Origin of the sequence: Klebsiella sp. HN106 (assembly GCF_051209435.1) — a bacterium.
GTDB classification, from domain to species: Bacteria; Pseudomonadota; Gammaproteobacteria; order Enterobacterales; family Enterobacteriaceae; genus Klebsiella; species Klebsiella oxytoca.
In genome coordinates this window covers 1-56,785 of record NZ_JBLURD010000017.1, presented here as the reverse complement: position 1 = coordinate 56,785, position 56,785 = coordinate 1, and the positions used below count along the sequence as shown (strand labels likewise).

52 protein-coding genes, 4 tRNA genes and 1 pseudogene (1 of these 57 cut by a window edge) are annotated in these 56,785 nt (G+C 56.2%); 42 read left to right on the top strand and 15 right to left on the bottom strand.

The window, feature by feature from the left end:
* The 6 genes from wecG to ACSIPU_RS26155 all read left to right on the top strand — a co-directional run.
* Window positions 1-568 carry the 3' portion of a lipopolysaccharide N-acetylmannosaminouronosyltransferase gene (gene wecG / locus ACSIPU_RS26180; protein ID WP_004107669.1) on the top strand. The gene continues 173 nt to the left of window position 1, outside the view, so 568 of the gene's 741 nt are visible here — the last part of the coding sequence; its start codon lies off the left edge, out of view; it ends in the stop codon at window positions 566-568.
* 231 nt (window positions 569-799) lie between these two features.
* A complete protein-coding gene (gene thrP / locus ACSIPU_RS26175; RefSeq protein WP_004107670.1) occupies window positions 800-2,182 on the top strand; it encodes a bifunctional threonine/serine APC transporter ThrP in 1,383 nt (460 codons plus the stop codon).
* Window positions 2,183-2,287: 105 nt separating this feature from the next.
* Window positions 2,288-2,364 (top strand) — tRNA-Arg (locus ACSIPU_RS26170).
* 55 nt (window positions 2,365-2,419) lie between these two features.
* A tRNA-His gene (locus ACSIPU_RS26165) sits at window positions 2,420-2,495 on the top strand.
* A 22-nt stretch (window positions 2,496-2,517) separates the two neighbouring features.
* Window positions 2,518-2,604 (top strand) — tRNA-Leu (locus tag ACSIPU_RS26160).
* A 45-nt stretch (window positions 2,605-2,649) separates the two neighbouring features.
* Window positions 2,650-2,726: transfer RNA gene (locus ACSIPU_RS26155), tRNA-Pro, on the top strand.
* A gap of 584 nt (window positions 2,727-3,310) precedes the next feature.
* Here ACSIPU_RS26155 and hemY read toward each other — a convergent pair.
* From hemY to hemC, 4 genes are read right to left on the bottom strand one after another with little or no spacing between them, the layout of a single operon-like run.
* Window positions 3,311-4,507: a protoheme IX biogenesis protein HemY gene (gene hemY / locus ACSIPU_RS26150; RefSeq protein ID WP_004107671.1), complete on the bottom strand. Its 1,197-nt coding sequence runs from the start codon at window positions 4,505-4,507 to the stop codon at window positions 3,311-3,313.
* A 3-nt stretch (window positions 4,508-4,510) separates the two neighbouring features.
* Entirely contained in the window at window positions 4,511-5,695 is a 1,185-nt protein-coding gene (hemX, locus tag ACSIPU_RS26145) for a uroporphyrinogen-III C-methyltransferase (RefSeq protein ID WP_024274882.1), read from the bottom strand.
* A 21-nt stretch (window positions 5,696-5,716) separates the two neighbouring features.
* Window positions 5,717-6,457, bottom strand: coding sequence for a uroporphyrinogen-III synthase (gene hemD / locus ACSIPU_RS26140; protein WP_004107673.1), 741 nt, complete (start codon window positions 6,455-6,457; stop codon window positions 5,717-5,719).
* The gene (gene hemC / locus ACSIPU_RS26135) at window positions 6,454-7,395 is read right to left on the bottom strand and encodes a hydroxymethylbilane synthase (RefSeq protein ID WP_016808212.1); all 942 of its coding nucleotides are present in this window, start codon (window positions 7,393-7,395) and stop codon (window positions 6,454-6,456) included. Before hemC ends, hemD begins: the two co-directional genes overlap by 4 nt.
* Before the next feature lie 346 nt (window positions 7,396-7,741).
* Between hemC and cyaA the strand changes: the two genes are divergently transcribed.
* On the top strand, window positions 7,742-10,291 hold the full coding sequence (cyaA, locus tag ACSIPU_RS26130) for a class I adenylate cyclase (RefSeq protein WP_016808213.1): 2,550 nt from the start codon (window positions 7,742-7,744) through the stop codon (window positions 10,289-10,291).
* A 156-nt stretch (window positions 10,292-10,447) separates the two neighbouring features.
* Here cyaA and cyaY read toward each other — a convergent pair whose 3' ends face one another.
* Window positions 10,448-10,768, bottom strand: coding sequence for an iron donor protein CyaY (gene cyaY, locus ACSIPU_RS26125; protein WP_004107678.1), 321 nt, complete (start codon window positions 10,766-10,768; stop codon window positions 10,448-10,450).
* A 138-nt stretch (window positions 10,769-10,906) separates the two neighbouring features.
* On the opposite strand from cyaY, the gene lptM reads away from it, so the two are divergent.
* The 8 genes from lptM to corA all read left to right on the top strand — a co-directional run bounded on the left by lptM (window position 10,907) and on the right by corA (window position 17,824).
* Window positions 10,907-11,110 carry an LPS translocon maturation chaperone LptM gene (gene lptM / locus ACSIPU_RS26120; protein WP_016808214.1) on the top strand — a complete coding sequence of 68 codons (204 nt, stop codon included), beginning with the start codon at window positions 10,907-10,909 and terminating at the stop codon, window positions 11,108-11,110.
* A 25-nt stretch (window positions 11,111-11,135) separates the two neighbouring features.
* On the top strand, window positions 11,136-11,960 hold the full coding sequence (dapF, locus tag ACSIPU_RS26115; RefSeq protein WP_004107680.1) for a diaminopimelate epimerase: 825 nt from the start codon (window positions 11,136-11,138) through the stop codon (window positions 11,958-11,960).
* On the top strand, window positions 11,957-12,664 hold the full coding sequence (locus ACSIPU_RS26110; protein WP_004107681.1) for a DUF484 domain-containing protein: 708 nt from the start codon (window positions 11,957-11,959) through the stop codon (window positions 12,662-12,664). The genes dapF and ACSIPU_RS26110 overlap by 4 nt, the downstream gene beginning before the upstream one ends.
* Window positions 12,661-13,563 carry a tyrosine recombinase XerC gene (gene xerC / locus ACSIPU_RS26105; protein ID WP_004107682.1) on the top strand — a complete coding sequence of 301 codons (903 nt, stop codon included), beginning with the start codon at window positions 12,661-12,663 and terminating at the stop codon, window positions 13,561-13,563. The genes ACSIPU_RS26110 and xerC overlap by 4 nt, the downstream gene beginning before the upstream one ends.
* The gene (gene yigB, locus ACSIPU_RS26100) at window positions 13,563-14,279 is read left to right on the top strand and encodes a 5-amino-6-(5-phospho-D-ribitylamino)uracil phosphatase YigB (protein WP_016808215.1); all 717 of its coding nucleotides are present in this window, start codon (window positions 13,563-13,565) and stop codon (window positions 14,277-14,279) included. Before xerC ends, yigB begins: the two co-directional genes overlap by 1 nt.
* 77 nt (window positions 14,280-14,356) lie before the next feature.
* Entirely contained in the window at window positions 14,357-16,519 is a 2,163-nt protein-coding gene (gene uvrD, locus ACSIPU_RS26095) for a DNA helicase II (protein WP_142472532.1), read from the top strand.
* A gap of 148 nt (window positions 16,520-16,667) precedes the next feature.
* Entirely contained in the window at window positions 16,668-16,724 is a 57-nt protein-coding gene (ysgD, locus tag ACSIPU_RS26090) for a YsgD/CorL family protein (protein WP_349817343.1), read from the top strand.
* Between the two features lie 149 nt (window positions 16,725-16,873).
* Window positions 16,874-17,824: a magnesium/cobalt transporter CorA gene (corA, locus tag ACSIPU_RS26085; RefSeq protein WP_004107687.1), complete on the top strand. Its 951-nt coding sequence runs from the start codon at window positions 16,874-16,876 to the stop codon at window positions 17,822-17,824.
* Window positions 17,825-17,865: 41 nt separating this feature from the next.
* Here corA and rarD read toward each other — a convergent pair whose 3' ends face one another.
* Window positions 17,866-18,759: an EamA family transporter RarD gene (gene rarD / locus ACSIPU_RS26080; RefSeq protein WP_004107689.1), complete on the bottom strand. Its 894-nt coding sequence runs from the start codon at window positions 18,757-18,759 to the stop codon at window positions 17,866-17,868.
* A 49-nt stretch (window positions 18,760-18,808) separates the two neighbouring features.
* On the bottom strand, window positions 18,809-19,273 hold the full coding sequence (yigI, locus tag ACSIPU_RS26075) for an acyl-CoA thioesterase YigI (protein ID WP_004097567.1): 465 nt from the start codon (window positions 19,271-19,273) through the stop codon (window positions 18,809-18,811).
* 155 nt (window positions 19,274-19,428) lie between these two features.
* Between yigI and pldA the strand changes: the two genes are divergently transcribed.
* The 3 genes from pldA (at window position 19,429) to rhtC (ending at window position 22,880) form a co-directional block, all read left to right on the top strand.
* Window positions 19,429-20,301, top strand: a complete 873-nt coding sequence (pldA, locus tag ACSIPU_RS26070; protein WP_023321873.1) for a phospholipase A — start codon at window positions 19,429-19,431, stop codon at window positions 20,299-20,301.
* Window positions 20,302-20,368: 67 nt separating this feature from the next.
* Window positions 20,369-22,195, top strand: a complete 1,827-nt coding sequence (gene recQ / locus ACSIPU_RS26065) for an ATP-dependent DNA helicase RecQ (protein WP_016808220.1) — start codon at window positions 20,369-20,371, stop codon at window positions 22,193-22,195.
* 61 nt (window positions 22,196-22,256) lie between these two features.
* Window positions 22,257-22,880 carry a threonine export protein RhtC gene (gene rhtC, locus ACSIPU_RS26060; protein ID WP_004107695.1) on the top strand — a complete coding sequence of 208 codons (624 nt, stop codon included), beginning with the start codon at window positions 22,257-22,259 and terminating at the stop codon, window positions 22,878-22,880.
* Between the two features lie 42 nt (window positions 22,881-22,922).
* Here the strand turns inward: rhtC and ACSIPU_RS26055 are convergent.
* Together ACSIPU_RS26055 and rhtB are read right to left on the bottom strand one after the other, a co-directional pair.
* A pseudogene (locus tag ACSIPU_RS26055) lies at window positions 22,923-23,219 on the bottom strand (ISNCY family transposase); the annotation flags it as partial.
* 12 nt (window positions 23,220-23,231) lie between these two features.
* Window positions 23,232-23,852, bottom strand: coding sequence for a homoserine/homoserine lactone efflux protein (rhtB, locus tag ACSIPU_RS26050; protein ID WP_004107699.1), 621 nt, complete (start codon window positions 23,850-23,852; stop codon window positions 23,232-23,234).
* A 109-nt stretch (window positions 23,853-23,961) separates the two neighbouring features.
* Here rhtB and pldB point away from each other — a divergent pair, with 109 nt between their 5' ends.
* The 3 genes from pldB (at window position 23,962) to ACSIPU_RS26035 (ending at window position 26,786) form a co-directional block, all read left to right on the top strand.
* Window positions 23,962-24,954: a lysophospholipase L2 gene (gene pldB / locus ACSIPU_RS26045; RefSeq protein WP_004107700.1), complete on the top strand. Its 993-nt coding sequence runs from the start codon at window positions 23,962-23,964 to the stop codon at window positions 24,952-24,954.
* A 43-nt stretch (window positions 24,955-24,997) separates the two neighbouring features.
* On the top strand, window positions 24,998-25,819 hold the full coding sequence (gene yigL, locus ACSIPU_RS26040) for a sugar/pyridoxal phosphate phosphatase YigL (RefSeq protein ID WP_004107701.1): 822 nt from the start codon (window positions 24,998-25,000) through the stop codon (window positions 25,817-25,819).
* 67 nt (window positions 25,820-25,886) lie between these two features.
* Complete coding sequence (locus ACSIPU_RS26035; RefSeq protein ID WP_004107702.1) at window positions 25,887-26,786, top strand: carboxylate/amino acid/amine transporter; 900 nt, start codon at window positions 25,887-25,889, stop codon at window positions 26,784-26,786.
* On the opposite strand, the gene metR is transcribed toward ACSIPU_RS26035, so the two are convergent.
* Window positions 26,674-27,627: an HTH-type transcriptional regulator MetR gene (gene metR, locus ACSIPU_RS26030; RefSeq protein WP_004107703.1), complete on the bottom strand. Its 954-nt coding sequence runs from the start codon at window positions 27,625-27,627 to the stop codon at window positions 26,674-26,676. The genes ACSIPU_RS26035 and metR overlap by 113 nt on opposite strands.
* Before the next feature lie 231 nt (window positions 27,628-27,858).
* Between metR and metE the strand changes: the two genes are divergently transcribed.
* From metE to ACSIPU_RS26000, 6 genes are all read left to right on the top strand, one after another.
* Window positions 27,859-30,120 (top strand): 5-methyltetrahydropteroyltriglutamate--homocysteine S-methyltransferase, encoded by a 2,262-nt coding sequence (gene metE, locus ACSIPU_RS26025; protein ID WP_023321877.1) that lies wholly within the window; start codon window positions 27,859-27,861, stop codon window positions 30,118-30,120.
* A gap of 300 nt (window positions 30,121-30,420) precedes the next feature.
* Window positions 30,421-31,836 carry a PTS transporter subunit EIIC gene (locus ACSIPU_RS26020; protein ID WP_032729265.1) on the top strand — a complete coding sequence of 472 codons (1,416 nt, stop codon included), beginning with the start codon at window positions 30,421-30,423 and terminating at the stop codon, window positions 31,834-31,836.
* 22 nt (window positions 31,837-31,858) lie between these two features.
* Window positions 31,859-33,604: a sulfatase gene (locus ACSIPU_RS26015; RefSeq protein ID WP_004107708.1), complete on the top strand. Its 1,746-nt coding sequence runs from the start codon at window positions 31,859-31,861 to the stop codon at window positions 33,602-33,604.
* Between the two features lie 43 nt (window positions 33,605-33,647).
* Window positions 33,648-34,370 carry a GntR family transcriptional regulator gene (locus ACSIPU_RS26010; RefSeq protein WP_004107711.1) on the top strand — a complete coding sequence of 241 codons (723 nt, stop codon included), beginning with the start codon at window positions 33,648-33,650 and terminating at the stop codon, window positions 34,368-34,370.
* A 40-nt stretch (window positions 34,371-34,410) separates the two neighbouring features.
* Window positions 34,411-35,703, top strand: a complete 1,293-nt coding sequence (locus ACSIPU_RS26005; protein WP_004107713.1) for an anaerobic sulfatase maturase — start codon at window positions 34,411-34,413, stop codon at window positions 35,701-35,703.
* 95 nt (window positions 35,704-35,798) lie between these two features.
* Window positions 35,799-36,488, top strand: coding sequence for a transporter substrate-binding domain-containing protein (locus tag ACSIPU_RS26000; protein ID WP_023321881.1), 690 nt, complete (start codon window positions 35,799-35,801; stop codon window positions 36,486-36,488).
* 3 nt (window positions 36,489-36,491) lie between these two features.
* Here ACSIPU_RS26000 and ACSIPU_RS25995 read toward each other — a convergent pair whose 3' ends face one another.
* Window positions 36,492-37,304, bottom strand: coding sequence for a dienelactone hydrolase family protein (locus ACSIPU_RS25995; protein WP_049593749.1), 813 nt, complete (start codon window positions 37,302-37,304; stop codon window positions 36,492-36,494).
* A gap of 267 nt (window positions 37,305-37,571) precedes the next feature.
* Here ACSIPU_RS25995 and udp point away from each other — a divergent pair, with 267 nt between their 5' ends.
* The 9 genes from udp (at window position 37,572) to tatD (ending at window position 45,475) form a co-directional block, all read left to right on the top strand.
* Window positions 37,572-38,333, top strand: coding sequence for a uridine phosphorylase (gene udp / locus ACSIPU_RS25990; protein WP_004097583.1), 762 nt, complete (start codon window positions 37,572-37,574; stop codon window positions 38,331-38,333).
* A 138-nt stretch (window positions 38,334-38,471) separates the two neighbouring features.
* The gene (gene rmuC, locus ACSIPU_RS25985; protein WP_004107774.1) at window positions 38,472-39,920 is read left to right on the top strand and encodes a DNA recombination protein RmuC; all 1,449 of its coding nucleotides are present in this window, start codon (window positions 38,472-38,474) and stop codon (window positions 39,918-39,920) included.
* A 70-nt stretch (window positions 39,921-39,990) separates the two neighbouring features.
* On the top strand, window positions 39,991-40,746 hold the full coding sequence (ubiE, locus tag ACSIPU_RS25980; RefSeq protein WP_004107776.1) for a bifunctional demethylmenaquinone methyltransferase/2-methoxy-6-polyprenyl-1,4-benzoquinol methylase UbiE: 756 nt from the start codon (window positions 39,991-39,993) through the stop codon (window positions 40,744-40,746).
* 13 nt (window positions 40,747-40,759) lie between these two features.
* A complete protein-coding gene (ubiJ, locus tag ACSIPU_RS25975; RefSeq protein WP_004107778.1) occupies window positions 40,760-41,365 on the top strand; it encodes a ubiquinone biosynthesis protein UbiJ in 606 nt (201 codons plus the stop codon).
* The gene (gene ubiB / locus ACSIPU_RS25970) at window positions 41,362-43,002 is read left to right on the top strand and encodes a ubiquinone biosynthesis regulatory protein kinase UbiB (protein ID WP_004107780.1); all 1,641 of its coding nucleotides are present in this window, start codon (window positions 41,362-41,364) and stop codon (window positions 43,000-43,002) included. Before ubiJ ends, ubiB begins: the two co-directional genes overlap by 4 nt.
* Before the next feature lie 77 nt (window positions 43,003-43,079).
* Entirely contained in the window at window positions 43,080-43,331 is a 252-nt protein-coding gene (gene tatA, locus ACSIPU_RS25965; RefSeq protein WP_004107782.1) for a Sec-independent protein translocase subunit TatA, read from the top strand.
* 3 nt (window positions 43,332-43,334) lie between these two features.
* Window positions 43,335-43,874: a Sec-independent protein translocase protein TatB gene (tatB, locus tag ACSIPU_RS25960; RefSeq protein ID WP_004107785.1), complete on the top strand. Its 540-nt coding sequence runs from the start codon at window positions 43,335-43,337 to the stop codon at window positions 43,872-43,874.
* 2 nt (window positions 43,875-43,876) lie between these two features.
* Entirely contained in the window at window positions 43,877-44,650 is a 774-nt protein-coding gene (gene tatC / locus ACSIPU_RS25955) for a Sec-independent protein translocase subunit TatC (RefSeq protein ID WP_004107787.1), read from the top strand.
* A gap of 30 nt (window positions 44,651-44,680) precedes the next feature.
* Window positions 44,681-45,475, top strand: a complete 795-nt coding sequence (tatD, locus tag ACSIPU_RS25950) for a 3'-5' ssDNA/RNA exonuclease TatD (protein ID WP_160887395.1) — start codon at window positions 44,681-44,683, stop codon at window positions 45,473-45,475.
* A gap of 6 nt (window positions 45,476-45,481) precedes the next feature.
* Here tatD and rfaH read toward each other — a convergent pair whose 3' ends face one another.
* Window positions 45,482-45,970, bottom strand: a complete 489-nt coding sequence (gene rfaH, locus ACSIPU_RS25945) for a transcription/translation regulatory transformer protein RfaH (protein ID WP_004097595.1) — start codon at window positions 45,968-45,970, stop codon at window positions 45,482-45,484.
* Between the two features lie 176 nt (window positions 45,971-46,146).
* Here rfaH and ubiD point away from each other — a divergent pair, with 176 nt between their 5' ends.
* Window positions 46,147-47,616, top strand: a complete 1,470-nt coding sequence (gene ubiD / locus ACSIPU_RS25940; RefSeq protein WP_004107790.1) for a 4-hydroxy-3-polyprenylbenzoate decarboxylase — start codon at window positions 46,147-46,149, stop codon at window positions 47,614-47,616.
* Window positions 47,617-47,670: 54 nt separating this feature from the next.
* Window positions 47,671-48,372 (top strand): NAD(P)H-flavin reductase, encoded by a 702-nt coding sequence (gene fre, locus ACSIPU_RS25935; protein ID WP_004107791.1) that lies wholly within the window; start codon window positions 47,671-47,673, stop codon window positions 48,370-48,372.
* Window positions 48,373-48,414: 42 nt separating this feature from the next.
* Here the strand turns inward: fre and ACSIPU_RS25930 are convergent, their stop codons facing one another.
* From ACSIPU_RS25930 to fadB, 3 genes are all read right to left on the bottom strand, one after another.
* Window positions 48,415-48,726, bottom strand: a complete 312-nt coding sequence (locus tag ACSIPU_RS25930) for a hypothetical protein (RefSeq protein WP_004107793.1) — start codon at window positions 48,724-48,726, stop codon at window positions 48,415-48,417.
* A gap of 242 nt (window positions 48,727-48,968) precedes the next feature.
* Window positions 48,969-50,132, bottom strand: coding sequence for an acetyl-CoA C-acyltransferase FadA (gene fadA / locus ACSIPU_RS25925; RefSeq protein ID WP_017145173.1), 1,164 nt, complete (start codon window positions 50,130-50,132; stop codon window positions 48,969-48,971).
* Between the two features lie 9 nt (window positions 50,133-50,141).
* Complete coding sequence (fadB, locus tag ACSIPU_RS25920) at window positions 50,142-52,331, bottom strand: fatty acid oxidation complex subunit alpha FadB (RefSeq protein WP_196558221.1); 2,190 nt, start codon at window positions 52,329-52,331, stop codon at window positions 50,142-50,144.
* Between the two features lie 191 nt (window positions 52,332-52,522).
* On the opposite strand from fadB, the gene pepQ reads away from it, so the two are divergent.
* Genes pepQ through hemG form a run of 4 tightly spaced genes read left to right on the top strand, consistent with a single transcriptional unit; the run spans window position 52,523 to window position 56,506 of the window.
* On the top strand, window positions 52,523-53,854 hold the full coding sequence (pepQ, locus tag ACSIPU_RS25915) for a Xaa-Pro dipeptidase (protein ID WP_196558219.1): 1,332 nt from the start codon (window positions 52,523-52,525) through the stop codon (window positions 53,852-53,854).
* Entirely contained in the window at window positions 53,854-54,468 is a 615-nt protein-coding gene (locus ACSIPU_RS25910) for an IMPACT family protein (RefSeq protein ID WP_004107800.1), read from the top strand. Before pepQ ends, ACSIPU_RS25910 begins: the two co-directional genes overlap by 1 nt.
* Window positions 54,469-54,509: 41 nt before the next feature.
* On the top strand, window positions 54,510-55,961 hold the full coding sequence (gene trkH, locus ACSIPU_RS25905; protein ID WP_004107802.1) for a Trk system potassium transporter TrkH: 1,452 nt from the start codon (window positions 54,510-54,512) through the stop codon (window positions 55,959-55,961).
* An 11-nt stretch (window positions 55,962-55,972) separates the two neighbouring features.
* Window positions 55,973-56,506: a menaquinone-dependent protoporphyrinogen IX dehydrogenase gene (hemG, locus tag ACSIPU_RS25900; RefSeq protein WP_004107806.1), complete on the top strand. Its 534-nt coding sequence runs from the start codon at window positions 55,973-55,975 to the stop codon at window positions 56,504-56,506.
* The last annotated feature ends 279 nt before the right edge of the window (window positions 56,507-56,785 follow it).

The window sequence follows — 56,785 nt, the reverse complement described above, 5'->3', positions numbered from 1 at the left end:
TCGGGCGCTGATCGAAGCCGCAGAGTTTAAATATGCTGACGGCATCAGCGTGGTGCGCTCATTACGTAAAAAATACCCTCAGGCGCAGGTATCGCGCGTCGCCGGGGCTGATTTATGGGAAGCGCTGATGGCGCGCGCTGGCGCTCAGGGAACGCCGGTATTTCTGATCGGCGGTAAGCCCGAAGTGCTGGCGCAGACGGAACAGCAGCTTCGTCAGCGCTGGAACGTAAACATCGTCGGCAGCCAGGACGGCTATTTCGCTGCTGACCAGCGTCAGGCGCTGTTTGAACGTATTCGCGATAGCGGGGCGAAGATCGTCACCGTGGCGATGGGGTCGCCGCGTCAGGAGATCCTGATGCGCGATTGCCGGGAAGTTTATCCGCAGGCGCTTTATATGGGCGTAGGCGGAACCTACGATGTCTTTACCGGTCATGTTCAGCGAGCGCCGAAGTTCTGGCAGGACCTGGGGCTGGAGTGGTTTTATCGCCTGGTTTCGCAGCCGAGCCGAATAAAAAGGCAGGCGCGTCTGCTGCGCTATTTACGCTGGTATTATACCGATAAGCTTTGATATTCCACTGCGAGCGGGCGGGTTTACCTGGATATTCTGTGTAATGTCTTCACTCGCCTGATACTTTATTTGCCATTTCCCTCAAATTCATTAACCATTCGCATGCTTAAAACGCGACGGTCAGGTTTACCGTCGCGCAGGCAGGGCTATTCGTTCATAAAAATAACCGGCATAAGCCCATCTCGCCTGGGATGCGCTTAAATCCGGAGCAGGGCAAACACAAGAGGCTATATGACTGAGAAAAAAGCGGAACTTCAGCGGGGACTGGAGGCGCGGCACATTGAGCTAATCGCCCTTGGCGGCACGATTGGCGTGGGACTATTTATGGGGGCGGCAAGTACGCTGAAGTGGGCCGGACCTTCGGTTCTGCTGGCGTATATTATCGCGGGGCTCTTCGTCTTCTTTATTATGCGTTCGATGGGCGAAATGCTGTTCCTCGAACCGGTTACCGGCTCGTTCGCTGTTTATGCGCACCGCTATATGAGCCCGTTTTTTGGCTATCTGACCGCCTGGTCCTACTGGTTTATGTGGATGGCGGTCGGGATATCGGAGATTACGGCGATCGGGGTCTATGTCCAGTTCTGGTTCCCGGAGATGGCGCAGTGGATACCGGCGCTTATCGCGGTTGGGCTGGTCGCGCTGGCGAATCTGGCGGCGGTACGTCTGTACGGCGAAATTGAATTCTGGTTTGCCATGATTAAAGTGACCACCATTATTGTCATGATCGTGGTGGGGCTGGGCGTCATCTTCTTTGGCTTTGGCAACGGCGGACACTCCATTGGCTTTAGCAATCTGACCGAGCACGGCGGTTTCTTTGCCGGCGGCTGGAAGGGCTTTCTGACGGCGCTATGCATCGTGGTCGCCTCCTATCAGGGCGTCGAGCTTATCGGGATCACCGCCGGTGAAGCGAAAAATCCGCAGGTCACTCTGCGTAGCGCGGTCGGCAAAGTGCTGTGGCGAATCCTGATTTTCTATGTCGGGGCGATTTTTGTGATCGTCACTATTTTCCCGTGGGATCAGATAGGCTCCAACGGCAGTCCGTTCGTGCTGACCTTTGCCAAAATCGGTATCACCGCAGCGGCAGGGATTATCAACTTTGTGGTGCTGACGGCGGCGCTTTCCGGTTGTAACAGCGGAATGTATAGCTGTGGACGGATGCTCTACGCGCTGGCAAAGAATCGCCAGCTGCCTGCGGCCATCGCCAGAGTTTCGCGTAACGGCGTGCCGTCGGCGGGCGTGGCGCTGTCGATCCTGATTCTGCTGGTCGGTTCGTGCCTGAACTACATTATTCCTAATCCACAGCGGGTATTTGTTTACGTCTACAGCGCCAGCGTGCTGCCGGGAATGGTGCCATGGTTCGTAATTCTGATTAGCCAGCTACGTTTTCGTCTGGTACATAAAGAAGCGATGGCCAGCCATCCTTTCCGCTCGCTGCTATTCCCGTGGGCAAACTATTTAACCATGGCGTTCCTGGTTTGCGTGCTGATAGGGATGGGATTTAACGACGATACGCGTATGTCGCTCTTTGTCGGAATTATTTTCCTCGCCGCCGTGACGCTTATTTATAAGGTATTTGGCCTTGGTCGACGCGGAAATGTTGATAATGTGGCGTAATAAGCAACAAAACGCACAAAGCATGAGCAAACGATAATTTTCTTTTAAAAGGCACTAGACAGCGGGGTAGGAAGTCCGTATTATCCGACCCCGCAACGGCGCTAAGCGCCCGTAGCTCAGCTGGATAGAGCGCTGCCCTCCGGAGGCAGAGGTCTCAGGTTCGAATCCTGTCGGGCGCACCATTTACCCGGTGCTGGAGCTGCGGTGGTTTCAATACCGCGTAAAAGATTTGCAGTGGTGGCTATAGCTCAGTTGGTAGAGCCCTGGATTGTGATTCCAGTTGTCGTGGGTTCGAATCCCATTAGCCACCCCATTATTTAGAAAGTTGTGAAATTGCGAAGGTGGCGGAATTGGTAGACGCGCTAGCTTCAGGTGTTAGTGTTCTTACGGACGTGGGGGTTCAAGTCCCCCCCCTCGCACCACGACTTTATAAAGAATTGAACTAAAAATTCAAAAAAGCAGTACATCGGCGAGTAGCGCAGCTTGGTAGCGCAACTGGTTTGGGACCAGTGGGTCGGAGGTTCGAATCCTCTCTCGCCGACCAATTTTGAACCCCGCTTCGGCGGGGTTTTTTGTTTTCTGATTCTGCAAAAAAACGTTTATCTCCCTGATATCGCAAACAATACTTCGTTAACCCTGACGTCATTTATTGTCCAGAATAGTCCCAATTCTTTGTTCAGATAGATGCATCTTCTCCTGATCCTGTGCGATAATAATCGGGTAGATGCTCATTCCATCTCTTATGTTCGCCTTAGTGCCTCATAAACTCAGGAATGATGCAGAGCCGTTTTACGGTGCTTATCGTCCACTGACAGATGTCGCATTTTATATGCTAAATCATTCATGATGTGTCGAGACGGCCAGCACGGGAATCCCCAGGAGCTTACAAAGGTAAGTGACTGGAGTGAGCGTGTGCAGCTAACGAAGAGACAGCGTGAAGGATGAAGCATATAGCCTCATCAAACACCATGGACACTACGTTGAGTGAAGCACCCAATTTGTTGTCAAACAGACCTGTTTTAACGCCTGCCCTGGTTTCAGAGCAGGCGTTTTTTTCTTTTCAGGGAGCGGGAAACGTTCCGGCGGGAGAGGAAGTGATTCTCGCCCCCGGCGGAGGCGAGAGTGACATTACTGCTGCGGATTGTTTTGCAGGGTTAACAGCAGGCCGTCGCGACGCATCGTCGCCGCTTCTTCCGGCTGATGCAGGCGGTCAAGAGTATCCGCCAGCCATGCGTAGTCAAACGCATCCGGGCGCTGCTTGAGGGCTGCGCGGAACGCGATGCTGGCCTCCTGCCACTCACCGTGGCGCATCAGCGATTGCCCCAGCGTACTCCACAGCAGCGGACGATCGCCGACCGTTTTAAGCTGCTGACGCAGCACTTTTTCCAGCTGCTCAGGGTTATTGGTTTTCAGCCGCGGAATCGGCATAACCAGACGGTCGTCATAGTGCTTTTTCAGACCTTCGATAATAATCTGCTGCGCGGTATCATGATCGTCGCTTTCGATAAGACGATTCGCCATCGCCACCTGTAGCGCCACCTGGCTGCGGGTTTTACGGCTCTGGCTTTTCCACCAGTCGCGCAAACCTTCGCTGCCGCCGTCGGCCAGCGTTTTATCCATCAGACCAATCCACGCCAGCTGTTCCAGCTCAGCGCGATGCTCTTCATCGCTGACGTTGGCTTTCGCCATTGACGGAATGATATCCAGCAGCGAATTCCAGGCGCCGGTACGGATGTAGGCCTGCTCGGCAAGGCGCAGAACCTCCGGATGACGCGGCGTGATCTCCAACAGCCTATCGATACCGTGGCGGGCGGCGTGGTTTTCATTACGCGCCAACTGCAGACGTACGCGGGTTATTTCGACAGGGATCAGATCGTCACCGGCTAATTCAGCAGCGCGCTCCAGATGCTGGTTAGCGCGAGCTTCATCTCCACGCTGCTGGGCGGCTTCCGCTGCCAGCAGGTAGTTCACAACGGGCTGTTCAGCGTGATCGGCATTTTTCGCCATCAGCTTCTCAACCTGCTGGTAATCACCTTCCGCCAGCTTCAGCAGCGCCTGCTCTGTTTGCTTACGAGCGCGACGACGCTTACGGCCAACGAACCAGCCGCGGGTGTGCGCGCCGGTGCGGAAAATCCGCCGCAGTAGCCACTCAATGGCAAACAGTACCACCATGGTGAGGATCAGGATGATCGCAAGCCCGGTCACGCTGGTTTCAATATTGTAGTTATCGGTCTGGATTAGCACGTAGCCCTGATGACCCGCGATCATCGGCCCGACCACAATCCCGGCAAGCAGCAGCGCGAAGAGTAAGAGAATTTTCAACATGCGTTACTCTCCTTGTGGCGCAGGCGTTGGCGCGTGGGCTGCAGGGGCAGGGGCCGGCGCGCTGGTCTGGGGTTCAGCCGGCTGCGCCATCAGATTACGCACTCGCGTCTGCATTAGTTTCTCAAGCAGCGCCTGGCTTTGCAGGTTTTCCGGTACGTTCATGGTGATGCTTTGCTGGCTGAGCTTATCCACATCCTCAAGGAAGGCTTTGGTGGTGGCGTCTTCCGTGTCGTAGTAAGCGCGAACCCAGGTCGAGACGTTATCCAGAGCCTGTTTGTAGGTTTCTTCCTGATGGCGAGGGACAGCCTGCGCTGCGACCAGCAGACGGGAGCGAATATTTTCGCGCAGGTAGACGTCCTGGTTCGGCGCCAGCAGCGGCACGGCGGTTTCATCGCGGCGGCGAATGGTAATAAAGCTGTCCATAAAGTTCTGCCAGCTTTTTTGCAGGTTTACACGCCATTCGGTAATGGAGCTGGATAGCTCATCGCTATCGGAATCCATCGGCGTGTCGTCATCGTTGTTGTCCGCCAGACGGAGATTATCGATCTGGTTGGCGAGCTGGTTCACCTTCAGAATGATGCCGTCGTAGTCGACCTGACTCACGGCAGAAAGCGAGGCAATATCGTCGGTAATGGCGCGGCGCGCGGCGATCAGGCTCGGATCGTTCATATCGGCGAGGCTGGCGTCGGCGCTTTTCAGCAGCGCGGCAGCGGTCGTTACGTCCTGATCGCTCCACAGCTTACGTCCGGCCAGTTTCACGAGGAAATCCGCCTGCGCGAGCAGCCAGGTTTTTGCGTCGCTGCCGGAAATAACCGCAACCTTCTCCTGAACTTCTTCCAGCTTCTTCGCCAGAGCCTCCTGCTGACGCTGCGCTTCCGTCAACTGGTCGGCCTGCTGCTTAATAATGCCTTCGAGTTCGCTTTTTTGGCTTTCCTGGGCTTTTTGCAGCGCGGCGATCTGGCTGGATAGCCCGGCGCTGGCTTCGCTCTGGCGGGTTGCCTGGGTCTTCGTCAGGCCATAAAGACCTATGCCAGCGGCGAGGGCGATAGCAATAGCTATTGCGCTCAGCGCGAGGCTGGTTTTACTGCCGCCGTTTTTCTTTTCTACGTTATTTTCTGGCTGTGACGTCGTGTCCACGGCCTCCCTGGTCTCTTCAACCACGGCGGATTGATTCTGTTGTTCCGTCATTATGGCTTCCAATGTTGAGAGTTATTGTAATGCGCGTAGCAGCGCATCGTTGTCGGCGCTATCGGCAACCTGGATATCCTGCCAGCCCAATTCTCTGGCCTGCTCGGCCAGACGTTCACTGACAACTAAAATGCGACAGCTCAGGAGCCAACGTTCGCGATACCACTGTGGTATCAGCGTCCAGAGCTGCTGCAGCATCTCGCCGCTGGTAATGACCAGCGTTGAAATACCGCGAGACTGCCAGCGCATTGCTTCTTCTGCGCCATCATAGTGCCTTGCACTACGTTGATAACATTCACAAAAAGTGACATCAGCACCGCGTTCGCGAAGCGTATCACCGAGTAATTCCCGCCCGCCGTTACCGCGCAGGATGAGCGCTCTTTTCCCCGCAATGTTTTGTAATTCAGGTAATTGTAGCAAGACTTCGCTGATTTCCCGATCTAACGGATAGCGAACATGACGATTGCTGACTTTATGCAGGGCCAGCGCGGTGGTGCGGCCAATGGCAAAATAGTCAGGCGCCGAAGGCCAGCGCAGCCTTTGCTGCTGGAGGCGAGAGTGGGCAAACTCAACGGCGTGCTGGGACAGTGCGAAGAGCAAATCGCCAGCCGCGAGGTTTTCCAGCTGGCCGCCCAGCTCAGGAAGCTGACGTCCAGGGGTAAATTCAATGAGCGGAAAGCTCCAGGCCACGCGCCCCAGCGCGCGCAGGCGGCTGACTAACTCTTCGCCTTGCGGCAGCGGACGGGTGACCAGGATACTCATTGTGGACCTTCTCCTGCATAGACGACGGCAAGTATGTCGCGAGCGCCGTTATTCAGAAGCTCTTCGGCAAGAGAGACGCCGAGCGTTTCTGCCTCTTCCGCACGGCCGCGCCGCTCGCCGCGCACCATTTGTGAGCCATCCGGCGCGCCAACCAGCGCGCGCAGCCATAGCTCACCGTCGATCAGTTCGGCATAGCTGCCGATCGGCACCTGACAGCCGCCTTCCAGCCGGGTGTTCATCGCCCGTTCAGCGCGTACGCGTATGGCCGTTTCCGTATGATTCAACGGGGCCAGTAGCGCTTTGGTCCATTCGTCGTCAAGGCGACACTCGATGCCGACCGCGCCCTGGCCAACGGCGGGCAGCGATTGCTCCGGCGATAGCGGTTGACGAATACGCGCCTCCAGGTTCAGGCGTTTAAGCCCTGCGGCGGCAAGAATAATGGCGTCATACTCGCCGCTATCAAGCTTGCCCAGACGCGTGCCTACGTTGCCGCGCAGGGAGCGGATCGTGAGATCCGGCCGCGCTGCGGCCAGCTGACACTGACGGCGTAAACTTGACGTGCCAACGATGCTGCCGTGCGGCAGTTCATCAATGGAAGCGTAGTGGTTTGAGACAAACGCATCGCGCGGATCTTCACGCTCGCAGATGGTCACCAGCCCAAGCCCTGCGGGAAACTCCACCGGTACGTCTTTCATCGAATGGACGGCGATGTCGGCGCGGCCTTCCAGCATCGCCAGCTCTAACTCTTTCACAAACAGACCCTTACCGCCCACTTTTGCAAGGGGCGTATCAAGGATCACGTCGCCGCGGGTGACCATAGGCACCAGTTCAACGGAAAGCCCCGGGTGGCAGGACTCCAGACGCTCTTTCACATAATGTGCCTGCCATAGCGCAAGCGGGCTTTGCCGTGTGGCAATTCTCAAAACTTTGTCTAACATGCTTGTTACCGTCATTGTCGACCACTAACCATCCTAACATTGTTGTCTTAGGGATGTTAGTTTTGTGGGGTTAAGGGTCGCGGCCATCTTTTTAGCCTTTCATGCGTTTGCGAGTTGCCGCAAACGTAGTGAAGAATTTACACGTAGTAAAGGGTGCTACACTTGTATGTAGCGCATCTTTCTTTACGGTCAATCAGCAAGGTGTTAGATTGATCACGTTTTAAACCATTTGTCAGTCAGCAGTTCACCACAACCACACCGACGACGAATGGTGACGGTTTTTGTTGAAATACTGAAACTCTCCGTACTATTGTACGTCGGGTTTTTGAACATCAGGCGATATGTCTTGTACCTCTATATTGAGACACTGAAACAGAGACTGGATGCCATCAACCAATTGCGCGTGGATCGCGCCCTTGCTGCCATGGGACCCGCTTTCCAGCAGGTTTACAGTCTACTGCCGACATTACTACATTATCATCATCCGCTGATGCCGGGTTACCTTGACGGTAACGTTCCCCGTGGCATTTGCCTCTACACGCCTGATGAAACCCAACGTCACTATCTTGATGAGCTCGAGCTCAACCGTGGCATGCTGGCCAAGGAGCCGCCGAAAGGCGAGCTGCCGATCACCGGCCTTTACTCTATGGGCAGCACATCTTCCGTCGGCCAAAGCTGTTCGTCTGACCTGGATATCTGGGTTTGCCATCAGTCCTGGCTTGACACTGAAGAGCGTCAGCTGCTGCAGCGTAAATGTAGCCTGCTGGAGAGCTGGGCGGCATCGCTGGGCGTCGAGGTCAGCTTCTTCCTGATCGACGAAAACCGCTTCCGTCATAACGAAAGCGGCAGCCTGGGCGGCGAAGACTGCGGCTCCACCCAGCATATCCTGCTGCTGGATGAGTTTTACCGCACCGCGGTGCGCCTTGCCGGCAAACGTATTCTGTGGAATATGGTGCCGTGCGATGAAGAAGAGCATTACGACGATTACGTCATGAGCCTCTACGCGCAGGGCGTACTGACGCCGAATGAATGGCTGGATCTCGGCGGCCTGAGTTCTCTGTCGGCCGAAGAGTACTTCGGCGCCAGCCTCTGGCAGCTGTATAAAAGCATCGACTCGCCCTATAAGGCCGTGCTGAAAACGCTGCTGCTGGAAGCGTACTCCTGGGAGTACCCCAATAACCGCCTGCTGGCGAAAGATATCAAACAGCGCCTGCATGACGGTGAGATCGTTTCGTTTGGCCTCGATCCTTACTGCATGATGCTGGAGCGCGTGACGCTCTATCTGCAGGCCATCGAAGATGAAACGCGCCTCGATCTGGTGCGTCGATGTTTCTATTTAAAAGTCTGCGAGAAGCTGAGCCGCGAGCGCGCCTGCGTCGGCTGGCGTCGCGAAGTCGTCAGTCACCTGGTGAAAGAGTGGGGCTGGGATGAAAAGCGTCTGATGATGCTCGACAACCGGGCCAACTGGAAGATCGACGAAGTCCGTAAAGCGCACAACGAACTGCTTGATGCGATGATGCAGAGCTATCGCAACCTGATTCGTTTTGCGCGCCGCAATAACCTGAGCGTTTCCGCCAGCCCGCAGGATATTGGCGTGCTGACGCGTAAGCTGTACGCCGCCTTTGAAGCGCTGCCGGGGAAAGTCACCCTGGTAAACCCGCAAATTTCACCGGATCTGTCTGAGCCGAATCTGACCTTTATCCACGTGCCGCCGGGCCGCGCCAACCGCACCGGTTGGTATGTCTATAACCGGGCGCCGGACATGGAATCGATCATCAGCCATCAGCCGCTGGAATATAACCGTTATCTTAATAAGCTGGTGGCCTGGGCCTGGTTTAACGGCCTGTTGACGTCACGTACGCGCCTGTTTATTAAGGGCAACGGCATTGTCGATCTGGCGAAGCTGCAGGAGATGGTGGCCGATGTGGCGCATCACTTCCCGCTGCGCCTGCCTTCTCCGACGCCGAAAGCGCTGTACAGTCCGTGCGAAATCCGCCATCTGGCGATTATCGTCAACCTGGAATATGACCCGACGGCGGCCTTCCGCAATCAGGTGGTGCATTTTGACTTCCGCAAGCTGGATGTTTTCAGCTTCGGCGAAGAGCAAAAGTGCCTGATTGGCAGCATCGACCTGCTGTACCGCAACTCGTGGAACGAGGTGCGTACGCTGCACTTTAACGGCGAGCAGGCGATGATCGAAGCGCTGAAAACCATTCTTGGCAAGATGCACCAGGACGCCGCGCCGCCGGATAGCGTGGAGGTTTTCTGCTATAGCCAGCATCTGCGCGGTCTGATCCGCACTCGCGTACAGCAGCTGGTGTCTGAATGCGTTGAGCTGCGTCTTTCCAGCACCCGTCAGGATACCGGCCGCTTTAAAGCGCTACGCGTTTCCGGGCAGACCTGGGGGTTGTTCTTCGAGCGTCTTAACGTTTCGGTTCAGAAACTGGAAAACGCCATCGAATTCTATGGCGCGATTTCGCATAACAAATTGCACGGGCTGTCGGTGCAGGTGGAAACTAACCACGTCAGGCTGCCGCAGGTAGTGGACGGCTTTGCCAGCGAAGGGATTATTCAGTTCTTCTTCGAAGATGCGGATAACGATAACGGTTTTAACATCTATATCCTCGATGAGAGCAACCGCGCCGAGGTGTATCACCACTGCGAAGGTAGCAAAGAGGAGCTGGTGCGCGACGTCAGCCGCTTCTACTCTTCATCCCATGACCGTTTTACCTACGGTTCCAGCTTTATCAACTTTAACCTGCCGCAGTTTTATCAAATCGTCGACGTTGACGGTCGCGAGCAGGTGATTCCGTTCCGCAGCCAGGTGATTGCCGCTGCCACCGCTTCAGCCGGTCAGGATGCTGCCTCATCACCGATGCTACAGCACTACTCCTGAGCCTGAACTGCGGGCCTTGAGGGTGTAATAGGTTTGAAATCTTCTACGGGTGGACTTGCCGGGGGCGCTGCGCTTGCCCGGGCTACAGGGCGATAGGGATTGTTGTAGCCCGGATAAGGCGTTAGCCGCAATCCGGGGAATTCGTATCACGCTCTCTTAGCGAAAACTCACCGCTTCACCGGCCTGCATGGTCGCCGCCTGTTCCAGCAGATCCCAGAAGGTTTCGCCGCTGCGGTCGCATACCCACTCGTCGCCTTTTAAGTCGAAATGGTAGCCGCCTTGTTTCGTTGCCAGCCACACCTGGTGTAGCGGTTCCTGACGGTTGATAATAATCTTGCTGCCGTTTTCAAAACTGATAGTCAGTACGCCGCCGTTGATTTCACAGTCGATATCGCTGTCGCCGTCCCAGTCGTCAAGGCGTTCTTCGATGGTCATCCACAGGGTATCGGCCAGGCGATGGAATTCACTGTCGTTCATGGTTCTTTCCCGCTTTTTTGATAGTGGCGGCAGTATAGCGCGAAACAAAAGCGCGCGCAGTGGGATGCTAAACGCTTGCTTTTACGTCTTCTCCTGCGATGATAGAAAGCAGTAAGAATGAATCACGGGCAACTATCCATGAAAAACGTTTTCCCAGCGCTTGCCGTTTTATTAGCGGTTCTCAGCCTTAGCGGCTGTGGTCTGAAAGGGCCGCTTTACTTCCCGCCGGCGGATAAAACGGCGCCTCCGCCGACTAAGCCGGTTGATAGCGGTATCCAGAGCTCTACGCCGGATCGGAACGATCGCGGCGATAGCGGTGGCCCGACCCAGGTGAATTACTGACAGTTCCGCGCAGCTGGAGTAGAAAATGCAGTTCTCTAAAATGCATGGCCTGGGTAACGACTTTATGGTCGTTGACGCAGTAACGCAGAATGTTTTTTTCTCACCTGAACTGATCCGTCGTCTGGCGGATCGGCATCTTGGCGTGGGTTTCGATCAGCTGCTGGTGGTGGAGCCGCCTTACGATCCGGAGCTCGACTTCCACTATCGTATCTTCAATGCCGACGGTAGCGAAGTGGCGCAATGCGGCAACGGCGCGCGCTGTTTCGCCCGCTTTGTGCGTCTGAAAGGCCTGACCAATAAACGTGATATCCGCGTCAGTACCTCGAATGGCCGTATGGTATTAAGCGTCACGGAAGACGATCTGGTGCGCGTCAATATGGGTGAGCCAAACTTCGAACCGTCCCAGGTGCCGTTCCGCGCCAACAAAGCGGAAAAGACCTATATTATGCGCGCCGCTGAACAGACAGTATTGTGCGGCGTGGTGTCGATGGGTAACCCGCACTGCGTTATCCAGGTTGATGATGTGGAAACCGCGACGGTGGAAACGCTCGGCCCGGTGATGGAAAACCACGAGCGCTTCCCGGAGCGGGCGAACATCGGCTTTATGCAGGTGATCAGCCGCTCTCATATTCGCCTGCGCGTGTATGAACGCGGTGCGGGGGAAACTCAGGCCTGCGGCAGCGGCGCCTGTGCGGCGGCGGCAGTCGGTATCCAGCAGGGATTACTGGGCGAGGAGGTCCGCGTGGAATTACCCGGCGGGCGTCTGGATATCGCCTGGAAAGGTCCGGGCCAACCGTTGTATATGACTGGCCCGGCGGCACATGTCTATGACGGATTTATTCATTTATGAAACAAGTCGGGGAAGAACAACAGGAACTTGCCAGCGAGCTAAACGATCGCGCAGTGGTGGACTATCTGTTGCAACATCCTGAATTCTTTATTCGTAATGCGGCGCTGGTGGAACACATGTCAGTGCCGCATCCGGTGCGTGGTTCGGTCTCGCTGGTGGAGTGGCACATGGCGCGGGCGCGGAACCATATCAACGTGCTGGAAGAAAATATGACGCTGCTGATGGAGCAGGCGACGGCTAACGAAAGCCTGTTTCAGCGCCTGTTTCACCTGCAAACGCGGCTGGCGGCGGCCGATAGCCTTGACGAAATGCTGAACCGCTTTCATCGCTGGGCGCGCGAGCTGGGTCTGGCGGGCGCCACGGTGCGCCTGTTTCCCGACCGCTGGCGGCTCGGCGCGCCTTCCAAATTCACCCATCTGGCGATAAGCCGTCAGGCGTTTGAGCCTATTCGCATTCAGCGTCTTGGACAACAGCGCCATTATCTTGGCGCTTTAAACGGCCCCGAGCTGCTGGTCGTGCTGCCGGAAGCTAAAGCCATCGGATCGGTGGCGATGTCGCTGCTGGGGGGAGACGACGCTCCCGGTGTGATGATATTCAGCAGTCGCGACCCCCAGCACTATCAGCAAGGGCAGGGAACGCAGCTATTGCAGGAAATCGCGTCGATGCTCCCGGGATTGCTGGAGCGCTGGATTGAACGCGCATGACCGACTCGCCTCTGTTTGCTCCCGTAGAACGCTTCTTACGCTATCTCGGCGTCGAGCGTCAGCTGAGCCCGATAACGCTGCTGAACTATCGCCGCCAGCTGGAAACGCTTATCGCGCTGGCGGATAGCGCCGGGCTGAAAAGCTGGCAGCAGTGTGATGCCGCCCAGGTCCGTAGCCTGGCGGTGCGCAGCCGTCGTCAGGGGCTGGGGCCTGCCAGCCTGGCCTTACGTCTCTCCGCCTTACGCAGCTTCTTTGACTGGCTGGTGAGCCAGGGTGAACTGGCCGCGAATCCGGCGAAGGGGATTTCGGCGCCGAAAATACCCCGCCATCTACCGAAAAATATCGACGTCGACGACGTTAATCGGCTGCTGGATATCGATCTCAACGATCCGCTGGCGGTACGCGACAGAGCGATGCTGGAAGTGATGTACGGCGCCGGGTTACGTCTTTCGGAGCTGGTGAATCTCGATATTAAGCACCTCGATCTGGAATCCGGCGAGGTGTGGGTGATGGGCAAAGGCAGCAAAGAGCGCCGCCTGCCGATTGGCCGCAATGCGGTGGTGTGGATTGAGCACTGGCTCGATCTGCGCGGACTGTTCGGCGCCGATGAGGACGCCCTGTTCTTATCTAAACTGGGGAAGCGAATTTCCGCGCGTAACGTGCAAAAGCGCTTTGCCGAATGGGGCATAAAGCAGGGGCTCAACAGCCACGTGCATCCGCATAAGCTGCGCCACTCCTTCGCGACCCATATGCTGGAGTCGAGCGGCGATCTGCGCGGGGTGCAGGAGCTGCTGGGCCATGCTAACCTTTCCACCACTCAAATCTATACCCATCTCGATTTTCAACACCTTGCGTCGGTGTACGATGCGGCACATCCGCGCGCCAAACGGGGGAAATGATGCGTTTTTACCGACCTCTGGGCCAGATTTCAGCATTGACGTTTGACCTGGACGATACCCTTTATGACAACCGCCCGGTGATTGACCGGACGCTGCATGAGTCGCTGAGCTTTGTGCGCAGCTACCACCCTTCTCTGAGCCAATTTGACGCCAGCGAGCTTAACCGGCTGCGCCAGACGCTGCTGGCGTCAGAGCCGGAAATTTACCACGATGTGACCGAATGGCGCCGCCGCGCGCTGGAGCTGGGGATGATCAACGCCGGGCTTTCAGCGACGCTGGCGAAAACGGGGGCCGATGAAGCGATGGCGAATTTCGCTCACTGGCGCAGCCTGATTGACGTTCCGCAGGAGACGCACGATACGCTGGCGCAGCTGGCGGAAAAGTGGCCGCTGGTGGCCATTACCAACGGCAACGCCCAGCCGGAACTCTTTGGCCTGAGCGACTACTTCCGCTTCGTGCTGCGCGCGGGCCCTGACGGACGCTCTAAGCCCTTTGCCGATATGTATCATCTCGCAGCGGAGCGGCTGGAGCTTCCTCTGGGGCAGATTCTGCACGTCGGGGACGATCTGACGACCGATGTCGCAGGCGCTATTCGCTGCGGCATGCAGGCCTGTTGGATCAAACCGCAGGGCGCAGACCTGATGCGCGCCGCCGATGGCCGCCTGCTACCGCACATCGAAATTTCACGGTTGGCATCTCTGACCTCGCTGATATAATCGTCAGTAGTTCTGTATAAATTAACAGTAGCCCGGCGAGCCAAACGTTGCCGGGCGCCTCATTTCCGGCGGTGCCAATGGACGTTTCTTACCTGCTCGACAGCCTCAATGACAAACAGCGTGAAGCCGTTGCGGCATCACGTACTAATATGCTGGTTCTGGCAGGAGCGGGCAGCGGCAAGACGCGCGTCCTGGTACACCGCATCGCCTGGCTGCTGAGCGTTGAGAACTGTTCCCCTTACTCCATCATGGCGGTGACCTTTACCAACAAAGCGGCGGCGGAAATGCGTCATCGTATTGGTCAACTGATGGGCACCACTCAGGGCGGTATGTGGGTCGGCACTTTCCATGGTCTGGCGCACCGTCTGCTGCGCGCTCATCACCTTGACGCCGGGCTGCCGCAGGACTTCCAGATCCTCGACAGCGAAGATCAGCTGCGCCTGCTTAAGCGCCTGATTAAGGCGATGAATCTCGATGAGAAGCAGTGGCCGCCGCGGCAGGCGATGTGGTACATCAACGGCCAAAAAGATGAAGGGCTGCGCCCGCATCATATTCAGAGCTACGGTAATCCGGTTGAGCAGACCTGGCAGAAGGTTTACCAGGCCTATCAGGAAGCCTGCGATCGCGCGGGGCTGGTGGACTTCGCCGAGCTGCTGCTGCGCGCCCACGAGCTGTGGCTTAACAAGTCGCATATCCTTCAGCACTACCGCGAGCGCTTTACCAATATCCTGGTGGATGAATTCCAGGATACCAACAATATTCAGTACGCGTGGATCCGACTGCTGGCGGGCGATACCGGTAAGGTAATGATCGTTGGCGATGACGATCAGTCGATTTACGGCTGGCGCGGCGCGCAGGTAGAAAACATCCAGCGCTTCCTCAACGACTTCCCCGGCGCGGAAACTATCCGTCTGGAGCAGAACTATCGCTCGACCAGCAATATTCTCAGCGCGGCGAACGCCCTGATTGAGAACAACAGCGGACGGCTGGGGAAAAAGCTGTGGACCGACGGCGCCGACGGTGAGCCGATTTCGCTCTACTGCGCGTTTAACGATCTTGATGAGGCGCGTTTTGTCGTCAATCGTATCAAAACCTGGCAGGAAAACGGCGGGGCGCTGGAGCAGTGCGCGATCTTGTATCGCAGCAACGCCCAGTCGCGCGTGCTGGAAGAGGCGCTGCTGCAGGCCAGCATGCCTTATCGTATTTATGGCGGCATGCGCTTCTTCGAACGTCAGGAGATCAAAGATGCGCTCTCCTATCTGCGCCTGATTGCCAACCGTAACGACGATGCGGCGTTTGAGCGCGTGGTCAATACCCCGACGCGCGGCATTGGCGATCGCACGCTGGACGTGGTGCGCCAGACCTCGCGCGACCGGCAGCTGACGCTGTGGCAGGCCTGTCGCGAGCTGTTAAAAGAGAAAGTTCTCGCCGGGCGCGCTGCCAGCGCTCTGCAGCGTTTTATGGAGCTTATTGACGCCATGGCGCAGGAGACAGCCGACATGCCGCTGCACGTGCAGACCGACCGGGTCATTAAAGATTCCGGCCTGCGCATGATGTACGAGCAGGAGAAAGGCGAGAAGGGCCAGACGCGTATCGAAAACTTAGAGGAGCTGGTGACGGCGACGCGCCAGTTTAGCTACAACGAAGAAGATGAAGATTTAATGCCGCTGCAGGCGTTCCTCTCGCATGCGGCGCTGGAAGCGGGAGAAGGGCAGGCGGACACCTGGCAGGATGCGGTACAGCTGATGACCCTGCACTCGGCGAAAGGGCTGGAGTTTCCGCAGGTATTTATCGTTGGCGTGGAAGAAGGGATGTTCCCGAGCCAGATGGCGCTTGATGAGGGCGGCCGCCTGGAGGAAGAACGCCGCCTGGCCTACGTCGGCGTGACTCGTGCCATGCAAAAACTCACGCTGACCTACGCGGAAACCCGTCGCCTGTACGGCAAAGAGGTTTATCATCGCCCCTCGCGCTTTATCGGCGAGCTGCCGGAGTCGTGCGTGGAAGAGGTGCGGCTGCGCGCCACGGTGAGCCGGCCGGTCAGCCATCAGCGCATGGGGACGCCGATGGCGGAAAACGACACCGGCTATAAGCTGGGCCAGCGCGTCCGCCACGCCAAATTCGGTGAAGGCACCATTGTGAACCTCGAAGGCAGCGGCGAACACAGTCGCCTGCAGGTTGCCTTTCAGGGGCAGGGGATCAAATGGCTGGTCGCGGCGTACGCCCGGCTGGAAACAGTGTAACAGTAAGAAAAATATCATTATTTTGTAATATTCTGCTACCTTTATACGTTAAGGAGCTTGATTTGCTCTTTAGCGTTCCGTTGCGTGTTGACGCCGTTTTTGCGCTGGCGTAACATGCGCGCACGATTACGCTAAGAGGACATTCGCCTTGGACACACCCAGTAGATGCTGGCTCAATTTCCTGCCCATCAGGAACAACTCCTAAGGCTATCCTCTTATGCTGATAGCCTTAGCGGTTGTCGGCGACCCGTTCTATTCCCGTCGCTCTGAGTCAGGCTTAATGGTCTGAAACCCAAATTGTTTCTGTGTGCCCACCGAACTGTCCGATAATTTTTTGCATTGGGAGTCCCGGTCATGCTGAGCGCATTTCAACTGGAAAACAATCGTTTAACGCGTCTGGAAGCCGACGAGATCAAGCACCTCGCCAGTTCGGTGTGGGTCGATCTGGTCGAGCCTGACGACGATGAACGAAGCCGTGTGCAAACGGAATTGGGCCAGAACCTGGCGACGCGCCCGGAGCTGGAAGACATCGAAGCGTCAGCGCGTTTCTTTGAGGATGAAGACGGTCTGCATATCCACTCATTTTTCTTTTTTGAAGATGCTGAGGATCACGCCGGTAACTCTACCGTGGCGTTTACTATCCGCGAAGGCCGTCTGTTCACCCTGCGCGAGCGGGAGCTGCCCGCTTTCCGCCTGTATCGCATGCGCGCCCGCAACCAGTCGATGGTGGACGGCAACGCCTACGAGCTACTGCTGGACCTGTTCGAAACCAAAATCGAGCAGCTGGCGGATGAAATCGAAAACATCTACAGCGATCTGGAAAAGCTTAGCCGGGTGATTATGGAAGGTCGTCAGGGCGATGATTACGACGAGGCGCTCTCTACGCTGGCGGAACAGGAAGATATCGGCTGGAAAGTCCGCCTGTGTCTGATGGATACCCAGCGCGCGCTGAACTTCCTCGTACGCAAGGCCCGTCTGCCGGCAGGGCAGCTGGAGCAGGCGCGTGAAATCCTGCGAGATATCGAATCCCTGCTGCCGCACAATGAATCGCTGTTCCAGAAGGTCAACTTCCTGATGCAGGCGGCGATGGGCTTTATCAACATTGAGCAGAACCGCATCATCAAGATCTTCTCGGTCGTCTCCGTCGTCTTCCTGCCGCCGACCCTGGTGGCTTCCAGCTATGGCATGAACTTTGAGTTTATGCCTGAGCTGCACTGGAGCTTTGGCTATCCCGGCGCGATTGTCTTTATGATGCTCGCTGGCCTGGCGCCGTATCTGTACTTTAAGCGCAAGAACTGGCTGTAAAAAAAGGAGCTTCGGCTCCTTTTTTGCGTACCGGTCTGGCTTTATGCCCTACGCGTACGACGTATTGTGTAAACGGCATCCATTACGAAAATCGCCAGCGCCACCCAGATAAAAGCAAAGGTCACCATCTTATCCGCGCCCGGCACCTCGCCGTAGAAGGTCACCGCCAGCAGGAACATCAGCGTTGGGCCGATATACTGGAAGAAGCCCAGCGTAGAAAGGCGCAGACGGGTCGCCGCGCCGGTAAAGCACAGCAGCGGAATAGTGGTGACCACGCCCGCCGCCATCAGCAGCAGGTTCAGCGACCACGGGTTCTGCCCCATATGGCTGGTCGGGCTATCGGCTATACCAAACAGATAAATCGCGGCGACCGGCAGCAGCCAGAGCGTTTCAAACAGCATGCCGGTTTGCGCATCCACGGCGATCTTTTTACGTAGCAGACCATAAAAAGCGAAGCTGAACGCCAGGCCCAGCGCGATAATCGGCAACGAGCCAAAAGTCCAGAGCTGCACCAGAACGCCGCAGGCGGCCAGCAGCACCGCCAGCCACTGCATCCGACGAAAACGCTCCCCGAGGAAGATCATCCCCAGCAGAATATTCACCAGCGGGTTGATAAAGTAGCCCAGGCTGGCTTCCAGCATATGATGGTTATTGACCGCCCAGATAAACAGCAGCCAGTTACCGCCCACCAGCACGGCAGACAGGGCCAGCAGAAACACCTTCTTCGGCGTTTTCAGTAGCCTTTTGACCTGCGGCCACTGACGACTGATGCTGATTAGCGCGACCATAAAGAAGAAGGACCAGATCACGCGGTGAGTCAGAATTTCATCGGCGGGAACATAGTAGATAAGCTTGAAGTACGCTGGCGCGATACCCCAGATAAAATAGGCGGCCAGGGCCAGGAGAACCCCCACCCGCGTTTGTTTAGCGTCCATCGGTACAAATCCATTGCCAAAGAGAATGATGTTACTCGATTTAAGCCGATCAACCCACCATATACGTCGCCGTAGCGCTGGCGATATACACCTGCTCTTCGTTATGCAGTTCGACGCGGGCCACTGCCACCTTGTTACCGGCGCGCAGCAGGCTGCTGGTGGCGGTAAAGCGCTCCCCACGACCCGGACGCAGGTAGTCGACGCGCAGATCGATGGTGCCCATCCGCGACAGGCGCTGGCGCAGCTCTTCTTCATTGATGGTGTCGTGGCGAGTCAGGGTGCTGCCGACGCATACCAGCCCCGCCGCGACGTCCAGCGCTGAGGCAATCACTCCGCCATGTAAAATACTCTGCGCCCAGTTGCCGACCATCATTGGTTGGTTGTTGAAACTCAGCTGGGCGAACTCTTTTTCATAGCGCTCCAGCTCCAGCCCTAAGGCGCGATTAAAGGGCATGTGGTAGACGAAGATTTCTCCCACCAGCTTCAGGGCGGCGGCGGCGGTCAGTTCAGACATAACAACATTTCCATAGGTTAATGAAATGTTGATTTTATGCTTCTAAAATATTGATTTCTACTTTAAGAACGGATAACAGGTCAGAAGACGTATAAATAGGTAGAATGCTGCCTGGGTTAAACAGAAATAATAAATATCCATCCAGGAGAACAGCAATGCGTATCTCTTTGGCCTGCCTGCTGGCGCTTGTTGCGCTTCCGGCCGGCGTTCTGGCGCAGGACGCGCCGGTGAATAAACAGGTCCACGACACTCCGGCCGTTCGCGGGAGTATTATCGCCAACCTGTTACAGGACCATGATAATCCCTTCCTGCTCTATCCCTACGAGAGCAACTATCTGCTCTATACATGGACCAGCGATCTCAATAAAGAAGCGATTCGCAGCTACGACTGGGCTGAAAACGCGCGTAAAGACGAAGTGAAGTTCCAGCTTAGCCTGGCGTTTCCATTATGGCGCGGGATTTTGGGCGAGAATTCGCTGCTGGGCGCTTCTTATACGCAAAAATCCTGGTGGCAGCTCTCCAACAGCAAAGAGTCCGCGCCGTTTCGCGAAACCAACTACGAGCCGCAGCTGTTCCTCGGGTTTGCGACCGATTACTCATTTGCCGGCTGGACGCTGCGCGACGTTGAAATGGGTTATAACCACGACTCTAACGGCCGTTCCGATCCCACTTCCCGCAGCTGGAATCGCCTCTATACCCGACTGATGGCGCAAAATGGCAACTGGCTGGTCGAGGTGAAGCCCTGGTACGTGATTGGCAGCACCGACGATAACCCGGATATCACCAAATATATGGGTTATTACCGGCTGAAAGTGGGCTACCAGCTGGGCGACGCTATTCTCAGCGCTCAGGGGCAATATAACTGGAATACCGGCTACGGCGGCGCCGAGCTTGGGGTAAGCTATCCGATCACCAAACACGTGCGCGTCTATACTCAGGTCTATAGCGGTTATGGCGAGTCGCTTATCGATTATAACTTTAATCAAACCCGCGTCGGCGTCGGGCTGATGCTCAACGATCTGTTTTAATCGTTGCACTCTGGCTCTCAGGCGCTGAAAATAGCGCCTGTTTTCTTTTCAGGCATATGGGGTCAACGTGGCGCAGGCGGAAGTATTGAATCAGGAATCGCTGGCTAAGCAGGTTTTACAAGAGACCTTCGGCTACCAGCAGTTTCGCCCGGGCCAGGAAACCATTATCGATACGGCACTGGCCGGGCGCGATTGCCTGGTGGTGATGCCGACCGGCGGCGGCAAGTCGCTGTGTTATCAGGTGCCGGCGCTGGTGCTGGGCGGTCTGACCGTCGTGGTCTCGCCGCTCATCTCCTTGATGAAGGATCAGGTCGATCAGCTGCTGGCTAACGGCGTGGCGGCGGCGTGCCTGAATTCAACCCAGAGCCGGGAGCAGCAGCAGGAGGTGATGGCCGGCTGCCGCAGCGGGCAGATTCGCCTGCTGTATATCGCCCCGGAGCGCCTGATGCTGGATAACTTCCTCGAGCATCTTACGCACTGGAATCTGTCGATGGTGGCGGTGGATGAGGCGCACTGTATTTCCCAGTGGGGCCATGATTTCCGTCCGGAATACGCTGCGTTAGGGCAGCTGCGCCAGCGGATACCGCAAATCCCGTTTATGGCGCTGACCGCCACCGCCGATGACACCACGCGTCGCGACATTGTTCGCCTGCTGGGCCTGAACGACCCGCTTATCCAGGTCAGCAGCTTCGACCGACCCAATATCCGCTACATGCTGATGGAGAAGTTTAAGCCGCTGGATCAGCTGATGCGCTACGTGCAGGATCAGCGCGGCAAATCAGGCATTATCTACTGCAATAGCCGGTCGAAAGTGGAGGATACCGCCGCACGCCTGCAAAGTCGCGGCATCAGCGCGGCGGCCTATCACGCCGGCCTGGAAAATCATATCCGCGCCGACGTACAGGAGAAATTCCAGCGCGACGACCTGCAAATCGTGGTGGCCACGGTGGCCTTCGGGATGGGGATCAACAAACCGAACGTCCGTTTTGTGGTGCATTTCGATATCCCCCGCAATATTGAGTCCTATTATCAGGAGACCGGCCGCGCCGGGCGCGATGGGCTGCCTGCCGAGGCGATGCTGTTTTACGATCCGGCGGATATGGCGTGGCTCAGGCGCTGCCTTGAGGAGAAACCCGCCGGGCCGCTGCAGGACATTGAACGCCATAAGCTCAACGCGATGGGGGCTTTTGCCGAAGCGCAAACCTGCCGCCGCCTGGTGTTGCTCAACTACTTTGGCGAGGGGCGCCAGGAGCCGTGCGGCAACTGTGATATCTGCCTCGACCCGCCGAAACAGTACGACGGTTTAATGGACGCGCGGAAGGCGCTGTCGACGATTTACCGCGTCAACCAGCGCTTTGGTATGGGCTACGTGGTGGAAGTGCTGCGCGGCGCCAATAACCAGCGTATTCGCGATATGGGGCATGATAAGCTGCCGGTATACGGCATTGGGCGCGAGCAGAGCCATGAGCATTGGGTTAGCGTGATCCGCCAGCTGATCCATTTAGGCCTGGTCACGCAGAATATTGCCCAGCACTCTGCGCTACAGCTTACCGAGGCCGCGCGTCCGGTTCTGCGCGGCGACGTGACGCTACAGCTTGCCGTGCCGCGTATTGTGGCGCTGAAGCCAAAAGCGATGCAGAAATCCTTTGGCGGCAATTACGATCGTAAGCTTTTTGCCAAGCTGCGCAAACTGCGTAAGGCGATTGCCGACGAAGAGAATATCCCACCCTACGTCGTGTTTAACGATGCAACACTGATTGAAATGGCTGAGCAAACGCCGCTGACGGCCGGCGAGATGCTTAGCGTCAACGGCGTCGGCACGCGTAAGCTCGAGCGTTTTGGTAAAGAGTTTATGGCCCTGATCCGCGCGCACGTGGATGGCGATGATGAGTAGTCAGCCGGACGAAAAAGTGCAAATATAGTTTTCGTCCTGACTATTTTCCTGCGAGTTAATTATGTTGACGCTTTTCTTCACCGTCGCGCTGGTGCATATCATTGCGCTGATGAGTCCTGGCCCGGACTTTTTCTTTGTTTCGCAAACCGCCGTTAGCCGCTCTCGTAAGGAGGCGATGATGGGCGTGCTGGGTATCACCTGCGGGGTAATGGTATGGGCGGGCGTAGCGCTGCTCGGCCTGAACCTGATTATCGAGAAGATGGCCTGGCTGCATACCATTATTATGGTCGGCGGCGGCCTGTATCTGTGCTGGATGGGCTTCCAGATGCTGCGTGGCGCGCTGAAAAAAGGCGAAGCGGCGGCAGCGGTAGAGCCTCAGGTTGAGCTGGCGCGCAGCGGCCGGAGCTTTCTGAAAGGGCTGCTGACTAATCTGGCGAACCCAAAAGCGATTATCTATTTCGGCTCCGTGTTCTCGCTGTTCGTCGGCGATAGCGTCAGTTCTGGCGCGCGCTGGGGAATTTTTCTGCTGATCGTACTGGAGACGCTGGCCTGGTTCACGGTGGTTGCCAGCCTGTTCGCCCTGCCGGGCATGCGCCGTGGCTATCAGCGGATGGCGAAGTGGATCGACGGCATCGCCGGTACGCTATTCGCCGGCTTCGGTATTCATCTGATTATTTCGCGCTAACCCTTCTGCGTCCCGCCCAGGAGGTTATGGGCGGGCCGGGTATTAATGATGGAGCTGCTGCAAATCGTCGGACGTGAGACCGGTCATTTCCATCACCGCAGTAGTATCAATGCCCCGCTCGAGCATGGCCTTTGCGACGTTAAGTAGCGCAGCGCGTTTGCCCTCTTTTATGCCTTCCTTAATGCCCTTTTGCATACCTTCCTCAAGCCACTTTTCTGCCAGAGTCATCAGTACACCTCCATGTTGCGGCACCCGCTGTGCCAGCTCATAGAATAGCGGCCGAACATCCTGCTCTTCTCCCGCCTGGGCCCTATATTTTATCAGTACGGTAATTTTTTGTTTATCTATACATCACGCGTGGCGGGCGGAGGCCAGCAGGGCGCCGACCAGCATAAACAGCGAACCAAAGACCTTATTCAGCGCCTTCATCTGTTTTGGCCCCTTGATCCATGCAGCGATACGCTGGGCCAGCGTGGCGTAGCCAATCATGACGATAATATCGACCACGATAGTGGTAACGCCAAGTACCAGATACTGCATTACCTGAGGCTGGTGCGGCACGATAAACTGCGGGAAGAGCGCGGCGAGAAATACGATGCTTTTCGGATTGGTCAGATTCACGAATACCGCGCGCTTAAAGAGTTTGCCGCGGGTCTGCGCTTTCGCAAGGGTATTCAGATCGAGAGAGCCTGCGGCTCGCCACTGCTGAATGCCGAGCCAGATAAGATAAGCGGCGCCCGCCCATTTCAGGATTTCAAAAGCTAACAGCGATCGAGAGAAGAGCGTCCCCAGGCCGACGCCGACCAGCACGATGTGAATGCCGAGCCCGGTCTGTAGCCCGGCAATAGAGGCCGCCGCGCCGCGATAGCCGTGGTTAATAGAGGTGGTCATGGTATTTATTGCCCCGGAGCCCGGCGACAGGCTGAGAATAATAGATGTTAGCAGATAGGCAAACCACCACTCGAACGTCATGAGAAACTCCCTGATTGTCTGTTTTTATGCCACAATACGCTATTGTGTAAGCATTGTGTGATGCACGACAAAAAAACGATTTTCAGCGGTTATCAGGGGTGTAAGCCCGATGTTTTTGCAGCAAAAGGACTGGGAAACACGAGAAAACGCGTTTGCGGCTTTTACCATGGGGCCACTAACCGATTTCTGGCGTCAGCGGGAAGAGGCTGAATTTACGGGCGTGGATGACGTTCCGGTGCGCTTTGTGCGCTTCTGCGCCAAAAGTCACGACCGGGTCGTGGTGATCTGTCCGGGTCGTATTGAAAGCTACGTTAAGTACGCCGAACTGGCTTACGATCTTTTCCGCAGCGGCTTTGACGTGATGATTATCGATCATCGCGGCCAGGGGCGTTCCGGGCGCATGCTTTCCGATACCCACCGCGGGCACGTCGTAAATTTCAGCGATTACGTTGACGATCTCGCCGCTTTCTGGCAACAACATGTCGTGCCGGGGCACTGGCGGAAACGGTTTATTCTTGCCCATTCCATGGGTGGCGCTATTGCGACGCTATTTTTGCAGCGCCACCACCAGCATTGCGACGCGATGGCGCTCTGCGCGCCGATGTTCGGCATTGTTATGCGCCTGCCTGACTGGATGGTGCGCCACATTCTCGATTGGGCTGAGGGCCATCAGCGCATTCGTGAAGAGTATGCCCTCGGTACCGGCCGCTGGCGGGCGCTGCCCTTTGCGGTCAACGTACTGACGCACAGCCGTCAACGCTATCGTCGCAACCTGCGTTTTTACGCCGATGAGCCGCAGCTGCGGGTCGGCGGGCCAACGTTCCATTGGGTGCGCGAGGGGATCCTTGCGGGCGAAGAGGTGCTGGCCGGCGCGGAAAAAGACGTTACGCCAACATTATTGCTCCAGGCGGAAGAAGAGCGAGTAGTCGATAACCGTATGCACGATCGCTACTGTGAACTTCGCGCCGCAGGCGGCCATCCCTGCGAAGGGAATAAGCCGTTTGTCATAGAAGGGGCATACCATGAGATCCTTTTTGAAAAGGACGCCATGCGCTCGGTCGCGCTAAACGCTATCGTCGATTTTTTTGCTCGACATACTTAATCCGGCGAAACGCTCGTCGCCCTGTTTAGAGGTTAAAATTTTTATGTACCAGGTTGTTGCGTCTGACTTAGATGGCACGCTGCTTTCTCCCGATCACTGCTTAACCCCCTACGCCAAAGAGACGCTGAAACTGCTTACCGCACGCGGTATCAATTTCGTGTTCGCGACCGGCCGCCACTACATCGATGTTGGGCAAATTCGCGATAATCTCGGCATTAAATCCTATATGATCACCTCTAACGGCGCCCGCGTACATGATAGCGACGGGAAGCAGATCTTCGCTCATAACCTTGATCGCGATATCGCCGCTGACCTGTTTGAGATGATGCGAAACGATCCGGCGATCGTAACCAACGTTTATCGTGAAGATGAGTGGTATATGAACCGCCACCGTCCGGAAGAGATGCGCTTCTTCAAAGAGGCAGTGTTTAACTACAAGCTGTACGAGCCGGGCGAGCTGGATCCGGAAGGGATCAGCAAAGTCTTTTTCACCTGCGATAAGCATGAGCATCTGCTGCCGCTGGAGCAGGCGATCAATGCCCGCTGGGGCGATCGGGTGAACGTGAGCTTCTCTACCGTCACCTGCCTCGAAGTGATGGCGGGCGGCGTGTCGAAAGGCCATGCGCTGGAGGCCGTGGCGAAAATGCTCGGCTATAGCCTGAAAGAGTGTATCGCCTTCGGCGACGGTATGAACGATGCGGAAATGTTGTCAATGGCGGGCAAGGGCTGCATTATGGCCGACGCGCACCAGCGCCTGAAGGACCTGCATCCTGAGCTGGAAGTGATAGGCAGCAACGCTGATGACGCCGTACCCCACTATCTGCGTAAACTCTATCTCGACGAAAAAAGCTTGACGACTGAATAATAATTAAACAGTTGTCAACCGGTCACTTCGCTACAATGAGTGTTCTTTACTCTATGAGACATTCATTGTGGCGCTACTGATAATCACCACGATTCTGTGGGCCTTCTCTTTTAGCCTCTATGGCGAATACCTTGCAGGTCACGTCGACAGCTATTTCGCGGTGCTGGCGCGCGTTGGTCTGGCGGCGCTGGTCTTTTTACCTTTCCTGCGCACCCGCGGGCAAAGCCTGTCCACCATCGGCCTGTATATGCTGGTGGGGGCGATGCAGCTCGGCATTATGTATATGCTGAGTTTCCAGGCCTATCTGTACCTGACGGTATCTGAACTCCTGCTGTTTACCGTCCTGACGCCGCTCTATATCACGCTGATTTATGATGTAATGAGCCGCCGCCGCCTGCGCTGGGGCTACGCCTGCAGCGCGCTGCTGGCGGTGATCGGCGCGGGTATTATTCGCTACGACCAGGTGACAAATCATTTCTGGACCGGTTTGATCCTGGTGCAGCTCTCCAATATCAGCTTCGCGATTGGCATGGTGGGCTACAAGCGCCTGATGGAAACGCGTCCGATGCCGCAGCATAATGCCTTCGCCTGGTTCTATGTCGGGGCGTTTCTGGTGGCGGCGGTTGCCTGGTCGATACTGGGCAATGCGCAGAAAATGCCGGAAACCTCTCTACAGTGGGGCATTCTGGTGTTTCTTGGCGTGGCGGCATCGGGGATCGGCTACTTCATGTGGAACTACGGCGCCACCCAGGTGGATGCCGGTACGCTCGGCATCATGAACAATATGCATGTACCTGCCGGGCTGCTGGTGAATCTTGCTATCTGGCAGGAGCAGCCCCGTTGGCCAAGTTTTATTACGGGAGCTCTGGTGATCCTGGCCTCGCTGTGGGTCCATCGACGCTGGGTCGCTCCGCACTCCGCACAAACGGTAAATGGTCGCAAGCGTGGTTCCGCGCTGAGCGAATAAACGCCTCGGTCACCGGCTGGCGCTGTTCGCCGTCGCGTACCGCGGCGTATAGCCGGCTCCACAGTCCCTCGCCCAGGGTTTTGGTCACCACCAGACCCTGGCGCTCAAAGCTTTCCACAACCCAGTGCGGCAGGGCGGCGATGCCCATCCGCGCCGCCACCATCTGAATTAACAGCAGCGTATTGTCGACGCTCTTCAGCTGCGGGCTGATCCCCGCAGGCTGCAGGAAGTGACGCCAGATATCCAGACGAGCGCGCTGGACCGGGTAAATCAGCAGCATCTCGGTTGCTAAATCCTCAGGCGCAATGCGCGTCTTTGTCGCCAGCGGATGATCCGGCGCCATCACCAGACGCACTTCGAAATCAAACATTGGCGAATAGTGCAGACCGCTGCGCGGCAGGATATCGGAGGTCATGACCAGATCCAGCTCACCCTGCTGCAGGCCCGGCTGCGGGTCGAAGATCACGCCGGACTGAAAGTCCACTTCCACATGCGGCCAGCGGGCGCGGAAGCTCTCCAGCGCCGGCGTGAGCCATTGAATACAGCTATGGCATTCGATGGCGATACGCAGACGAGTTTGCTGCGGCTCATTGCAATCCTGCAGGGCGCGGCTGATTTGCGGCAGCACCTGGTTGGCCAGCTGGAGCAGGATTTCACCCTGCGGCGTAAAGCGCAGCGGCTGACTTTTACGCACAAACAGACGGAAGCCAAGGCGCTGTTCCAGATCGCTGAACTGGTGGGACAAGGCGGATTGAGTCTGGTGCAGGGCCGCTGCCGCGCCTGCCAGCGAACCGCTGTTCCGCAACGCCTGGAGCGTTTTCAGGTGTTTAATTTCGATCATGAAAGTCCTTCACTTCGCCATGAATAATTTGCGCTTGAGGAATATACAGTAACTGCCAATTATGGATGTGTAAACATCTGGACGGCTAAATCCTTTATCTTTCGAATTTATGGTGCGTTGGCTGCACTTCCTCACCCCAGTCACTTACTTCAGTAAGCTCCTGGGGATGAGCAAGTTTGCCGCCTTCCCTAAATCCGAAATCTTTCGGATTGCAATTATGAGGCTCAAAAAATGACAATTATTAATCACACCCTCGGTTTCCCTCGCGTTGGCCTGCGTCGCGAGCTGAAGAAAGCGCAAGAAAGCTATTGGGCGGGCAATATCAGCCGCGAAGAACTGCTGGCCGTTGGCCGGGAACTGCGCGCTCGCCACTGGGAACAGCAAAAGCAGGCGGGCGTTGATCTGCTGCCGGTTGGCGATTTCGCCTGGTACGACCATGTTCTGACCACCAGCCTGTGGCTTGGCAACGTGCCGGCTCGTCATCAGAACAAAGACGGCTCCGTTGATATCGATACTCTGTTTCGCATGGGTCGCGGCCGTGCGCCGACCGGCGAACCGGCCGCGGCGGCGGAAATGACCAAATGGTTTAACACCAACTACCACTACATGGTGCCGGAATTCGTGAAGGGCCAGCAGTTCAAACTGAGCTGGAACCAGCTGTTGGATGAGGTGGACGAAGCGCTGGCGCTGGGCCACAAAGTGAAGCCCGTCCTGCTTGGGCCAGTCACCTATCTGTGGCTTGGTAAGGTGAAAGGCGAGTCGTTCGATCGTCTGAACCTGCTGCACGATATTCTGCCGGTTTACCAGCAGGTGCTGGCGGAGCTGGCAAAACGCGGCATTGAGTGGGTGCAGATTGATGAACCGGCGCTGGTGCTCGAGCTGCCGCAGACGTGGCTGGACGCTTTCAAACCGGCTTATGAGGCGCTTAATGGCCAGGTTAAGCTACTGTTGACCACCTACTTTGAAGGCATTACCGATAACCTCGACACCATTACCGCGCTGCCGGTGCAGGGTTTGCATGTGGATCTGGTCCATGGCCAGGATGATGTCGTCGAACTGCATAAGCGCCTGCCTGCCGACTGGCTGCTCTCCGCGGGCCTGATCAACGGTCGCAACGTCTGGCGCGCCGATCTGAGCGAAAAATACGCGCAGGTTAAAGGGATTGTCGGCAAACGCGAGCTGTGGGTCGCCTCTTCCTGCTCCCTGCTGCACAGCCCGATCGATTTGAGCGTGGAAACGCGGCTTGATGCCGAAGTGAAGAGCTGGTTTGCCTTCGCCCTGCAAAAATGCCAGGAACTGGCGCTGCTGCGCGATGCGCTGAACAGCGGCGACACCGCTGCGATTGCTGACTGGAGCGCACCGATCCGGGCCCGTCGCTATTCAACCCGCGTGCATAACGCGGCGGTAGAGAAGCGTCTGGCAGCCATAACCGCTCAGGACAGTCAGCGTCAAAGCGGCTACGAAGTTCGCGCCGAAGCGCAGCGCGCCCGCTTTAAGCTGCCGGCCTGGCCGACCACCACCATCGGTTCTTTCCCGCAGACTCCCGAGATCCGCGGCCTGCGTCTGGACTTCAAAAAAGGCCATCTCGACGCTAACCGCTACCGCACCGGCATCGCTGAACACATCAAGCAGGCGATCGTCGAGCAGGAGCGGCTGGGGCTGGACGTGCTGGTACACGGTGAGGCCGAACGTAACGACATGGTGGAATATTTTGGCGAACATCTGGACGGCTTTATCTTCACCCAGAACGGCTGGGTACAGAGCTACGGTTCCCGCTGCGTTAAGCCGCCGGTGGTGATTGGCGACGTCAGCCGTCCGGAGGCGATCACCGTCGAGTGGGCAAAATACGCACAGTCGCTGACCGACAAACCGGTAAAAGGCATGTTGACCGGTCCTGTGACCATTCTTTGCTGGTCCTTCCCGCGCGAGGACGTCAGCCGTGAAACGATTGCGAAACAGATTGCCCTGGCGCTGCGCGACGAAGTGGCGGATCTGGAAGCCGCAGGTATCGGCATCATCCAGATTGACGAACCGGCGCTGCGCGAAGGGCTACCGCTGAAACGTAGCGACTGGGAGGACTATCTGGCGTGGGGTGTGGAAGCTTTTCGCATCAATGCCGCGGTGGCGAAAGATGACACCCAGATCCATACCCATATGTGCTATTGCGAGTTCAACGACATCATGGACTCTATCGCCGCGCTGGATGCGGACGTGATTACCATCGAAACCTCGCGCTCTGATATGGAGCTGCTGGAGTCGTTTGAAGAGTTCGACTATCCGAATGAAATCGGGCCGGGGGTGTACGATATTCACTCGCCGAACGTCCCAGACGTGGAGTGGATCGAGGCGCTGCTGAAGAAAGCCGCGCAGCGCATCCCGGCAGAGCGCCTGTGGGTAAACCCGGACTGCGGCCTGAAAACCCGCGGCTGGGCGGAAACCCGTGCTGCGCTGGCCAACATGGTTAAAGCCGCGCAGAACCTGCGTCAGGCATAGTATAACCACGCTTTCCGGTGTCCGGATGACAGCATAATAACCCCTGAGCCACTCAGTGCTCTTTCCCCCGGTGGGGGCTACGGATCGCCGCCGCCTGCGGGCCGGTAGCCCGGGTAAGCACAGCGCAACCCGGCGAATGTGCTTATCCTGACCACTCTCTGCTCAAGGAGGCTTCGGCCTCCTTTTTTGTTCTTCCCTGCCAAAAATCGATCGCTGGTGCGCCTTTATGACGATCCTCACAAACATAATAACATTATATTGTTATAACAATTGCCAGTAAAATAATAAAGGAACCTCTGTATGGACTACAACCAGGTGGCAAACGCGATTGTGGGGCACTGTGGCGGCTTAGCTAATTTTCTGCATGTGACCAACTGTATGACGCGCGTACGAATGACGATAAGCGATCAAACACGAGTCAATATCGCCGCGCTTAAAAGCATTGAAGGCGTACTCGGGGTCGTTGAGGACGATACCCTGCAGGTTATTGTCGGGCCGGGAAAATCGTCGAAGGTCGCAAATGTGATTAACGATCTGCTTAAGGGCCAGCCTGCGGACGCTACTCCGTTAAGCAACGTTGAGCAAAAAGCTCAGCTGGCGCGGGAAAAGGCGAAAAAACAGACCCGCACCAAAGTTATCCTTAAGCATATTGCCAATATTTTTGTGCCGATCCTGCCATCGTTGATTGCCGCCGGTATCCTGATGGGAATTAATAACGTGCTGGTGAACTCAGCCGCTTCCTGGGCGCTGGCGCATCATGTGGCGGCGCCGGGAGACCTGTCGCCTACCCAGGTGGTGCTCGATCAACGGCATATGCTCGGCATCAGCCAGTTCCTTGATATCGTCTCTAAAGCGCTGTTCGGCTTCCTCGCCATTTATACCGGCGTGACGGCGGCGAAGGAGTTTGACGGAAACGCGGTGATGGGCGGCCTGCTGGGGGCGATCACCATCGTGCCGCAGATTACCGCGCTGGGGCTGATCCCGGGGCAGGGCGGGCTGATTGGCGTCATTCTTTGCGCCTGGTTAATGTGCCTGCTGGAAAAACGGGTGCGGCGCTTTGTCCCGGATATTGTTGATGTTGTGGTCACGCCAACTATCGTGTTGGTGGTGATGGCAGCGGCGCTGCTGCTGGTGATTATGCCCGTGGCGGGCGTCATTTCTAACGGTATTCTGCACGGGCTAAACGGCCTGCTCTCTACCGGCGGCATTGCGGCTGGGTTTGTCCTCTCCGCGCTTTTCCCCTTCCTGATTTCGCTTGGTCTGCATCACGGCCTGTTCCCTATTCATCTGGAGATGATTAACGCGACCGGCCACGCGCCGCTCTTTGCCATCCAGATTATGTCCAACGCCGGGATGGTGGGTGCCGCGACGGCGGTGCTGCTGCTGACGCGCGACCCGATGATGAAGAAAATCGCTAAAGGGGCGATCCCGACCTCCATTCTGGCGGTGGGTGAACCGACCATTTTCGGCGTCAATATTCCGGCAGGATTTGCCTTTATAACCGGCTCCATCGGCGCTGGTTTCGGCGGAATGATGGTGGTGCTGCTGGGCGTCTCAACCAACGGCGTTGGCGCCGCCGGGCTGTCCGCGCTGCCGCTCATCGCCGACGGCAAATATTTGCAGTACATCATCTCATGGTTAACCGGCTGCGCTGCAGCCTTCGTGCTGACCTATATCGTCGGCAAAGTACGCGGTTACGATAAAGAAACGGCGTGAAGGAAGAGTGAAGGAGTAAAGCATGAAAGCGATAATGTTGATGTTTGATTCGCTGAATAAGCGCCTGCTGTCGGCCTACGGCAGCGACAGGGCGATCACGCCGAATTTCCAGCGGCTGAGGGAGCGTACGGTTCGTTTTGACAACTGCTATGTCGGCAGCATGCCCTGCATGCCCGCACGCCGGGAGCTGCATACCGGACGCTATAACTTTTTACATCGCGGCTGGTCGCCAATCGAGCCGTTCGATGATTCGGTTCCCGAGCTGCTGAAGAAGAACGGTATTCACACCCACCTGGTGACGGATCACAAACACTACTGGCGCGACGGCGGAGCGACCTATCACTCTCGCTACAGCACCTACGAGTTTGTGCGCGGTCAGGAGGGCGATGCCTGGAAAGGGGTGGTGGATAAGCCACAATATCGCTACGAATCCGGCGAGCCGGAGGAGATCAAACAGCGGCGGATCGCCAGCCGGATTCAGCATCAGATCAACGTGCAGTTTATGCAGAACGAAGAGGATCATCATCTGGCGAAGACGATCGGCAAAGGGCTGGGGTTTATCGACGCCAACCATGCCAGCGATAACTGGTTTCTGCAGCTGGAGTGTTTCGACCCGCATGAGCCGTTTTTCGTGCCGGAAAAATATCTCAAGATGTACGGCATTGACGATCCTGCGCAGTTCGACGGCTGGCCGCCTTACTACTTCGTCACCGAAAGCGACGAACGCAAGAGCATGATCCAGAAATACTATATGGCGCTGCTGACGATGGTGGATGCGTACGTCGGTAAGGTGCTGGACTATATGGATCGTTACGATCTCTGGCGCGACACGATGCTGATCGTCAACACCGACCACGGTTTTTTGCTCGGCGAGCACGAGTGGTGGGGGAAAAATATTATGCCGCTGTATAACGAAGTGGCAAATATTCCGCTGTTTATCTGGCATCCGCAGTATGGCGGCGCGGGCGAGTCTCGTCAGGCGCTGGCGCAGACCATCGATATCGCCGCGACGCTGCTGGATTGTTTTGGCCTGAATAAACCGGCGGATATGCAGGGCGTGTCGCTGCTGCCCGCGCTGCGCGACGATACCCCGGTCCGCGACTATGCTCTGTTTGGCTATCACGGTTGCCATATTAATATTACCGATGGTCGCTACGTCTATATGCGCTCGCCCGTTGAGCAAGGCGTCGATGGCCTGTTCGAATACACCCTGATGCCGACCCGTATCAATCGTCGCTTCACGCCGCAGGAGCTGCGCGAAACGACGCTGCATCCGCCGTTTCGCTTTACCAAGGGCTGTCCGGTAATGAAAATTCCCGCTGAGTCGGTGATGACCCGCGGCGCCGATCGCTTCGGTCATCGACTATATGATTTACACACCGATCCGACGCAGCAAACCCAGTGCCGGGATGAACACGCGGCGCGGCGGCTGCGGGAGCAGATGATCTGCATGATGAAGGAGAACGATGCGCCCGCTGAGCTGTACGCGCGCTATGGCCTGGATGATGCGCAAAGCCCGCTGCTGGGGCTGGATCCGCACCTGCTACCGGAGCTGGCCGCCTTTACGCCGCAGGTGCGCTACGGCCTGTTTGCGCTACTGCAGCATCTGGAGGGCAGCGGGCAGCATGTTCTGGCTGACAAACTGCGGGCCGCCTGTCAGCCGGACTGGGCGCGGCAAAATTTGTGGGCTTTCGTGCAGAACGAGGTTCCGGAGGAGCAGCATCAGAGCGTGTACTATAAGATGGCGTTAGAAATGCGACTTGATTAAGGGGTACCCCCGGCTGCGGCCGGGGAACAGGAGTGCGAAGTTAATGAAAGAAGAACTGGACTATTCTCGCGGCGCGAAACCATTGTACGCCCAGCTTCACGATATCCTGCTGGAAAAGCTGAGAACCGGGGCCTACAAAAAGAATGATGTCCTGCCGACCGAAGCCGAGTTTGAAGAACTGTTCGGCGTCAGCCGCATCACCGCCCGGCGCGCGCTGGCCGAGCTGGCCGCGAAAGGGCTGGTAAAACGCCAGGCTGGAATCGGCACTATGGTTATCAGCACCTCAGAGAAACAGGGCGTCAAAACCCGTATCCGGCTGGTTGATGGCCAGCAGCAGCACTCTATTTCGCGACATAATCTGACACTCGAGCAGCTGTTGCCGCCGGCGGAAGTGGCGCAGGCCTTCGCTCTCCCGGCGGGGCAGAAAATTCAGCGTCTCACCCGCACGATCTATCGACAAAACGAACTGCCCGCGCAGGTAAACTATATCTGGCTGACGCCGCGTCTGGGCGAGCTGACTTTAGACGCGTTTAAAGAAGGTTTGTATAGTGCGCTGGAACAGCGCGGCGAGAATATTGACAGCTATAAAGACACCATTACCGCCGAGCTGCCGACGGCCCAGGACTGCGACATTCTGCAGGTTGCCGCAGGCGAGCCGCTGCTGGTGAAGACTCGCCAGGGATTTAACGATCGCGGCGAGCTGGTGGAATATACCATCGCCCGCCATATCGCCAGCTGCTATCAGTACATTGTAGAGAACAGTTAATGGCAGCATTTACCGGGCCATCAAATCTGGGGAAATTAGCATGATTCATGGCTGCCACGTGATGGCAAAGCCGAGCGGCTCGGTGTGTAACATCGATTGCACCTACTGCTTTTATCTGGAAAAAGAAGCGCTTTATCCGGAACGGAATAAAAACTGGCGCATGTCCGATGAGACGCTGGAAAACTATATTCGCCAGCATATTGCCGCCCAGTCCGGCGATGCGGTGACCTTTGCCTGGCAGGGCGGCGAGCCGACCATGATGGGGCTGCCGTTTTTTCGCCGGGTCGTTGAGCTGTGCGGCCAGTACGCCAACGGTAAGAAGATAGAACATGCGCTGCAAACTAACGGCGTCCTGGTGGACGAAGAGTGGGCGCGTTTTTTTGCCGAACAGGGTTTTCTGGTGGGTTTGTCGATAGACGGCCCGGCGCATCTGCATAACCAGTACCGCGTTAACCGCGCCGGAAAGGGTACCCACGAAAAGGTTGTTGCGGCGATGGCGCTGCTGAAGGCGCATAACGTCGAGTTCAATACCCTGACCGTCGTCGGCAAGCATAACGTCGATCATGCCCGTGAAGTGTATGATTTCCTGCTGGCGGCCGGTTCGCGCTATATGCAGTTTATCCCGCTGGTCGAACGGATGAGCAGCGACGCCTCGGCGCCGCTCCAGCTGGTGCTCCCGGGTGAGAGCGCGGCGCGGCTGGCGCCCTGGACGGTACCCTCCTGGCAGTTCGGCGAGTTTCTTAACCAAATTTTCGATATCTGGGTTCGTCGCGACGTCGATCGCGTCTACGTGCAGATGTTTGACGTTGCCCTGGCGGCATGGACCGGTCAGCCGCCGGTACTTTGCGTACATTCGCCAACCTGCGGGCACGCTTTTGCGCTGGAATCGAACGGCGATCTGTATAACTGCGATCACTTTGTTTATCCGGAGCATAAGCTGGGTAATATTCATCAGCAGAGCATCCACGAGCTGAATAATAGCGAGCAGGCCATCGCCTTTGGTCAGGCAAAACAAGAGACGCTAACGGCGGATTGCCGCAGCTGCGAGTTTCGCTTTGCCTGCCACGGCGGTTGTCCGAAACATCGCTTCGCCGTTTCCCCGAGCGGTCGCCCCGGCCATAGCTACCTGTGCGCAGGCTACCAGCACTTTTTCAAACACGTGACGCCGTATATGAACGTCTGGCGGCAGCTTCTGGAAAACGGCTATCCGCTCCCGGCCATGATGCAATGGCTGGCGCAAGAAGAGCAGCAGCCGAAAACGGCTTCCCGCAACGACCCTTGCCCCTGCGGCAGCGGGCGTAAATATAAAAAATGCTGCGGCGCGCAGCATTGATATGCTTAAAGTAATACGTCAAAGCCCTGGCGCTGGAGATGGCCAGAGTTAATCATTTACTGAATGGGTCTACTGTCACTCTTCGGAGATGAATGATGATTGAACGCCACGAGCAAAAGAAGTATTTACGTTTTGCCATTAATCTGGGCAACCCGGTTCTTACGATACTGTCGCCAGATGGATCGCCGGGGGGGATAACCGTCGAACTGGCAAAGAAACTGGCGACTGAGAGCCAGCGTGAAGCGCGGTTGGTGACCTGGCCAACGGCCGGGCAGGTCGTGGATGCGGCGCTGATGGATCAATGGGATATCGCTTTTCTGGCTATCGACCCGGCGAGGGAAGATAAGCTTCGCTTTACGCCCTCCTACATCACGATCGAGAGTTCGCTGATGGTTAAAAAAGAGAGCAAGATTCAATCGGTTCAGGAGATGGACCGCGAAGGTTCAGTAATCAACGTGGGCAAAGGTGCGGCCTACGAGCTGTATCTGATTCGCACGCTGAAACATGCGACGCTGCGCCAATATGCCACTTCGCAGGATGCTATACAGGCGTTCATCAACGGCGAAGGTGATATGGTGGCCGGTATTCGTCAGCCTCTGGAGAAAGCCGCGCGGGATAATCCACAGTTTCGCGTTTTACCCGATAGTTTTAGCCAGATACATCAGGCGATATGCGTGCCGCGCAATGCGACACAGCACTATGAATTTATTTGCCGCTGCCTTTCTTCATGGATAGCGGACGGGACTATTGCCGGGATGGTGAGTCACCATATCGGCAATAGTTGATTTTTACCCCCGCTTACCGCCGTACTGCGCAAACCACGCCAGCATTCGCTGCCAGCCGTCTTTCGCCGACTCTTCATGATAGCTGGCGCGATAGTCGGCATTAAAAGCGTGGCCGGCCTGCGGATAAACCACAATTTCCGTCGTGGCGTTGGCCGCCCGTAGCGCCTGGCGCATGGTTTCTACCGTATCCTGTGGGATGCTGTCATCTTTTGCGCCATACAGCCCTAAAACCGGCGCATTCAGATCGACGGCGACATCGACCGGATGCTTCGGCGAATTAAGCGTTTTTTCGCCGGCCAGCTTGCCGTACCAGGCGACGGCGGCTTTTAGCTGCGGGTTATGCGCAGCGTACAGCCAGGTGATGCGCCCACCCCAGCAGAAACCGGTAATGAGCAGACGGTGGGCGTCGCCGCCGTGGCGGTAGGCCCAGCTAGCCACGTGATCGAGGTCGGCCAGCACCTGAGAATCCGGCACCTTTGTGACCAGCCCCTGGAACAGAGAAGGAATGTCGCTGTAATCGTTAGGATCGCCCTGGCGGAAGTACAGCTCCGGTGCGATAGCCAGATACCCCTCCTTTGCCAGACGGCGGCAGATATCGCGGATATGTTCATGCACGCCGAAAATTTCCTGAACCACGATAACCACCGGCAGCGAACCGTCGACGCTGCGCGGGCGGGCATGGAATGCCGGCATGTTATCTCCCTGCGAAGGGATGGATGTCTCCCCGGAGACGATGTTCTCATCTGATGTGTGAACGGCAGTTGAGGCGTGCGGCGTGGCTGCAGGTGCAAAGCCGGTTGGCTTGATTGTCGTCATGGTATTCTCCGTACCCTCAATTTATTAGCGCATCAATAACTATAGCTGCTCTGGACAGGACGTTAACCAAACACAGTGCCCGAAACCGGCTATCTTTTGTTCAGGGTTCTGAGATTTAGCTTGTTAATGTGATGTTTATCACTATTTTATGGAAAGTTATTGCAATGAATTTCATTCATGGTGATTGGTATCACAAAACTGAACCAGCAGCTTCTGTAAAGTACCGTTTTGCTTCTGCTGATAATTCGACCCACAGAGGAGTTTTTTATGTCCAAGTCTGATGTTTTTCATCTCGGCCTCACCAAAAACGATTTACAAGGGGCTACGCTGGCTATCGTCCCTGGCGATCCGGAGCGTGTGGAAAAGATCGCCGCGCTGATGGATAAGCCGGTTAAGCTGGCATCTCACCGTGAATTCACCACCTGGCGCGCCGAGCTGGATGGTAAAGCAGTGATTGTCTGCTCTACCGGTATCGGCGGCCCATCGACCTCTATCGCCGTGGAAGAACTGGCCCAGCTCGGCATCCGTACCTTCCTGCGTATTGGTACCACCGGCGCCATTCAGCCGCACATTAACGTAGGTGATGTTCTGGTGACCACCGCTTCTGTCCGCCTGGACGGTGCAAGCCTGCACTTTGCGCCGATGGAGTTCCCGGCGGTGGCTGATTTTGAATGTACTACCGCGCTGGTTGAAGCGGCGAAGTCTATTGGCGCAACCACCCATATCGGCGTGACCGCCTCTTCCGACACCTTCTATCCGGGCCAGGAACGTTACGATACCTTCTCCGGCCGCGTCGTTAGCCGCTTTAAAGGCTCGATGGAAGAGTGGCAGGCGATGGGCGTAATGAACTATGAAATGGAATCCGCCACTCTGCTGACCATGTGCGCCAGCCAGGGCCTGCGCGCCGGAATGGTTGCCGGGGTTATCGTCAACCGTACCCAGCAGGAGATTCCGAACGCGGAAACCATGAAGCAAACCGAAAGCCACGCGGTGAAAATTGTCGTGGAAGCGGCGCGCCGCCTGCTGTAATTATTCTCTCTTCGTATAAGGGTCGGATTCTTCGGCCCTTCTTTTTTGCGTAGCGCCTCGCAGGAAAACCCTTTCAAACTGGACGTTTGTACAGCACAATTCTATTTTGTGCCGTAAGTCGTTGCCGCAGGGGGCGTTGTGGATATCTCAATTATTATTAGTGCCGTCGTGGCGCTGGCCGTGGGGCTGATTGTCGGCTGGCTGGCGACCAAAGCGCACGCCGATCAAATTCGCGCCGATCTCATCGAAGAGCGGCGCGAGCTGGATATTGAGCTGAGCGCCACCCGCCAACGGCTGGTACAGGAGTCTCACTGGCGCGAAGAGTGTGAACTGCTGAATAACGAGCTGCGCAGCCTGCGCGAAATCAACGCCTCGCTGGAAGCTGACCTCCGCGAAGTGACCACTCGTCTTGAATCCACTCAGCTGCATGCGGAAGACAAAATCCGCCAGATGGTTAACAGCGAGCAGCGGCTTAGCGAGCAGTTTGAGAATCTGGCGAACCGTATTTTTGAGCACAGTAATCGCCGGGTAGATGAGCAGAACCGCCAGAGCCTGCATGGTCTGCTGACGCCGCTGCGCGAACAGCTGGATGGCTTTCGTCGGCAGGTGCAGGATAGCTTTGGCCAGGAAGCGCGGGAGCGTCACACCCTGGCCCATGAAATCCGCAATCTTCAGCAGCTAAATGCGCAGATGGCCCAGGAAGCGCTAAATCTGACCCGCGCGCTAAAAGGCGATAACAAAACCCAGGGCAACTGGGGCGAGGTGGTGTTGACCCGCGTACTGGAAGCATCGGGGCTGCGGGAAGGCCATGAATATCAAACTCAGGTGAGCATCGAAACGGAAAACCGCGCGCGGATGCAGCCTGATGTGATCGTCCGTTTGCCGCAGGGAAAGGACGTGGTCATCGATGCCAAAATGACCCTGGTGGCCTATGAGCGCTACTTCAACGCTGACGATGATTACACCCGAGAAGCGGCGCTGCAGGAGCATATTGCTTCCGTACGCAACCATATGCGCCTGCTGGGACGCAAAGATTATCAGCAGCTGCCTGGGCTGCGCTCGCTTGACTATGTTCTGATGTTTATCCCGGTGGAACCGGCCTTCCTGCTGGCAATCGATCGCCAGCCGGAACTCATTAGCGAAGCGCTGAAAAACAACATCATGCTGGTGAGCCCGACCACGCTGCTGGTGGCGCTACGGACCATCGCCAATCTCTGGCGCTATGAACATCAGAGCCGTAACGCGCAGAAAATTGCCGAAAGAGCGGGGCGTCTGTATGACAAGATGCGTCTGTTTGTTGACGATATGTCGGCCATTGGCCAGAGCCTGGATAAAGCCCAGGATAACTACCGTCAGGCGATGAAAAAGCTCGCCTCCGGGCGCGGTAACCTGCTGGTACAGGCGGAGTCATTTCGCGGGCTGGGGGTGGAGGTTAAACGTGGGATTAATCCTGACTTAGTCGAACAGGCAGCCGCGCAGGATGAAGAATACTTCCTTACAGAAGACGGTAACACGCAGGAAGATAAAGACTTTTCTGCCGATAAGGCCGTTGCCGCTGCGTATGAGAACCGTCCTCAGCCGCGTTGAAGCGTATGGGAAGTGCGCTAAACCTGTTACACTCAACGAACATTTTCTTGATAAGTAAGCAGGCATAGAGATGGTTGAGGATTCACAAGAAACGACGCATTTTGGCTTTCAGACTGTCGCCAAAGAGCAGAAAGCTGACATGGTGGCGCATGTATTTCATTCTGTGGCCGCAAAATATGACGTAATGAACGATCTGATGTCGTTCGGTATTCATCGTTTGTGGAAGCGTTTCACCATCGACTGCAGCGGCGTCCGCCGTGGGCAAACCGTGTTGGATCTGGCCGGAGGAACCGGCGATCTGACGGCGAAATTTTCTCGCCTGGTCGGCGAAACCGGCCGCGTGATGCTGGCGGATATCAACGACTCTATGCTGAAAATGGGCCGTGAAAAGCTGCGCAATATCGGCATTGTCGGCAACGTGGAATACGTCCAGGCGAACGCCGAAGCGCTACCTTTTGCGGACAACACCTTTGACTGCATTACGATTTCTTTCGGTCTGCGTAACGTGACGGATAAAGAAAAAGCGCTGCGCTCTATGTACCGCGTATTAAAGCCGGGTGGCCGTCTGCTGGTGCTGGAATTCTCAAAACCGATTATTGAGCCGCTTAGCAAAGCCTACGACGCCTATTCCTTCCATATCCTGCCGCGCGTAGGCGAGCTGGTTGCGAAAGACGCCGAAAGCTATCGTTATCTTGCTGAATCTATTCGAATGCATCCCGATCAGGACACGCTGAAAGGCATGATGCAGGATGCAGGATTTGAAAACGTCGACTACTACAACCTCACGGCAGGCATCGTTGCGCTACACCGCGGTTATAAGTTCTGACAGGAGGGACGCTATGCCTTTCAAACCACTGGTTACCGCCGGTCTTGAGACGGTTCTGAATACCTTCCTCTGGCGCGATCGGGCGTTGAAACCTGCCCGTCAGCGTCTGCTGGGGAAAGTGCTGCGTGTCGAACTGCAGGAGCTCTCCGAACCCGTGGTGCTGGTTTTTAGCGAGCGCCAGGTCGATGTGCTGGGGGCGTGGGAAGGCGAGGCAGACTGCACCGTGCGTACTCGCCTGAGCGTGCTTCCGCAGCTACGTAATCGCCAGCAGCTTACCGCGCTGATTCGCAGCGGCGATCTTGAAGTGCAGGGCGATCTGCAGGTGGTACAAAATACCGTTACGCTGTGCGATCTCGCGGAGTTCGATCCGGCTGAACTGCTCGCCCCGTATACCGGGGATGTGGTTGCGGAAGGCTTTAGTAAAGTATTCCGCGGCGGTGCTCGTTTTCTTCTGCGTGGTGCTCAGCGCCAGCAGCGCTATGTTGCGGAAGCGATTACCGAAGAGTGGCGCCTGGCGCCGGGTCCGCTGGAGCTGGCCTGGTTTGCTGAAGAAACCACAGCCGTTGAGCGAGCGCTGGCCGCGCTGGAAAAACGGCTGGAAACGCTGGAGGGCAAATGACGCCAGGAGAATTACGGCGCCTGTATTTCATCGTCCACACCTTTTTGAGCTACGGGCTTGATGAGCTCATTCCTAAAATGCGTATCACGCTGCCGCTGCGAATCTGGCGGCGGATGCTGTTCTGGATGCCAAACCGCCATAAAGAACGTCCTCTTGGCGAGCGCCTGCGCCTTGCGCTGCAGGAGCTGGGTCCGGTGTGGATCAAGTTTGGCCAGATGCTCTCGACCCGTCGCGACCTGTTCCCTCCCCACATTGCCGATCAGCTGGCCATGCTGCAGGATCGCGTTGCGCCTTTTGATGGTCTGCAGGCCAAAAAGCAAATTGAGCAAGCCATGGGCGGCTTGCCGGTAGAAGCCTGGTTTGATGATTTCTCTGTTGAACCGCTTGCTTCCGCTTCTATTGCTCAGGTGCATACCGCGCGCTTGAAAGAGAACGGCAAAGAAGTGGTCATTAAAGTGATCCGCCCGGATATCGTGCCGGTTATCAAAGCGGATATGAAGCTCATCTACCGCCTTGCCCGCTGGGTGCCTCGTCTGTTACCGGACGGTCGTCGCCTGCGCCCGCAGGAAGTGGTGCGTGAATACGAAAAAACGCTGCTGGATGAGCTCAACCTGCTGCGTGAATCGGCTAACGCTATTCAGCTGCGGCGCAACTTTGAAGATAGCCCGATGCTTTATGTCCCGGAAGTTTACTCGGACTACTGCAGTGAAGGCATGATGGTGATGGAGCGGATTTACGGGATCCCGGTTTCCGACGTCGCCGCGCTGGAAGCGCAGGGGACCAACATGCAGCTGCTGGCTGAGCGCGGCGTGCAGGTCTTCTTTACTCAGGTTTTCCGCGACAGCTTCTTCCATGCCGACATGCATCCGGGCAACATTTTCGTCAGTCGTAACCACCCGGAAGACCCGCAGTATATTGGTATAGACTGCGGTATCGTCGGCTCGCTGAACAAAGAAGATAAACGCTATCTGGCGGAAAACTTTATTGCCTTCTTCAATCGCGACTACCGTAAGGTTGCGGAACTGCACGTTGATTCCGGCTGGGTTCCGGCAGATACCAACGTCGAAGAGTTCGAATTTGCCATTCGTACCGTCTGCGAGCCTATTTTTGAAAAACCGCTGGCGGAAATCTCGTTTGGCCATGTGTTGTTGAACCTGTTTAACACGGCGCGACGTTTCAATATGGAAGTGCAGCCGCAGCTGGTTCTGCTGCAGAAGACATTACTTTACGTAGAAGGAGTAGGTCGCCAGCTCTATCCTCAGTTAGACTTGTGGAAAACGGCGAAACCGTTCCTTGAGTCGTGGATTAAAGATCAGGTGGGCATTCCGGCTCTGGTGCGGGCTTTTAAAGAGAAGGCGCCGTTCTGGATTGAGAGAATGCCGGAAATACCTGAGCTGGTGTATCAGAGCCTGCAGCAAAGCAAGCAGTTACAGAATAGCGTCGATACCATCGTGCGCGACATCCAGGTGCGGCACGTGCGCCAGGGGCAGTCCCGTTATCTGTTTGGTATAGGCGCGGTTTTATTACTGAGTGGTACGCTGCTGTTCATCCACCGCCCTGAGTGGGGCATGATGCCCGGCTGGCTGATGGCCGCTGGCGTCGTAACCTGGCTTATCGGCTGGCGTAAGACGAACTGACGGCAGTCGCCTTTATCACTGCGCATAACGTGTATAATGCGTCCTATTAATTCATCATCTGTCATAGGGGAATGTGTATGGGTGGTATCAGTATTTGGCAGTTACTCATTGTTGTCGTCATTGTGGTTCTGCTTTTTGGGACAAAAAAGCTGAGCTCGCTCGGTTCCGATTTGGGGGCGTCGATCAAAGGTTTTAAAAAGGCCATGAGCGACGACGATAAACCGGAAAAATCCGCGCCGGATGCAGATTTCGCGGCAAAAACCCTTGCTGATAAGCCGGATGACGCAAAAAAAGACGAGACTAAACGCCACGACAAAGAGCAGGTGTAATTCGTGTTCGATATCGGTTTTAGTGAACTTCTGCTGGTATTCGTGATTGGCCTCATCGTTTTGGGGCCACAACGACTACCGGTAGCGGTAAAAACGGTAGTCAGCTGGATCCGTACGCTGCGGTCGCTGGCGGCTACCGTACAAAATGAAATAACCCAGGAATTAAAACTGCAGGAGTTTCAGGAAAGCCTTAAGAAGGTGGAAAAGGCCAGTCTGGATAACCTGACGCCTGAGCTAAAAGCATCTATGGATGAGCTGCGAGAAGCGGCTGAATCTATGAAGCGATCCTATTCCGCCCACGATCCTGAAAAAGCCAGCGACGAAGCCAACACGATTCATAACCCGGTCGTAAAAGGGAGTGAAGAGCAGCGCAAGGACGTGACGCCAGCAACGGCTGAACATCAGGCCAGCGCGCCTGAGCACGTACCTGAACCCGTGTCTGAAGAGCTCCCCGTTTCGCAGAGTGAAATCCCGGCAGAGAAAGTAAAAGTTGCCGTGGCGGCTTCCGATTCCTCCTCCCCCGTATCGAGTGATAAACAGTAAAAATGGGCGTAGACGATACTCAACCGCTAATTACGCATCTGATTGAGCTGCGCAAGCGCTTAATCAACAGCATTCTTGCGATTCTGGTCATTTTCCTGGCGTTGGTTTATTTCGCCAATGACATCTATCAGCTGGTTTCTGCGCCGCTTATTCGGCAGATGCCGGTTGGCGCGACCATGATCGCAACGGATGTGGCCTCGCCTTTCTTCACGCCGATCAAGCTGACCTTCATGGTATCGATAATTTTGTCGGTGCCGGTCATTTTGTATCAGGTTTGGGCCTTTGTGGCGCCAGCGCTGTATAAGCACGAACGTCGATTGGTTATGCCGCTGCTGGTCTCCAGTACGTTGCTGTTCTATATCGGCATGGCTTTTGCCTACTTTGTTGTTTTCCCGCTGGCGTTTGGTTTTCTGACCCATGCGGCGCCGGAAGGCGTACAGGTCTCGACCGATATTCGCAGCTACCTCGACTTTGTGATGGCGTTGTTTATCGCCTTTGGCGTCTCATTTGAGGTTCCCGTGGCCATCGTCCTGCTGTGCTGGATGGGCGTCACCACGCCGGAAGACCTGCGTAAGAAACGCCCCTATGTTCTGGTTGGCGCATTTGTCGTTGGGATGCTGCTGACGCCGCCGGATGTGTTCTCGCAAACGCTGCTGGCGATTCCGATGTACTGCCTGTTTGAAGTCGGGGTCTTCTTCGCGCGGTTCTATACCGGTAAGCGCCTGACGCGTGACGAGGATGCCGCAGCCGAAGAGGCGCAGGGCAAAGAAGAATAAAGCGCAACCGCCCGTCAGGGCGGTTGCCGTATGGGAGTGATGATGTTTGATATCGGCGTGAATCTGACCAGCTCGCAGTTTTCCCGCGATCGGGACGAGGTTATTGCCCGAGCCCGGGCGGCGGGAGTCACAGGAATGCTGTTGACGGGGACCAACCTTCATGAAAGCGCGCAGGCGCAGCAGCTGGCGCATGGTTATTCCGGATGCTGGTCAACGGCCGGTGTTCATCCCCACGACAGCCGCAGCTGGACGGAATCGGCCGCGGCAGCGGTCTACGAGCTGGCCCGCGAGCCAGAGGTCGTTGCGATTGGCGAATGCGGGCTGGATTTCAACCGCAACTTTTCAACGCCTCAGGAGCAAGAGGCGGCGTTTAGCGCCCAGCTGGCGCTCGCTGCGGAACTGTCGATGCCGGTATTTTTGCACTGCCGCGATGCGCACGACCGTTTCCTGGCCCTGCTAACCCCGTGGCTTGATAAGCTTCCGGGGGCCGTGGTGCATTGCTTTACGGGTAGCCGCGAAGAGATGCGCGAATGCGTGGAGCTGGGATTATTTATTGGCATTACCGGCTGGGTATGCGATGAGCGTCGGGGGCTGGAGCTGCGGGCTCTCCTGGCCGATATCCCGGCCGATCGCCTGCTGATTGAGACCGATGCGCCGTATCTGCTGCCGCGGGATATGCAGCCAAAACCCGCTTCCCGCCGCAATGAGCCTGCATATCTGCCGCATATTCTGTCTCGTATCGCGGAGTGGCGCGGAGAAGAAGCGCCGTGGCTGGAAGAGATTACCGATGCTAACGTCAGAAGGCTCTTTGGCGTGCGTTTTTAGACGCCGTCAGATTTTATAAAAGTCAGTATTTTTGACGCTTTGTAATACCTGCTTGTTAAGCAGATTCAGCAGCAGCATAGAGCGGGCTTCGCCATCCGGTTCGGTAAAGATAGCCTGGAGACCCTCAAAGGCGCCATCGGTGATCAGCACGCTGTCGCCTTCATGCGGCGTTTCCGGGTCGGTAATACCTTCCGGTTTGTAGATGGAGAGCTGATGAATAACCGCAGACGGCACGATCGCGGGCAGCGCGCCGAAACGCACAAAGCTGTTCACGCCGCGCGTTGCGCTGATGGTGGTGGTATGAATCACTTCCGGGTCAAACTCGATAAACAGATAGTTTGGGAACAGGGGTTCGCTGACCGTCGTGCGTTTACCGCGGACGATTTTTTCCAGTTCGATCGTTGGCATCAGGCAATTGACGGCCTGCCGCTCGAGATGTTCCTGGGCGCGCTCAAGCTGCCCACGTTTGCAATAAAGTAAATACCAGGCTTGCATAATAACTCTTTCCACTCTACTAGCAGCAAGCATAACAAAAGGCCGGGGCGATCGCGAAATCATTGCAGTTGAAAGCTAAATTTCAGCGTTCTTTCACGCTAATTTAACAAAAATACAGCATAGCTCCGGCGAACGCCGTATAATCAGCCGCCTGTATAGAGGTCAATAACAACTCCATGAAATACCACGATCTACGCGAATTTCTGACATTACTGGAGCAGCAGGGGGAATTGAAACGGATTTCCCTGCCGGTCGATCCTCATCTGGAAATTACCGAAATTGCCGATCGCACCTTGCGTGCTGGCGGTCCGGCCCTGCTATTTGAAAATCCTAAAGGCTACGCGATGCCGGTGTTGTGTAATCTTTTCGGCACGCCGCGGCGAGTTGCGCTGGGGATGGGGCAGGAGGATGTCAGTTCTCTGCGCGAAGTGGGTAAGCTCCTGGCATTCCTGAAAGAGCCGGAACCACCAAAAGGTTTCCGCGATCTGTTTGATAAGCTGCCGCAGTTCAAGCAGGTGCTGAATATGCCGACTAAGCGTCTGCGCGGGGCGCCATGCCAGCAAAAAATTATTCAGGGCGATGATGTCGATCTGGGCCGCATCCCGATCATGACCTGCTGGCCGGAAGATGCCGCACCGCTGATCACCTGGGGCCTGACGGTGACGCGCGGCCCGCATAAAGAGCGGCAAAATCTGGGCATTTATCGCCAGCAGCTGATTGGCAAGAACAAGCTGATTATGCGCTGGCTATCGCATCGCGGCGGCGCGCTGGATTTCCAGGAGTGGTGCGCAGCGCGCCCTGGCGAGCGTTTCCCGGTCTCCGTTGCGCTGGGTGCCGATCCGGCAACCATTCTCGGGGCGGTGACTCCGGTTCCCGACACCCTCTCCGAGTATGCATTTGCCGGGCTGCTGCGCGGTACGAAAACCGAAGTCGTGAAGTGCATCTCTAACGATCTGGAGGTGCCCGCCAGCGCAGAGATTGTGCTGGAAGGGTATATTGAAGTCGGTGAAATGGCGCCGGAAGGGCCGTATGGCGATCATACGGGCTACTACAATGAAGTGGATAATTTCCCGGTCTTTACCGTTACCCATATTACTCAGCGTGAAGACGCTATCTACCATTCGACCTACACCGGACGTCCGCCGGACGAACCCGCGGTACTGGGCGTTGCGCTGAACGAAGTCTTCGTCCCTATTCTGCAAAAGCAGTTTCCTGAGATTGTGGATTTCTATTTACCACCTGAAGGCTGCTCCTATCGCCTGGCGGTGGTCACGATGAAGAAGCAGTACGCCGGTCACGCGAAACGCGTCATGATGGGAGTCTGGTCCTTCCTCCGTCAGTTCATGTATACCAAGTTTGTTATCGTCTGCGATGATGATGTCAACGCGCGTGACTGGAATGATGTGATTTGGGCGATTACTACCCGTATGGACCCGGCGCGTGATACGGTAATGGTAGAAAATACGCCAATTGATTATCTGGATTTTGCCTCACCGGTTTCCGGTTTGGGTTCAAAAATGGGGCTGGATGCCACAAATAAATGGCCCGGTGAGACCCAGCGCGAGTGGGGTCGTCCGATTAAGAAAGATCCCGAGGTGACGGCGCGCGTTGACGCCATCTGGGATGAACTGGCCATCTTCAAATAACAGTAAGCGGGGCTACGCCGCTGTTTTGCACAATAGACCCGACAGAGGGGACGCATGACAACCTTAAGCTGTAAAGTGACCTCGGTGGAGGCGATTACCGATACTGTGTATCGCGTTCGATTAGTGCCGGAAGCGGCGTTTTCTTTCCGGGCTGGTCAGTATCTGATGGTCGTGATGGACGAACGCGATAAGCGCCCATTCTCCATGGCTTCTACGCCGTCGGAACAGGAGTTTATCGAACTGCATATCGGTGCATCTGAACTTAATCTGTATGCGATGGCAGTGATGGATCGGATCCTGAAAGAGCGTGAAATCGAGGTCGATCTGCCGCATGGCGAAGCCTGGCTGCGCGATGACGAAGAACGCCCGCTGATTTTAATCGCTGGGGGAACGGGCTTCTCTTACGTGCGTTCGATTTTGCTTACCGCGCTGGCGCGCAATCCAAACCGCGATATCGCTATCTATTGGGGCGGACGCGAAGCGAAGCATCTCTATGATCTGGCGGAACTGGAAGCATTAAGCGTGCAGCATCCGGGCTTACGCATCGAGCCCGTGGTTGAGCAGCCTGACGCTGAGTGGCGTGGCCGTACCGGAACCGTACTCACCGCGGTCCTGCAGGATTACGGTACGCTGGGCGATCATGATATCTATATTGCAGGTCGCTTCGAGATGGCTAAAATTGCCCGCGATCTGTTCTGCAACGAGCGCGGCGCCCGCGAAGAGCGTCTGTTTGGCGACGCGTTTGCCTTTATCTGATTGCCGCTGTGAAGGCATCCGGGCGTTGGTCCGGATGCTGTTCTAGCGCGCATCGCTAAAGTAAACGTACAGCGGTCGATCGTTTTCCAGCAAACAGAGCATTTTCCCTACGGGGTTCCCTTCTTTTTCCAGCGTGGCGGCTAACTGCGTCGCGATATGCTGGCTGCCTATCTTCTCATCATAGCGTTCGGTATTAATATTGGTGATGGTCAGGTCCTTGAGCCGCTCGCTTTCCGGATTCTGCGCCATTTTATTGATTCCCCATGAGAGGCATGCCTGAGCGTTATCCTGTTCGCTGGCAAGAGCAGCGCCAGAGAATGCGGTGAGCAGAAGTATGAAAGGGAGTGTTTTCATAAGTCGTTATTATCCTTAGTCAACGTGACGTATCCGGTGATAATAGCTGAATAGCGGAAATAAAAAACCCGCCCCTGACAGGCGGGAAGAACGGCAACTAAACCTTCTCCCCGTTATCATTCACGCTGCCTTTTTGTTGGCTGCGCTCGCTCACCCCGGTCACAGAGTTATCTATGCTCCCGGGGATTTGCTCGGTTGCCGCCGCGATGCCGCGCGAATGATTCAGGGAATTAACGCTTTGCTTAAACCCGCTCGAATACCGTCGCGATCCCCTGACCTAAACCAATACACATCGTCGCCAGGCCGAACTGCGCATCTTTGCGCTCCATCTGGTTGATGAGCGTGGTGCTGATGCGCGCGCCTGAACAGCCGAGCGGATGGCCCAGGGCGATCGCGCCGCCGTTGAGATTGATCTTCTCGTCGATCTGTTCCATCAGTCCCAGATCTTTAATGCACGGCAGGATCTGCGCGGCAAAAGCTTCGTTCATCTCGAACACATCGATATCGCTGGTGGTGAGCCCGGCTTTTTTCAGCGCCAGCTTTGACGCGGGAACCGGGCCGTAGCCCATTATTGACGGGTCGCAGCCGACGACGGCCATCGAACGCACGCGAGCGCGAGGCTTCAGGCCCAGCTCGCGGGCGCGACTTTCGCTCATTAACAGCATGGCTGCGGCGCCATCGGAGAGGGCAGAAGAGGTACCCGCCGTTACGGTACCGGTGACGGGATCGAACGCGGGCCTCAGCGCAGCCAGCGCTTCTACCGTCGTCTCCGGGCGAATCACTTCATCATAGCTGTATGACTTCAGTACGCCGTCGGCGTCGTGACCGCCGGTCGGAACAATCTCCGTTTTGAATGCGCCAGATTGCGTCGCGGCCCAGGCGCGGGCGTGGGAGCGGGCTGCAAACTGATCCTGCATTTCCCGGCTGATGCCGTGCAGGCGCGCCAGCATTTCTGCGGTCAGCCCCATCATCCCGGCGGCTTTAGCGACGTTCCGGCTCAGGCCCGGGTGAAAATCCACACCGTGGCTCATCGGGACGTGGCCCATATGTTCTACACCGCCAATCAGGCATACGCTGGCATCGCCGGTCATGATCATGCGGGCCGCGTCGTGAAGCGCCTGCATGGAAGAACCGCACAGTCGATTGACCGTGTTGGCGGGCACGGAATGCGGGATTTCCGCCAGCAGCGCCGCGTTGCGGGCAATATTGAAACCCTGTTCAAGGGTCTGCTGAACGCAGCCCCAGTAAATATCATCAATGGCGCTTGCTTCAAGGGATGGATTACGTGAAAGCAGGCTACGCATCAGGTGCGCGGAGAGATCTTCCGCGCGCACATGGCGAAAGGCGCCGCCCTTCGAACGGCCCATCGGGGTACGAACTGCATCGACAATGACAACCTGTTCCATTGTGACTCCTTAAGCCGTTTTCAGCTCGCCTGGCGCACGGGCAGGCTCAACCGGGGGATAGTACGGTTCGTTATGACGCGCTTTGCTGCGCAATCCTTCCGGCACGTCATACAGCGGACCGAGATGCTGATACTGCTGCGCCATATCGAGATATTTTGCGCTACCGAGGGTATCCAGCCAGCGGAACGCGCCGCCGTGGAACGGAGGGAAGCCGAGACCATAGACCAGCGCCATATCGGCTTCCGCCGGGCTGGCGATAATGCCCTCTTCAAGACAACGCACCACTTCGTTGACCATCGGGATCATCATGCGGGCGATAATCTCTTCATCGCTGAAATCACGCTTCGGCTGGCTGACTTCCGCCAGCAGGCTATCGACTGCGGCATCCTCTTCCTTCTTCGGCTTACCTTTGCTGTCTTCTTTGTAGCGCCAGAAGCCGAGGCCATTTTTCTGGCCGAATCGGTTAGCGTCGAACAGCGCATCGATCGCATCGCGATAATCTTTCTGCATCCGCTGCGGGAAGCCCGCCGCCATGACTGCCTGCGCGTGATGCGCGGTATCAATGCCAACGACGTCCAGCAGATAGGCCGGGCCCATCGGCCAGCCAAACTGCTTTTCCATCACTTTGTCGACTTTGCGGAAGTCTGCGCCGTCGCGCAGCAGCTGGCTGAAACCGGCGAAGTAGGGGAACAGCACGCGGTTAACAAAGAAACCGGGGCAGTCGTTGACCACAATTGGCGTTTTACCCATTTTGCTGGCCCAGGCGACCACTTTCGCAATGGTTTCGTCCGAGCTTTTTTCACCGCGAATAATCTCGACCAGCGGCATCCGGTGCACCGGATTAAAGAAGTGCATTCCGCAGAAGTTTTCCGGGCGCTTCAGTACGCTGGCCAACTCGCTGATGGGAATGGTGGAGGTATTCGATGCCAGCACGGTATCCGGACGGACTTTGTCTTCCGTTTCCGCCAGCACCGCTTTTTTCACTTTCGGATTCTCAACAACGGCTTCGACCACGACGTCCACGCGCTCAAAGCCGGCGTAATCCAGGGTTGGCTGAATAGTGGAAATAACGCCAGCCATTTTGAGACCATCGATTTTGCCGCGCTCAAGCTGTTTATTCAGCAATTTGACCGCTTCGGTCATGCCGAGCGTCAGCGATTTGTCGTTGATATCTTTCATGACTACCGGCACGCCTTTCCATGCCGATTGGTATGCAATGCCGCCGCCCATAATCCCCGCGCCCAGTACGGCCGCGTGTTTTGGCGTGTCGGTATCTTTAGTCAGCTTCTTCGCTTTCGCTTTAACATACTGATCGTTAAGGAAGATACCTACCAGCGCCCGCGCCTCGTTGGTATGCGCCAGCGGGACAAAACTTTTGTTTTCCAGATTCAAGGCTTCTTCGCGGCCAAAGCGGGCGGCGGCTTCAATGGTTTTAACGGCAGTAATGGGCGCAGGGTAGTGTTTCCCGGCGGTTTGCGCCACCATGCCTTTGGCGATGGTAAAACTCATCGCGGCTTCAATTTTACTCAGGTGAAGAGGCTCCAGCTTCGGCTGGCGCTTCGCCTTCCAGTCCAGGTCACCTTTAATGGCCTGACGCAGAATTGCTATCGCGCCATCGAGCAGTTTTTCATGTTTAACCACGCCATCGACGAGGCCGATTTTTAAGGCCTGTTCGGCGCCAACGTCTTTACCTGCGGCAATGATTTCCAGCGCGCTGTCCGCGCCAAGCATCCGCGGCATCCGCACCGAGCCGCCAAAGCCCGGCATGATACCCAGCTTCGTTTCCGGCAGGCCAATGCGCAAATCCGGCGTCGCCAGGCGATAATCGGTCGCCAGCACGCATTCGCAGCCGCCGCCCAGCGCATAGCCGTTGACGGCGGAAATAGTGGGAACCGGTAAATCTTCCAGGCGATTAAATACGCTATTGGCGAAATGCAGCCACTGGCTTAACTGTTCTTGCGGAACCAGGAACAGGGAAAGAAATTCAGTGATATCCGCACCGACGATAAAGGCTGCTTTCTCAGAGCGCAGCAGTAGCCCTTGCAGATCTTTTTGTTTTTCGAGCACGTCCAGCGCTTCACCGAGGCTGGCTACGGTTGCGGTATCAAGCTTATTGACCGAGCCGGGGGCATCGAATACCAGTTCGGCAATGCCGTCTTCCCGCCAGTCGAGGTACAGGGTGTCGCCTTTGTAGAGCATGTCAGTCTCCTGAATCCAGCAATATGATCTGGTCGTACCAGATGCAACGGAGTGTGGAATTTATGTTAAGAAAATGCAAATAAGTCTTTAAATAAATGCTGGTCGGATCACACCCGCTAGAGATCACCCCGTCTGGAGCCAATGTGCTAAGATGCGAAGATTCACGATCCAATAAAATCAAAGGATAAAAGATGGAATCTCTGGCCGGTCTCTATAAAAATCATATCGTTACCTTACAAGAACGCACCCGCGATGTTCTGGCCCGCTTTAAGCTGGATGCCCTGTTGATTCACTCCGGTGAACTGGTCAACGTCTTTCTTGACGATCATCCGTATCCATTTAAGGTCAACCCACAGTTCAAAGCCTGGGTACCGGTTACGCAGGTTCCGAACTGCTGGCTGCTGGTGGACGGCGTCAACAAACCAAAGCTGTGGTTCTATCTGCCGGTTGATTACTGGCATAACGTAGAACCGTTGCCGACGTCATTCTGGACCGAAGAGGTGGAGGTGATCGCCCTGCCGAAAGCGGATGGTATCGGCAGCCAGCTGCCTGCCGCGCGTGGCAATATCGCTTATATCGGACCGGTACCGGAACGTGCGCTGGGGCTGGATATTGCGGCGGATAAAATCAACCCGAAAGGGGCGATCGATTATCTGCACTACTATCGCTCTTATAAAACTGACTATGAGCTGGCCTGTATGCGTGAAGCGCAGAAGTCGGCGGTTAACGGTCATCAGGCTGCTCATGAAGCTTTCCTCTCCGGGATGAGCGAGTTTGATATCAACCAGGCCTATCTGACCGCGACCGGCCATCGCGACACTGATGTGCCGTACAGCAATATTGTGGCGCTGAACGAGCATGCCTCCGTACTGCATTACACAAAGCTTGATCATCGTGCGCCTGCAGAGATGCGTAGCTTCCTGCTGGATGCGGGCGCGGAATACAACGGCTATGCAGCCGACCTGACCCGTACCTGGGCGGCGCATGGCGATAATGACTATGCTCACTTGATTAAAGACGTTAATGATGAACAGCTGGCGCTGATTAGCACCATGAAGGCGGGCGTGAGCTACGTGGATTATCATGTCCAGTTCCATCAGCGCATCGCCAAACTGCTGCGTAAACATCAGATAGTCAAAGACATGAGCGAAGAAGCGATGGTGGAAAATGACCTGACCGGACCATTTATGCCGCACGGTATTGGCCACCCCTTAGGTCTGCAGGTTCATGACGTTGCTGGTTTTATGCAGGATGATACCGGTACCCACCAGGCCGCGCCGGCAAAATATCCTTACCTGCGCTGCACGCGCGTTCTGCAGCCGCGCATGGTGTTGACGATCGAGCCGGGTATCTACTTTATCGAATCGCTGCTGGCGCCGTGGCGCGAAGGACAGTTCAGCAAACACTTTAACTGGCAGAAAATTGACGCGCTGAAACCCTTTGGCGGTATCCGTATCGAAGACAACGTCGTGATCCACGAAAACAGCATCGAAAATATGACGCGCGATCTGAAACTGGCGTAATGGAAAGCTGGTTGATACCGGCCGAGCCGGTCACCGTCGTTGAAGAGATCAAAAAGAGCCGCTTTATTACGCTGTTGGCCCATACCGATGGCGTAGCGGCGGCAAAGGCGTTTGTCGAGTCAGTCAGGGCGGATCACCCGGATGCGCGTCATCACTGCGTGGCGTGGGTTGCAGGGCCGCCAAATGATTCTCAGCAGCTGGGTTTTTCCGACGATGGCGAACCGGCGGGAACGGCGGGGAAACCAATGCTGGCGCAGCTAATGGGCAGCGGCGTCGGCGAGATAACCGCTGTCGTCGTGCGCTACTACGGTGGTATTCTGCTGGGCACCGGCGGCCTGGTGAAAGCGTATGGCGGCGGTGTACATCAGGCGCTAGCGCAGCTCACAACACAGCGCAAGACGCCGCTCACCGCATATACTTTGCAGTGTGAATACGGGCAGTTGGCCGGGATTGAAACGCTGTTGGCTCAGTTCTCAGGAAAAATTGTCGAAAGCGAATATCAGGCGTCTGTTCAGCTGCGCGTGGCGCTTCCCCAGGCTGAAGTGGCGCTATTTTCAGCAAAGCTGGCTGATTTTAGTCGCGGTTCGTTGCAATTACTGAAGATTGACGAATAATCCCCACCTGATTTTTTTGCATATCAAAGGAAGCGCCAGAGATGCATTTTCGCGCGATAACCCGAATCGTTGGACTGTTGGTCATTTTGTTTTCGGGGACGATGATCCTTCCGGGATTAATAGCTCTGATATATCGCGATGGTGCGGGGCGAGCGTTTACCCAGACCTTTTTCGTTGCCCTGGCCATCGGTTCGCTGCTGTGGTGGCCTAATCGTCGTGAGAAGGGAGAACTGAAATCCCGGGAAGGATTTCTGATTGTGGTTCTCTTCTGGACCGTGCTGGGTAGCGTGGGGGCATTGCCGTTTATCTTTGCTGAGCAGCCGAACCTGACGGTGACGGATGCATTCTTTGAATCTTTCTCCGGTCTGACAACGACGGGGGCAACCACGCTGGTGGGGCTCGATTCGTTACCCCATGCTATTCTTTTCTACCGGCAGATGCTGCAGTGGTTTGGCGGGATGGGGATCATCGTTCTGGCGGTAGCGATACTGCCGATACTGGGCGTCGGGGGGATGCAGCTGTATCGGGCCGAAATGCCCGGACCGCTTAAAGATAACAAAATGCGGCCGCGGATTGCAGAGACGGCAAAAACGCTGTGGCTTATTTATGTCCTGCTGACGGTGGCCTGCGCGCTGGCGCTGTGGTTTGCCGGGATGCCGGCATTTGACGCCATCGGCCATAGCTTCTCTACTATCGCGATTGGCGGGTTCTCCACCCATGATGCCAGCGTGGGTTACTTTAATAGCCCAACAATTAACTCCATTATTGCGGTTTTCCTGCTGATTTCTGGCTGTAACTACGGCCTGCACTTTTCATTACTTAGCGGGCGCAGCCTGAAAGTGTACTGGCGAGACCCTGAATTCCGTATGTTTATCGGCGTGCAGTTTACGCTGGTGGTGGTATGCACCCTTGTACTGTGGCTGCATGACGTCTATAGCTCGGCGTTAATGACGGTCAACCAGGCGTTTTTCCAGGTGGTGTCGATGGCGACAACGGCGGGCTTCACGACCGACAGTATTGCGCGCTGGCCGCTATTTTTGCCGGTGCTCCTCCTCTGTTCGGCTTTCATCGGCGGCTGCGCCGGGTCCACCGGCGGTGGACTAAAGGTTATTCGTATCCTGCTGCTTTTTAAGCAAGGCAACCGCGAGCTTAAACGTCTGGTACACCCTAATGCGGTCTACAGTATTAAACTGGGAAACCGTGCACTGCCGGAGCGTATCCTCGAAGCCGTCTGGGGATTCTTCTCCGCGTATGCGCTGGTGTTTATCATCAGTATGCTGGCGATAATTGCTACCGGCGTGGATGATTTCTCGGCCTTTGCTTCAGTCGTCGCCACGCTGAACAACCTTGGACCGGGACTGGGCGTAGTGGCGGATAACTTTGCCACGATGAACCCTGTCGCGAAATGGATCTTGATTGCTAATATGCTGTTTGGTCGTCTGGAAGTGTTCACCTTACTGGTGCTATTTACTCCGACTTTCTGGCGCGAATAACAGGAGTGCCTGTGAAAACTTTGATTCTCTTTTCCACCCGCGACGGACAGACGCGCGAGATCGCCTCGTTTTTGGCCTCTGAACTAAAAGAGCAGGGGATCGATTCGGACACGGTTGATCTCAACCGCACTAACGAGGTGGAGTGGCCTTTATACGATCGCGTTGTGATAGGCGCATCAATCCGCTACGGTCATTTTCATCCAGCGCTGGAACGGTTTGTAAAAACGCATCTTCAATCGCTACAGGCGCTGCCGGGGGCTTTTTTCTCGGTCAACCTCGTGGCGCGTAAGCCAGAAAAACGAACGCCGCAAACTAATAGCTACACGCGCAAGTTTCTGCTCAACTCGCCCTGGCAGCCCCAGCATTGCGCAGTGTTTGCCGGTGCGCTCCGCTATCCACGCTATCGCTGGTACGATCGCTTTATGATCCGTCTTATTATGAAGATGACCGACGGCGAGACCGATGTCAGTAAAGAAGTGGTCTATACCGACTGGCAGCAGGTAGGCAGATTTGCGCGGGAAATTGCGCAAATGACCAGCAAATAGCGCGTTAAATCACCCCGATGATGGAAAGTTGAGCGAATGAAAGGTTTTTTGAAATTTCCCCTTGTCACTTCGTAATTACTCCCTATAATGCGCTCCCACTGACACGGAACAACGGCTTACAGCCCGCCGGGTCAGCGGGATTCAGCGATGAATGCCGGCAGAGAAAAGCGAAATTAAACGCTTGACTCTGAATGAGGAAAACGTATTATACGGGACCTCGCAACGGTGAGCGAAAGCCGCGTTGCACTGCTCTTTAACAATTTATCAGACAATCTGTGT

Coding starts and splice junctions, on each gene's coding strand:
- rhtC (WP_004107695.1), top strand. CDS start 22,257: ATGTTGACGCTTTTCTTCACCGTCGCGCTGGTGCATATCATTGCGCTG.
- fadB (WP_196558221.1), bottom strand. CDS start 52,331: ATGCTCTACAAAGGCGACACCCTGTACCTCGACTGGCGGGAAGACGGC.
- ACSIPU_RS26020 (WP_032729265.1), top strand. CDS start 30,421: ATGGACTACAACCAGGTGGCAAACGCGATTGTGGGGCACTGTGGCGGC.
- ACSIPU_RS26110 (WP_004107681.1), top strand. CDS start 11,957: ATGAAACAAGTCGGGGAAGAACAACAGGAACTTGCCAGCGAGCTAAAC.
- yigI (WP_004097567.1), bottom strand. CDS start 19,273: ATGTCTGAACTGACCGCCGCCGCCGCCCTGAAGCTGGTGGGAGAAATC.
- pldA (WP_023321873.1), top strand. CDS start 19,429: ATGCGTATCTCTTTGGCCTGCCTGCTGGCGCTTGTTGCGCTTCCGGCC.
- dapF (WP_004107680.1), top strand. CDS start 11,136: ATGCAGTTCTCTAAAATGCATGGCCTGGGTAACGACTTTATGGTCGTT.
- ACSIPU_RS25930 (WP_004107793.1), bottom strand. CDS start 48,726: ATGAAAACACTCCCTTTCATACTTCTGCTCACCGCATTCTCTGGCGCT.
- corA (WP_004107687.1), top strand. CDS start 16,874: ATGCTGAGCGCATTTCAACTGGAAAACAATCGTTTAACGCGTCTGGAA.
- fre (WP_004107791.1), top strand. CDS start 47,671: ATGACAACCTTAAGCTGTAAAGTGACCTCGGTGGAGGCGATTACCGAT.
- ubiB (WP_004107780.1), top strand. CDS start 41,362: ATGACGCCAGGAGAATTACGGCGCCTGTATTTCATCGTCCACACCTTT.
- thrP (WP_004107670.1), top strand. CDS start 800: ATGACTGAGAAAAAAGCGGAACTTCAGCGGGGACTGGAGGCGCGGCAC.
- xerC (WP_004107682.1), top strand. CDS start 12,661: ATGACCGACTCGCCTCTGTTTGCTCCCGTAGAACGCTTCTTACGCTAT.
- pldB (WP_004107700.1), top strand. CDS start 23,962: ATGTTTTTGCAGCAAAAGGACTGGGAAACACGAGAAAACGCGTTTGCG.
- lptM (WP_016808214.1), top strand. CDS start 10,907: ATGAAAAACGTTTTCCCAGCGCTTGCCGTTTTATTAGCGGTTCTCAGC.
- metR (WP_004107703.1), bottom strand. CDS start 27,627: ATGATCGAAATTAAACACCTGAAAACGCTCCAGGCGTTGCGGAACAGC.
- rarD (WP_004107689.1), bottom strand. CDS start 18,759: ATGGACGCTAAACAAACGCGGGTGGGGGTTCTCCTGGCCCTGGCCGCC.
- ACSIPU_RS26005 (WP_004107713.1), top strand. CDS start 34,411: ATGATTCATGGCTGCCACGTGATGGCAAAGCCGAGCGGCTCGGTGTGT.
- hemY (WP_004107671.1), bottom strand. CDS start 4,507: ATGTTGAAAATTCTCTTACTCTTCGCGCTGCTGCTTGCCGGGATTGTG.
- metE (WP_023321877.1), top strand. CDS start 27,859: ATGACAATTATTAATCACACCCTCGGTTTCCCTCGCGTTGGCCTGCGT.
- rfaH (WP_004097595.1), bottom strand. CDS start 45,970: ATGCAAGCCTGGTATTTACTTTATTGCAAACGTGGGCAGCTTGAGCGC.
- hemD (WP_004107673.1), bottom strand. CDS start 6,457: ATGAGTATCCTGGTCACCCGTCCGCTGCCGCAAGGCGAAGAGTTAGTC.
- ACSIPU_RS26000 (WP_023321881.1), top strand. CDS start 35,799: ATGATTGAACGCCACGAGCAAAAGAAGTATTTACGTTTTGCCATTAAT.
- ACSIPU_RS26010 (WP_004107711.1), top strand. CDS start 33,648: ATGAAAGAAGAACTGGACTATTCTCGCGGCGCGAAACCATTGTACGCC.
- tatC (WP_004107787.1), top strand. CDS start 43,877: ATGGGCGTAGACGATACTCAACCGCTAATTACGCATCTGATTGAGCTG.
- ACSIPU_RS25910 (WP_004107800.1), top strand. CDS start 53,854: ATGGAAAGCTGGTTGATACCGGCCGAGCCGGTCACCGTCGTTGAAGAG.
- trkH (WP_004107802.1), top strand. CDS start 54,510: ATGCATTTTCGCGCGATAACCCGAATCGTTGGACTGTTGGTCATTTTG.
- ACSIPU_RS26015 (WP_004107708.1), top strand. CDS start 31,859: ATGAAAGCGATAATGTTGATGTTTGATTCGCTGAATAAGCGCCTGCTG.
- ubiE (WP_004107776.1), top strand. CDS start 39,991: ATGGTTGAGGATTCACAAGAAACGACGCATTTTGGCTTTCAGACTGTC.
- fadA (WP_017145173.1), bottom strand. CDS start 50,132: ATGGAACAGGTTGTCATTGTCGATGCAGTTCGTACCCCGATGGGCCGT.
- uvrD (WP_142472532.1), top strand. CDS start 14,357: ATGGACGTTTCTTACCTGCTCGACAGCCTCAATGACAAACAGCGTGAA.
- rhtB (WP_004107699.1), bottom strand. CDS start 23,852: ATGACGTTCGAGTGGTGGTTTGCCTATCTGCTAACATCTATTATTCTC.
- yigB (WP_016808215.1), top strand. CDS start 13,563: ATGCGTTTTTACCGACCTCTGGGCCAGATTTCAGCATTGACGTTTGAC.
- tatA (WP_004107782.1), top strand. CDS start 43,080: ATGGGTGGTATCAGTATTTGGCAGTTACTCATTGTTGTCGTCATTGTG.
- udp (WP_004097583.1), top strand. CDS start 37,572: ATGTCCAAGTCTGATGTTTTTCATCTCGGCCTCACCAAAAACGATTTA.
- tatD (WP_160887395.1), top strand. CDS start 44,681: ATGGGAGTGATGATGTTTGATATCGGCGTGAATCTGACCAGCTCGCAG.
- cyaY (WP_004107678.1), bottom strand. CDS start 10,768: ATGAACGACAGTGAATTCCATCGCCTGGCCGATACCCTGTGGATGACC.
- hemC (WP_016808212.1), bottom strand. CDS start 7,395: ATGTTAGACAAAGTTTTGAGAATTGCCACACGGCAAAGCCCGCTTGCG.
- ubiD (WP_004107790.1), top strand. CDS start 46,147: ATGAAATACCACGATCTACGCGAATTTCTGACATTACTGGAGCAGCAG.
- hemX (WP_024274882.1), bottom strand. CDS start 5,695: ATGACGGAACAACAGAATCAATCCGCCGTGGTTGAAGAGACCAGGGAG.
- pepQ (WP_196558219.1), top strand. CDS start 52,523: ATGGAATCTCTGGCCGGTCTCTATAAAAATCATATCGTTACCTTACAA.
- ACSIPU_RS25995 (WP_049593749.1), bottom strand. CDS start 37,304: ATGACGACAATCAAGCCAACCGGCTTTGCACCTGCAGCCACGCCGCAC.
- ubiJ (WP_004107778.1), top strand. CDS start 40,760: ATGCCTTTCAAACCACTGGTTACCGCCGGTCTTGAGACGGTTCTGAAT.
- yigL (WP_004107701.1), top strand. CDS start 24,998: ATGTACCAGGTTGTTGCGTCTGACTTAGATGGCACGCTGCTTTCTCCC.